Origin of the sequence: Acinetobacter sp. YH12132 (genome assembly GCF_013418645.1) — a bacterium.
GTDB lineage: Bacteria > Pseudomonadota > Gammaproteobacteria > Pseudomonadales > Moraxellaceae > Acinetobacter > Acinetobacter indicus.
The window spans coordinates 1-53,485 of record NZ_VPBR01000014.1 but is presented as its reverse complement, the minus strand read 5'-3'; the positions used below and the strand labels follow the sequence as shown (position 1 = coordinate 53,485).

Annotated in this window: 43 protein-coding genes and 8 tRNA genes; 20 read left to right on the top strand and 31 right to left on the bottom strand. The window is 46.2% G+C overall.

Annotated elements, in window-relative coordinates:
- Nucleotides 1-158 precede the first annotated feature (158 nt).
- Complete coding sequence (locus FTU67_RS11985; RefSeq protein ID WP_005179502.1) at nt 159-1,406, bottom strand: DcaP family trimeric outer membrane transporter; 1,248 nt, start codon at nt 1,404-1,406, stop codon at nt 159-161.
- 384 nt (nt 1,407-1,790) lie between these two features.
- Here FTU67_RS11985 and FTU67_RS11980 point away from each other — a divergent pair, with 384 nt between their 5' ends.
- Nucleotides 1,791-2,495: a nitroreductase gene (locus FTU67_RS11980; protein ID WP_005179503.1), complete on the top strand. Its 705-nt coding sequence runs from the start codon at nt 1,791-1,793 to the stop codon at nt 2,493-2,495.
- A gap of 96 nt (nt 2,496-2,591) precedes the next feature.
- Here FTU67_RS11980 and FTU67_RS11975 read toward each other — a convergent pair whose 3' ends face one another.
- Entirely contained in the window at nt 2,592-3,815 is a 1,224-nt protein-coding gene (locus FTU67_RS11975) for a multidrug effflux MFS transporter (protein ID WP_180061778.1), read from the bottom strand.
- A 135-nt stretch (nt 3,816-3,950) separates the two neighbouring features.
- On the opposite strand from FTU67_RS11975, the gene yccS reads away from it, so the two are divergent.
- The 4 genes from yccS to FTU67_RS11955 all read left to right on the top strand — a co-directional run bounded on the left by yccS (nt 3,951) and on the right by FTU67_RS11955 (nt 10,446).
- Nucleotides 3,951-6,125, top strand: coding sequence for a YccS family putative transporter (gene yccS, locus FTU67_RS11970; protein WP_180061777.1), 2,175 nt, complete (start codon nt 3,951-3,953; stop codon nt 6,123-6,125).
- A gap of 84 nt (nt 6,126-6,209) precedes the next feature.
- Nucleotides 6,210-6,770, top strand: coding sequence for a YcxB family protein (locus tag FTU67_RS11965; protein ID WP_005179510.1), 561 nt, complete (start codon nt 6,210-6,212; stop codon nt 6,768-6,770).
- A 166-nt stretch (nt 6,771-6,936) separates the two neighbouring features.
- Nucleotides 6,937-9,537 carry a sulfite reductase flavoprotein subunit alpha gene (locus tag FTU67_RS11960; protein WP_180054265.1) on the top strand — a complete coding sequence of 867 codons (2,601 nt, stop codon included), beginning with the start codon at nt 6,937-6,939 and terminating at the stop codon, nt 9,535-9,537.
- A gap of 114 nt (nt 9,538-9,651) precedes the next feature.
- The gene (locus tag FTU67_RS11955; RefSeq protein WP_180061776.1) at nt 9,652-10,446 is read left to right on the top strand and encodes a YdcF family protein; all 795 of its coding nucleotides are present in this window, start codon (nt 9,652-9,654) and stop codon (nt 10,444-10,446) included.
- Between the two features lie 13 nt (nt 10,447-10,459).
- On the opposite strand, the gene FTU67_RS11950 is transcribed toward FTU67_RS11955, so the two are convergent.
- The 11 genes from FTU67_RS11950 to FTU67_RS11900 all read right to left on the bottom strand — a co-directional run bounded on the left by FTU67_RS11950 (nt 10,460) and on the right by FTU67_RS11900 (nt 13,130).
- Nucleotides 10,460-10,921: a DUF2750 domain-containing protein gene (locus tag FTU67_RS11950; RefSeq protein ID WP_005179520.1), complete on the bottom strand. Its 462-nt coding sequence runs from the start codon at nt 10,919-10,921 to the stop codon at nt 10,460-10,462.
- Nucleotides 10,922-10,996: 75 nt separating this feature from the next.
- Nucleotides 10,997-11,072 (bottom strand) — tRNA-Val (locus FTU67_RS11945).
- Nucleotides 11,073-11,172: 100 nt separating this feature from the next.
- A tRNA-Asp gene (locus tag FTU67_RS11940) sits at nt 11,173-11,249 on the bottom strand.
- A gap of 51 nt (nt 11,250-11,300) precedes the next feature.
- A tRNA-Val gene (locus tag FTU67_RS11935) sits at nt 11,301-11,376 on the bottom strand.
- Nucleotides 11,377-11,441: 65 nt separating this feature from the next.
- Nucleotides 11,442-11,518, bottom strand: a tRNA-Asp gene (locus tag FTU67_RS11930).
- 15 nt (nt 11,519-11,533) lie between these two features.
- Nucleotides 11,534-11,609 (bottom strand) — tRNA-Val (locus FTU67_RS11925).
- 20 nt (nt 11,610-11,629) lie between these two features.
- Nucleotides 11,630-11,706, bottom strand: a tRNA-Asp gene (locus tag FTU67_RS11920).
- A gap of 51 nt (nt 11,707-11,757) precedes the next feature.
- Nucleotides 11,758-11,834, bottom strand: a tRNA-Asp gene (locus FTU67_RS11915).
- A gap of 26 nt (nt 11,835-11,860) precedes the next feature.
- Nucleotides 11,861-11,936 (bottom strand) — tRNA-Val (locus FTU67_RS11910).
- 277 nt (nt 11,937-12,213) lie between these two features.
- Nucleotides 12,214-12,744 (bottom strand): cell wall-recycling L,D-carboxypeptidase ElsL, encoded by a 531-nt coding sequence (gene elsL, locus FTU67_RS11905; protein WP_005179524.1) that lies wholly within the window; start codon nt 12,742-12,744, stop codon nt 12,214-12,216.
- Nucleotides 12,741-13,130, bottom strand: coding sequence for a YbaN family protein (locus FTU67_RS11900; RefSeq protein ID WP_075167111.1), 390 nt, complete (start codon nt 13,128-13,130; stop codon nt 12,741-12,743). The genes elsL and FTU67_RS11900 overlap by 4 nt, the downstream gene beginning before the upstream one ends.
- A gap of 90 nt (nt 13,131-13,220) precedes the next feature.
- On the opposite strand from FTU67_RS11900, the gene FTU67_RS11895 reads away from it, so the two are divergent.
- From FTU67_RS11895 to dapE, 3 genes are all read left to right on the top strand, one after another.
- Nucleotides 13,221-14,123 (top strand): DUF1853 family protein, encoded by a 903-nt coding sequence (locus FTU67_RS11895; protein WP_180061775.1) that lies wholly within the window; start codon nt 13,221-13,223, stop codon nt 14,121-14,123.
- 100 nt (nt 14,124-14,223) lie between these two features.
- Nucleotides 14,224-14,370: an entericidin A/B family lipoprotein gene (locus FTU67_RS11890; RefSeq protein WP_005179532.1), complete on the top strand. Its 147-nt coding sequence runs from the start codon at nt 14,224-14,226 to the stop codon at nt 14,368-14,370.
- 126 nt (nt 14,371-14,496) lie between these two features.
- Nucleotides 14,497-15,630 (top strand): succinyl-diaminopimelate desuccinylase, encoded by a 1,134-nt coding sequence (dapE, locus tag FTU67_RS11885; RefSeq protein ID WP_104488695.1) that lies wholly within the window; start codon nt 14,497-14,499, stop codon nt 15,628-15,630.
- Between the two features lie 69 nt (nt 15,631-15,699).
- On the opposite strand, the gene FTU67_RS11880 is transcribed toward dapE, so the two are convergent.
- The 6 genes from FTU67_RS11880 to pilG all read right to left on the bottom strand — a co-directional run bounded on the left by FTU67_RS11880 (nt 15,700) and on the right by pilG (nt 24,228).
- Entirely contained in the window at nt 15,700-16,155 is a 456-nt protein-coding gene (locus tag FTU67_RS11880; protein ID WP_180061774.1) for a hypothetical protein, read from the bottom strand.
- Nucleotides 16,152-20,645 carry an Hpt domain-containing protein gene (locus FTU67_RS11875; RefSeq protein WP_180061773.1) on the bottom strand — a complete coding sequence of 1,498 codons (4,494 nt, stop codon included), beginning with the start codon at nt 20,643-20,645 and terminating at the stop codon, nt 16,152-16,154. Before FTU67_RS11875 ends, FTU67_RS11880 begins: the two co-directional genes overlap by 4 nt.
- A 156-nt stretch (nt 20,646-20,801) precedes the next feature.
- Nucleotides 20,802-22,874, bottom strand: coding sequence for a methyl-accepting chemotaxis protein (locus tag FTU67_RS11870; RefSeq protein ID WP_168384278.1), 2,073 nt, complete (start codon nt 22,872-22,874; stop codon nt 20,802-20,804).
- A 45-nt stretch (nt 22,875-22,919) separates the two neighbouring features.
- A complete protein-coding gene (locus FTU67_RS11865; RefSeq protein ID WP_005179538.1) occupies nt 22,920-23,456 on the bottom strand; it encodes a chemotaxis protein CheW in 537 nt (178 codons plus the stop codon).
- Between the two features lie 3 nt (nt 23,457-23,459).
- Nucleotides 23,460-23,828 (bottom strand): PleD family two-component system response regulator, encoded by a 369-nt coding sequence (locus FTU67_RS11860; protein WP_005179539.1) that lies wholly within the window; start codon nt 23,826-23,828, stop codon nt 23,460-23,462.
- Between the two features lie 16 nt (nt 23,829-23,844).
- A complete protein-coding gene (gene pilG, locus FTU67_RS11855; RefSeq protein WP_005179541.1) occupies nt 23,845-24,228 on the bottom strand; it encodes a twitching motility response regulator PilG in 384 nt (127 codons plus the stop codon).
- A 329-nt stretch (nt 24,229-24,557) separates the two neighbouring features.
- On the opposite strand from pilG, the gene FTU67_RS11850 reads away from it, so the two are divergent.
- The 4 genes from FTU67_RS11850 to FTU67_RS11835 all read left to right on the top strand — a co-directional run bounded on the left by FTU67_RS11850 (nt 24,558) and on the right by FTU67_RS11835 (nt 31,275).
- Complete coding sequence (locus FTU67_RS11850) at nt 24,558-25,151, top strand: hypothetical protein (RefSeq protein ID WP_171525083.1); 594 nt, start codon at nt 24,558-24,560, stop codon at nt 25,149-25,151.
- Between the two features lie 54 nt (nt 25,152-25,205).
- Complete coding sequence (locus FTU67_RS11845) at nt 25,206-26,351, top strand: efflux RND transporter periplasmic adaptor subunit (protein WP_180061772.1); 1,146 nt, start codon at nt 25,206-25,208, stop codon at nt 26,349-26,351.
- 6 nt (nt 26,352-26,357) lie between these two features.
- Nucleotides 26,358-29,462, top strand: a complete 3,105-nt coding sequence (locus tag FTU67_RS11840) for an efflux RND transporter permease subunit (protein ID WP_180061771.1) — start codon at nt 26,358-26,360, stop codon at nt 29,460-29,462.
- Between the two features lie 97 nt (nt 29,463-29,559).
- Nucleotides 29,560-31,275, top strand: coding sequence for a proline--tRNA ligase (locus FTU67_RS11835; protein ID WP_104469971.1), 1,716 nt, complete (start codon nt 29,560-29,562; stop codon nt 31,273-31,275).
- 54 nt (nt 31,276-31,329) lie between these two features.
- On the opposite strand, the gene FTU67_RS11830 is transcribed toward FTU67_RS11835, so the two are convergent.
- From FTU67_RS11830 to FTU67_RS11805, 6 genes are all read right to left on the bottom strand, one after another.
- Nucleotides 31,330-32,748 (bottom strand): hypothetical protein, encoded by a 1,419-nt coding sequence (locus FTU67_RS11830; protein ID WP_127798610.1) that lies wholly within the window; start codon nt 32,746-32,748, stop codon nt 31,330-31,332.
- Between the two features lie 29 nt (nt 32,749-32,777).
- Nucleotides 32,778-35,033, bottom strand: coding sequence for a DUF6160 family protein (locus FTU67_RS11825; protein WP_180061770.1), 2,256 nt, complete (start codon nt 35,031-35,033; stop codon nt 32,778-32,780).
- A 27-nt stretch (nt 35,034-35,060) separates the two neighbouring features.
- Nucleotides 35,061-35,714 (bottom strand): hypothetical protein, encoded by a 654-nt coding sequence (locus FTU67_RS11820; protein ID WP_005179550.1) that lies wholly within the window; start codon nt 35,712-35,714, stop codon nt 35,061-35,063.
- A gap of 13 nt (nt 35,715-35,727) precedes the next feature.
- Nucleotides 35,728-37,188: a hypothetical protein gene (locus FTU67_RS11815; RefSeq protein ID WP_180061769.1), complete on the bottom strand. Its 1,461-nt coding sequence runs from the start codon at nt 37,186-37,188 to the stop codon at nt 35,728-35,730.
- Nucleotides 37,189-37,432: 244 nt separating this feature from the next.
- Nucleotides 37,433-38,002, bottom strand: a complete 570-nt coding sequence (gene dcd, locus FTU67_RS11810; RefSeq protein WP_005179553.1) for a dCTP deaminase — start codon at nt 38,000-38,002, stop codon at nt 37,433-37,435.
- A gap of 112 nt (nt 38,003-38,114) precedes the next feature.
- Entirely contained in the window at nt 38,115-38,708 is a 594-nt protein-coding gene (locus FTU67_RS11805; protein ID WP_005179555.1) for a LysE family translocator, read from the bottom strand.
- A gap of 407 nt (nt 38,709-39,115) precedes the next feature.
- On the opposite strand from FTU67_RS11805, the gene FTU67_RS11800 reads away from it, so the two are divergent.
- Genes FTU67_RS11800 through FTU67_RS11790 form a run of 3 tightly spaced genes read left to right on the top strand, consistent with a single transcriptional unit; the run spans nt 39,116 to nt 42,629 of the window.
- Nucleotides 39,116-40,117, top strand: a complete 1,002-nt coding sequence (locus FTU67_RS11800; protein ID WP_005179556.1) for a TAXI family TRAP transporter solute-binding subunit — start codon at nt 39,116-39,118, stop codon at nt 40,115-40,117.
- Nucleotides 40,117-40,614 (top strand): DUF1850 domain-containing protein, encoded by a 498-nt coding sequence (locus FTU67_RS11795; protein WP_104487479.1) that lies wholly within the window; start codon nt 40,117-40,119, stop codon nt 40,612-40,614. Before FTU67_RS11800 ends, FTU67_RS11795 begins: the two co-directional genes overlap by 1 nt.
- Nucleotides 40,611-42,629, top strand: coding sequence for a TRAP transporter permease (locus tag FTU67_RS11790; protein ID WP_104484228.1), 2,019 nt, complete (start codon nt 40,611-40,613; stop codon nt 42,627-42,629). Before FTU67_RS11795 ends, FTU67_RS11790 begins: the two co-directional genes overlap by 4 nt.
- Nucleotides 42,630-42,682: 53 nt before the next feature.
- On the opposite strand, the gene apbC is transcribed toward FTU67_RS11790, so the two are convergent.
- Nucleotides 42,683-43,960, bottom strand: a complete 1,278-nt coding sequence (apbC, locus tag FTU67_RS11785; RefSeq protein ID WP_005179565.1) for an iron-sulfur cluster carrier protein ApbC — start codon at nt 43,958-43,960, stop codon at nt 42,683-42,685.
- Between the two features lie 250 nt (nt 43,961-44,210).
- Between apbC and metG the strand changes: the two genes are divergently transcribed.
- Nucleotides 44,211-46,271, top strand: coding sequence for a methionine--tRNA ligase (metG, locus tag FTU67_RS11780; RefSeq protein ID WP_180061768.1), 2,061 nt, complete (start codon nt 44,211-44,213; stop codon nt 46,269-46,271).
- Nucleotides 46,272-46,298: 27 nt separating this feature from the next.
- Here the strand turns inward: metG and FTU67_RS11775 are convergent, their stop codons facing one another.
- On the bottom strand, nt 46,299-46,550 hold the full coding sequence (locus tag FTU67_RS11775) for a hypothetical protein (protein WP_180061767.1): 252 nt from the start codon (nt 46,548-46,550) through the stop codon (nt 46,299-46,301).
- 78 nt (nt 46,551-46,628) lie between these two features.
- Here FTU67_RS11775 and FTU67_RS11770 point away from each other — a divergent pair.
- A protein-coding gene (locus tag FTU67_RS11770; protein WP_180061766.1) for an IS3 family transposase occupies nt 46,629-47,704 on the top strand; the annotation gives its coding sequence in 2 pieces (ribosomal slippage) (nt 46,629-46,881 and nt 46,881-47,704; 1,077 coding nt in all).
- 23 nt (nt 47,705-47,727) lie between these two features.
- On the opposite strand, the gene FTU67_RS11765 is transcribed toward FTU67_RS11770, so the two are convergent.
- A complete protein-coding gene (locus FTU67_RS11765) occupies nt 47,728-47,895 on the bottom strand; it encodes a hypothetical protein (RefSeq protein ID WP_180061765.1) in 168 nt (55 codons plus the stop codon).
- A 324-nt stretch (nt 47,896-48,219) separates the two neighbouring features.
- Here FTU67_RS11765 and FTU67_RS11760 point away from each other — a divergent pair, with 324 nt between their 5' ends.
- A complete protein-coding gene (locus FTU67_RS11760; RefSeq protein ID WP_206896957.1) occupies nt 48,220-49,188 on the top strand; it encodes an MBL fold metallo-hydrolase in 969 nt (322 codons plus the stop codon).
- A gap of 449 nt (nt 49,189-49,637) precedes the next feature.
- Entirely contained in the window at nt 49,638-50,825 is a 1,188-nt protein-coding gene (locus FTU67_RS11755; RefSeq protein WP_180061763.1) for an ammonium transporter, read from the top strand.
- Nucleotides 50,826-50,898: 73 nt separating this feature from the next.
- On the opposite strand, the gene FTU67_RS11750 is transcribed toward FTU67_RS11755, so the two are convergent.
- Both FTU67_RS11750 and FTU67_RS11745 read right to left on the bottom strand, forming a co-directional pair.
- Nucleotides 50,899-51,522, bottom strand: a complete 624-nt coding sequence (locus tag FTU67_RS11750) for a LysE family translocator (RefSeq protein WP_104473084.1) — start codon at nt 51,520-51,522, stop codon at nt 50,899-50,901.
- Between the two features lie 235 nt (nt 51,523-51,757).
- Complete coding sequence (locus FTU67_RS11745; protein ID WP_104470039.1) at nt 51,758-51,964, bottom strand: NF038215 family lipoprotein; 207 nt, start codon at nt 51,962-51,964, stop codon at nt 51,758-51,760.
- A gap of 160 nt (nt 51,965-52,124) precedes the next feature.
- On the opposite strand from FTU67_RS11745, the gene FTU67_RS11740 reads away from it, so the two are divergent.
- Entirely contained in the window at nt 52,125-52,985 is an 861-nt protein-coding gene (locus tag FTU67_RS11740) for a 1-aminocyclopropane-1-carboxylate deaminase/D-cysteine desulfhydrase (RefSeq protein WP_180061762.1), read from the top strand.
- A 25-nt stretch (nt 52,986-53,010) separates the two neighbouring features.
- On the opposite strand, the gene FTU67_RS11735 is transcribed toward FTU67_RS11740, so the two are convergent.
- Nucleotides 53,011-53,340 carry a hypothetical protein gene (locus tag FTU67_RS11735; protein ID WP_104499095.1) on the bottom strand — a complete coding sequence of 110 codons (330 nt, stop codon included), beginning with the start codon at nt 53,338-53,340 and terminating at the stop codon, nt 53,011-53,013.
- Nucleotides 53,341-53,485: the final 145 nt, after the last annotated feature.

The following is a 53,485-nucleotide window of genomic DNA, read 5'->3' as shown; positions in this document are numbered from 1 at the left end:
GCTCATGAAATACGGTATTCTGATGTGACAAAACCTGAATCCTGGTCGTTAAAGTGTTTGTTTGCACTCATATTTTAACTGTTAGGACTCAGGTTTTTTATTTAAAGCAAACTATGGGACAGCAGTGGTGGCAAGCCACCTCTTTTTTGGTTCAGCACTTAGAAGTTATAACGTGCCATTACACCAATACGATTATCTTTACCTGTTTGGCCATCAGCTGTTTCACGTTCACCGTAAACATATTCAGCACCCAAGGTAATTGGTTGTACCGGGTTATACATGACATTTAACCAGCCTTGCTGTAATTCGTCATTTTCTTCACCTACAGCATCATCAAAGAAGACTGCACCATAACCTAATGTACTACGAAGTTTTGGTGTAATTTTCAAAGTAGCGCCTAAAGTAAATGCATCAAATTCTTTTAAGTCGATGTCATTACCATCTACTGAATAACGCTCATTCCCATTGGTGTATAGAATAAACTTGTCATCACCCGTTACATGAGAGTAGTCGGCATTTAAAGTTAAGGTTTCAGTTGGTTTAAAGTTTACACCCGCAGCCAAGCCCCAGCCAAAATCTGTTTCGTCAGCTACATCACGCGCACGAACTTCCTGGACCAGCGCTCGACCTGTCAGCGTACCTGCACCTTCAGCAAATTTATGTGCAACTTTTGCGGTTGCTGCCGGCAGTCTGTTATCGTCATGTCCTTTTTCTAAACCAACAAAATAAGTCGTGTCTGCATTAATTTTGTCGCTATAACGCACTTGTGGTGTACGGTAAGTACCAATACCGAGTGGTGAGTTAAAGTCCAGCATTTCAGGTGTAGTTTCACCGGAAAGGAAGGATGAAGTGGTTTGACCCAATAACCAGTTGTCCATAGTTAAGTAAGCGTGGCGAATACGTACGCTGTCATTAGTACCACGGAAATCAATCTCAATTTTACCGCCGACATCTTTCCCTGCGACTGGACCTTTAAAGTCTAAACCAAGGCGTGTAGTGGTTGCGGTTGAATCAAAACGGTCTTCAGTTGCGTTATTGTCATCGCCCAAGCTAACGGCGTGGATACGGTTAAAAATTCCATTACCACCTTCAATTTGATACGCAGCATCCCCACGCACAAAACCGTACAGATTGACTTCAGCACCACCTTTCGACTTTAAGGAAAATGGTGAAGCCGATTTTGCTGCAGGTGCCGGTTGCGCCTGAACTTGCTGGATCTGGACTTGTTGCTGTTGCTGAACCTGTTGCTGCTGTTGAATTAAAGCTTTGAGTGCTTGTACTTCCTGGCGTAATTCTTGAATTTGTTGTTGTTCAGTGCTTGCTGCCTGTACCGTAGAGGCCATTGCTGCTGTAATTGCGACCGCTAATGTTTTTGTGATAAGTGAAGTTTGGATTTTACGATCCATGGGTTTCTCCAGAGTAAAAAATAATGCGCATCCGTGCTCTTTTAAGACATTTTAAATACTGACTCAGATGGCAAGCATCCCTGATTTAAATGTCATTTAATCATCACACTTTTGCTATTTATCAAATAATTAAAAGTCTTATTGATAAAGAATTACACAAAACTGTAATCGTTTTATGCTTTCAATCTAACAATTAATTTATTTTATTAAAATCACTTTTAACGTATAAGGATAAAGGACTGATCAATTTTTCTAATTCTCATTTGCAAAAATATCGAATTATCATGGTTTTATCGAAAAGCAAAAGTTACCCACCCGGTTAAATATTAGACTATTGTATATAGCAACAGTTGATTAGAACATAAACATTTTAAGGGATTTTTCATGGATAAAGGACTAGTACAACTGGTCGATCAGGCCATTAGCTCGCGTCATTCAGTGCGCGCCTTTTTAGATCGGCCGGTCGATCCGCAAATGATTAAAGATATTCTAAGCGTGGCCAGCCGCGCACCATCCGGCACCAATATTCAGCCGTGGAAGGTGTATGTAGTGACCGGTCAAAAGCGTCAGGAACTCATTGATCGGGTCTGTCAGGCACAAACTGAACTGTATTTGCATCCTGAACGTGCGGCCGATTATCAGGCCACCTTTTCCTATTATCCGGAACAATGGTTCTCGCCGTTTATTGAGCGGCGCCGTGAAAATGGCTGGGGGCTGTATGGCCTGCTCAATATTGAAAAAGGCGAAAAACAGAAGATGGCCGCGCAGCATCTGCGTAATTTTCAGCTGTTTGATGCACCGGTAGGCCTGTTTTTCACCCTGCATCGTGACCTGGAAATTGGTTCGAAAATGGATCTTTCAATGATGATGCAAAACGTGATGATTGCCGCCAAGGCACGCGGGCTGGACACCTGCCCACAAGCAGCCTGGAATAGTTTTCATCGTATCGTGCTGGAGGTCTTAAATGCCCCGGCCGATGAAGAACTGGTCTGTGGTATGGCCTTGGGTTATGCCGATCCTGAGCATATTGTAAATAGCTTTATTACCCCGCGCGTACCGGTCGAAGAATTTGCCGTATTTGTAGAATAATTGTTTAGCTACGGCCCTCACGCTGCAACAGCTGAAAGAGCAAAGAAGAAAACGCTCTGGTTTCTTCTTTTTTCTTTTTTTAAAGATAAATCTGGTTTAGGCAGTTTTTAATTTCCGCTCCCGATGCATAATGTACATCGCACTCCCCCCAATCAGAATAAACAGTAGCATCACACTGCCCATATTTAATAAAGCATCCCAGATCAGCACATTCAGCATTAAGCCGCCAATTAAACCGCAGCTAAATTGCATACTGCCCATAATCGCGCTGGCTGTACCGGCACGGGCGCCCTGCTCCGACATTGCCAACGCCATGGCATTGGGGCCGGTAAAACCAATTCCGGCCACGGCTAAAAACAGCCCGGCAAAAACCACAGCAATCGGCGCATGGCTCATCAGCCCGGCGATGACCAGAATTAGCGCACCAGTACCCTGCACCGTACCGCCTATTTTTAAACGGGTCATTAAAGAGCTGCTAGTTGCCAAATGCTTGTTTAAGGTCGAGGCCAGCATAATGCCGACGGCATTGGCACCAAAGGCAATCGAAAACTGCTGCTGGTTCAGGCCATAACCATCCATCAGAACGGCGGCAGAACTGCTGATATAACAGAACATCGCCCCGCCGGTAAAACAGCCAGCGATCATCGGTAAATAAAAACTGCGGTCCTTAAAAATCGCCAGATAGAGGGTCAGTACCTGATAGAAATTCAATTTCAGACGGCGCTCTGGCGGCAGGGTTTCCTGAAAGAAAAAATGAACACACAACCAGCAAACTAAACTCATGATGGCCAGACAGACAAAAATCGCCTGCCAGTCAAAAAAGCTCAGGACGATGGCCCCCAGACCCGGCGCAATAATGGGCGCAATGGCGGTCACAATCATCATGCTGGAAAAAGCCTGCGCGGAGGCCTGCATATCCAGCCGGTCACGAATTGCCGCACGGGCAATTACCACCCCAACACAGCCCCCTAAGGCCTGCAACACCCGCGCCGCAATCAGGCTCCATTCATCCTGGGCATAAACACAGAGCAGACTGGCCAAAAAATACAGTCCCAAACCAAAATACAGTGGGGTTTTACGGCCAATCCGGTCACTTAAAGGACCATAAATTAACTGTCCAATTGCCAGGCCCAGAAAATAAGCCGGCAGACTGTTGGCCACCATTTGCGTGCTGACGCCAAAATCATCTGCCATTTGAGGCAAGGCCGGCAGATACATATCAATTGATAGCGGACCAAGCGAGGTCAGCAAAGCCAGCAGTAAAATCCAGGAAGATGGATACTGCTGCTGCGGGCTTGCACTGGCATGGGAATCGGACATATTCATATTTCTTTTTTAAATGACTGATTTAAAGACAAGGTACACAGTCCATAGTATTATTTCAGAGTACTGAAAGTGAAGTTTCACATAATTGCTGCCCGCTGCATAGCATCTGGCTTCGTTTAAGGAACAGTCTTGAAATCCTGGCTCACACGTCTCAAACACTTTGCCTACAACACGGCCTTTATCTATAACATCCGGATGATGATCGCCTTTGCCGGCACCGCCTTTGTTCCTTATCTGCTCGGCTATCAGCTGGCCACCATTCCGCTAACCTTGGGCGTGGTCGCAGCCGGTTTAAGCGATATTGATGACCGCTTCTCTTTAAGAATCCTGAACCAGACTTATACCTATATCGGCTTTTTTATTACCGCCGCCTCCATTCAGCTGCTGTTTCCACATCCGGTGCTGTTTGCCATTGGCCTGATTATCTCCTGTATCGGCCTGATTCTGCTTGGTTCTCTGGGCCGGCGTTATGCCACCATTGCCTATGGCTGTCTGGTGATTTCGGTTTATGCCATGCTCGGCGTGGACCTGTTTGAAGACTGGTACACCCAGCCAGCCTTGCTGGTGGTTGGTGCAGTCTGGTACGGGCTGATTTCCACCATCAGCTTTTTACTGTTTCCGGTACGGCAGCTACAAGACAAACTTTCGCAAAGCTATGCCTCGTTAGGCGATTTCCTGTTTGCCAAATCCAATCTGTTTGATGTCGATATGACCCCCGGCAGCTATCAGCAAAGCCTGATTGACCTGTCAATGGAAAATGGCAAGCTGATTGGCCTGTTTAATGAACTGAAAACCGCGCTACTGACCCGTTTAAAAGGTGACCGTGGCCAGAAAGACACCCGCCGCAGCCTGCAGTATTATTTTATTGCCCAGGATATTCATGAACGCGCCGACTCCGCGCATATTGACTATCAGAAACTGGCCAAAATTTTTGAGCACAGCGACATCCTGTTCCGTTTCCAGCGCATTCTGGCGATTCAGGGCAAAGCCTGTAAAGATTTAAGCGAAAGCATCCTGAAGCGTGAACCCTATATTCACAGCAAACGCTTTAAACATGCCTTTGAGAACCTGAAACATTCGCTACAAAAGCTGCGCAGCGAACAGCAGTATGATCAGGTCTGGGTCAATGCCCTGTTTGCCCTGTATCAGAACCTTAAATCTATTGACGCGCAGTTACGCAACCTGGAAACCGAGCGTTATATCAAGCTGGATAAAACCAAACATATTGAAAACCAGCTTAAAGATGATGACCTGAAAGGCTGGGATGATATGGTCATCCGCATCAAGCAGCATTTAACTCCGGAATCGGTGCTGTTCCGGCATGCCATTCGATTATCGGCGGTGCTGCTGATTGGCTATATTTTTGTCCAGGTCACCAATATTGAATACGGCTACTGGATTTTACTGACCGCACTGTTTGTGACCCAACCCAACTTTAACGCCACCAAACGCCGCTTACGCCTGCGGATTGTCGGCACCCTGGTCGGGATTCTGGTCGGTTATAGCATCTTATATTTTATTCCGTCGGTCGAAGGTCAGCTGTTGCTGCTGGTAGTCAGCGGAATTCTGTTCTTTGAATTACGCAGTAAGCAGTATGCCCAAGCCACCGCCTTTATTACCATTCTGGCGCTGATTAACTTTAACCTCGATGGCATGGGCTTTGCCGCCGCCCTGCCGCGTATGATTGATACTTTAATTGGCTGTGCACTGGCCTGGTTTGGCGTCAGCTTTATTTTCCCGGACTGGAAATTCCGCCGTTTACCGCGCACCATTCGCCGTGCCTTAAATGCGCAGTGTGATTATCTGACCGAAGTGATCGAGCAATACAAAACCGGGCGCAATAACGGCCTGACCTATCGCGTGGTACGCCGTGCAGCGCATAATACCGATGCCGAACTGGCCTCGCTCATTTCTACCCTGGCCACTGAACCGGATTTTGATGCCTCGCAAAAAGCCCAGGCTTTTGAATTGCTGTGCCTGAATCATACCTTTATCAGCTATATTGCCGCGCTGGGGGCACACCGGGAAAAAATTGAAGATCCGGAGATTTTAACCCTGCTGGATAAAGCGTTGGAAGATATTCGCGGTGCCTTGCTGAACGATGAAGTACCGGATCTGTCTTCGCAAAATATGCTGCATACCATCCGGCAGCGTTTAAGTCAAAATCATCAGGAAGATCAACAGGGATTGATTATTTTGCAGCAGTTATCGCTGATGCTGACCATCCTGCATCAACTGAGTCAGCTAAAGCAGAGTTTAAGCCATGACCGTGATCAGGATGCCACCGAACTGGCCTCGTTATAATTCGGATGATTTTGCAACAATAGACTCCTGAAATGCTGTAATTAATGCTAAACTTTTCTGAGTTTGAAATTTGTTAGTTCCACTATGACCGCGAAAAATTTATACGCTTATACTTTACAGCCTGTGAACTACGACATTAGCGAAGCCGAGCAGCGTCATGCCCAGCTTTTAATTTGGCGTAGCACCAACAAAATTGGCACCAAAGCCTGGGCGATCATGGGCATTATTACGGCCCTGTCTATTCTGGGGATTATCCTGATCAAGAACTATTCCACCATTTTCTGCTGGGTAGCTCTGGTCTGTGTGGTGCTGTACTTCCTGATCCGTAAATTCGGTCTGGAATGGTATGCCAAACGCAAAATGAATGAATTTCCGGTACAGGAAATTAAAGGCATCCGTCTGGGCGTGCAACCGCACGGCATCATCATGCGTCAGCAAATGGGCCTGCAAGAAGGCATGGGCGCGATTAGCTGGAAAGATATTTATGAATGGTATTCTACCCCGGATTTCATTCTGGTGAACTTTACCGTCAAAGGTCAGCAAGGCGCTTATATCTTGCCAAAACGTCTGGATTCTAAAAACTTTTCTTTTAAAACCATTCGTAAGCACCTGCTTGAATCTGTAGGTGAGCCAAAACAGCTTTAAGCCTGTAAGCTCAAAAAAACCTCCACCCTGCTGGAGGTTTTTTTATCCGGTTTGTACCAATCTAAATGATAATGAGAATAAATATTATATTCAAACTCTATTCCATCTCGCTATTCTTCAGTTATAATTTCGCCCATTGTTCTCTTCACACTGCTGCTGTATTGCTATGCTTAAAAAAATATTTTTCCAGCTGCACTGGTTCCTTGGAATTAGTGCGGGCCTGATTCTCGCACTGATGGGTGTTACCGGTGCGATTTATTCCTATGAACAACAAATTCTAAAATGGATGAATCCGGACAGTTATACCGTGCAGGTCGAAAACCGGGCCAAGCTCACCCCGGCGGAAATCTATCAGCATTTTCAGCTGACTCAACCTGAAACCAAAATTAATAGCATTACTATCGCCTCCGATCCGGCAGCATCTTCGAGTGTCAATATTGCCAAAGAAGGCGCACGTCGCGGCCAGAATGTGCTGATTAACCCCTACAGCGCAGAAGTGTTACCCGAGATTAAAGGCCGTGAATTTTTCCAGTTTATCCAGCAGTTACACCGTAACCTGACCGTTGGCCCTGTCGGCAAGCAGATTACCGGCGCCTGTGCCTTGATGCTGATTTTCTTTGTCTTGAGTGGTCTGTATCTACGCTGGCCGAAAAAGCATTCGGTAAAACAGTGGTTCTTTGTGAAGCCGAAACTTAAAGGCCGGAACTTCATCTGGGATTTACACGCCGTTGTCGGCACCTGGGTGGTGATTTTCTACCTGATTCTGGCCTGTACCGGTCTGTACTGGTCCTATGACTGGTGGCGTAATGGCATGTTCAAGGTGCTGGGCGTAGAGCGTCCACAACCGCAAATGCAGGCCAATGCCGCGCCGCAAGGTCAGCGTGGTGCGCCGCAAGGCCGTGAACGTGGCGAAGGTGCTGCGCGTGAAGGTCGTGGTGAGCGTGCGGAAGGACTGGATTCGCTGCAAATGCAGGCTGTATTAAACCAGACCTGGACTGGCGTACAGGCACAACTGGGACGCGACTACTCAACCATGACCCTGAATCTGCCCAAACAGGCCAATGGTGAAGTCAGCCTGAACTTTGTCGATGCAGTACCGCAGCATGAACGTGCCCGCAATAGTGCAACCTATAACTATCAGACGGCCAGCCTCACCGACATCAGCCTGTATGAAGATAAAAAGCTCAATGAAAAAATCATGAGCAGCATGTTACCGGTTCACCGTGGCAGCTTCTTTGGTCCGGTGTACCAGTTCTTTGCCATGGTCGCTTCCCTGCTGATGCCGCTGTTCTTTGTCACCGGCTGGATGCTGTATCTGAAACGTCGCAAGCAGAAGAAACTGACCCAGGCAGCACGGAATAGCGCAAGCGCCGTCACGGTTGATCCAAATGCCAAACCGTGGCTGATTGCCTACGCCACCCAAACCGGCGTGGCTGAACAGCTGGCCTGGCGTACTGCGACCAGTTTGCAGGAAGCGCGTCAACCAGTGACCGTGAAACCGGTACAGCAATTGAGTCTGGAAGATCTGCAATCGGTAGAACAGGTGCTGTTTGTAGCCAGTACCTATGGTACCGGTGAAGCACCTGATTTAGCCTCCAGCTTTGACAAGAAAATCCTGAGCAGCTCGGCCAATTTACAGCATCTTCGTTATGCGGTACTGGCGCTGGGCTCCAGGGAATATCTGGACAGCTACTGCAGCTTTGGTCATAAAATTGATCAGTGGTTACAACGCAATCAGGCGCAGCCTCTGTTTGCCACCATTGAAGTGGATAATGCCAGCAATGAAGATATCCAGCGCTGGAATGCGGCACTGGCCCAAACCACCCAGCTTGAATTGCAAGGCATGGACATTCACAAGACCTTTGACAGCTGGATTCTGAAACAGCGTGATCTGCTCAATCCGAACAGTCTGGGGGCACCGGCCTATAATATCGAGCTGGCGCCACAACACGAAGCGCACTGGGAAGCCGGTGATATTGCCGAAATCCAGCCGGGGAACAGTCCTGAGCGTCTGGCAGCCTTTATGCAACAGCATCAGATTCAGCCGGGTACCCTGCTAGATTCGACCGGTGAACCGATTGAACAGGCACTCTGGGACAAAGATCTGACGGTTGAAATCGAGCCGTTTGCCAATCTGGAACATTTACTGGAACAGTTACCGACCCTGCCTGCACGTGAATATTCGATTGCCAGCATTCCATCGCAGCAGATTCTGCGTCTGGTGGTCCGTCAGCAATCCGATGCCCAAGGTCAACTGGGTCTTGGTTCGGGCTGGCTCACCCAACATGCGCCGCTACAGAGCAGTATTGCCCTGCGCATTCGCACCAATGAGTCGTTCCACCTGATTGATGACAACCGTCCAATCATCTGTATTGGTAACGGGACTGGTATTGCCGGACTGATGAGTCTGTTACAGGCACGTATCCGTCATGACTATACCCAGAACTGGCTAATTTTCGGTGAACGTCAGCGCGCACATGACTTTTTCTATGAAAATATTGTGTCTGCATGGCAAAGCACCGGCATGTTGCAGCGTCTGGACGTGGCCTTCTCGCGTGATCAGGAACAGAAAGTTTATGTACACCATAAATTGCGTGAACAGGCCGAAGAACTGCAACGCTGGATTGAGCAAGGTGCCGTGATTTATGTCTGCGGCAGTATTGATGGCATGGCCAGCGATGTTGACCAGACCCTGATTGAACTGCTTGGTGAAGCGACGGTGGATCAATTACGCAGCGAAGGCCGTTACCGCCGTGATGTCTACTAAGTTTCGCTAACTGGCTGAAAACTAAAACTGAAAAAACCGGACTTGATGTCCGGTTTTTTCATCTTGATCTTTTATAATCTGCAGATACATCACGCTATTTATGATTATTCCGCCATGCAGAGTCACAGCCACGCCCCACTGAAACGTATCTTTAGCCTGATGGCTGCAGTTCTACTGCTGGCCAATGGTTTGTGGTTGCTCAGCCTGAACAGCTTTCACTTTGGTACCCTGCTGCCGATGCTGCTCGGTGCAGCACTGTTCATTTATGCCTTGTGTTATGTTCCGCTACAGCGCTGGATTCGACAGCGCCCGATCTATCAACAAGGCTGGCGTTTAGTATGGGGTGCTTTCTGGGTCTGGCTACTCAGTGTGGTACTGTTCTTTGGCTACTTACACTGGCAAAGCCTGCATAGCCAGCCCAATCCGAATACGCAGGCGATTCTGATTTTAGGCGGGGGAATCCAGCACAACCAGCCAACGCCAACCTTGGCCAAACGCCTAAATGCAGGTGCCACGTTGGCCAAGCAGCTGCCACAAATTCCCATTATCGTCAGTGGTGGCGCCGCTTTTGGGAATCAGTGGACCGAAGCCGAAGTGATGGCGCACTATTTAACAGAGCAGCATCATCTTCCGAAAACACGAATTCTATTGGAAGCACGCAGTACCAGTACCGCTCTGAATTTCCACAATTCCAAGGCCTTGCTGGTACAACACGATATTCAGCTCAGTGATCCGATTGCCGTGGTGACCAGTGATTTTCATTTACCGCGTGCGCTGGCGATTGCCCGCAAACAGGGCTATCAGCAGCCCTTGCCCTATAGCGCTCCTACACCACTCTATATTCGCTATAACTCCTGGTTACGCGAATATTTTGCTTATGTAAGTGGTTGGCTACTCAATGAATATTAATACCCAATAAATATTAATTAAGGCGAATAGAACGTGGCGAAGGCAGTTGCAGGTTTTTATAAACCTCAGGTTTTTGCAAATAAATCTGGTAAAGATAGTTTTTAATATCCAGCAGCAGCTTTTCCGGTGCTACCAGCACATTCTGCCCTTCAGGACTAAGATTCATCGACACCAGTGTGCTTTCCTGCCTTAAAAATGGCAGGACTTTTTCAATAAAATCTTTAAAGCTGACTTCCTGAATATCGTAATTTTCCCAGTTGTCTTTGACCAGCAGTTTGGCCAGACTTTTATTTTGCCAGACCGCAAAAGCGCGCTGTCCGGTGGGTGTGGCACATAAGGCCCAGCCGTCATGATACAGCGCAAACACTTGTCCCTGGCTGACCATGATTTCAATAAACTGTTTGTAAATATCTTGAACGTTATAGCTTGAAGTTTGAGATTTAGACGCGGCCTTGCGTTGATATGGATTGCGCATAGATCATCCAGTCCATTTTATTGTTTTATAATGCTGGGATTCTATGGAATATTTAAGATTTAGGCAAGAAAGATATGGTGGGCGCTGACGGGATCGAACCGCCGACATTCTGCTTGTAAGGCAGACGCTCTACCAACTGAGCTAAGCGCCCTGAAGAGTAAAAAATAATATATTATTTTTTACGACGCAAGACCAACGAAGTGTGTAGTCTTGGTAATTGATCACATTTTTCACATCAGGGCATGAAAAAATGGCGCAGCGGACGGGGCTCGAACCCGCGACCCCCGGCGTGACAGGCCGGTATTCTAACCAACTGAACTACCGCTGCAACGGTAATTGCGTAAGCAATTAAGGTCTTTTAAGCTTTACAGCTTGAATATGGTGGGCGCTGACGGGATCGAACCGCCGACATTCTGCTTGTAAGGCAGACGCTCTACCAACTGAGCTAAGCGCCCTGATTAAGATTGTCAATCTTGATTCAACTATAAGCTCAGGAAACTTATAGGGCTATTCTTTGAGATGGCGCAGCGGACGGGGCTCGAACCCGCGACCCCCGGCGTGACAGGCCGGTATTCTAACCAACTGAACTACCGCTGCATCGCAAAAGAATCATGGTGGGCGCTGACGGGATCGAACCGCCGACATTCTGCTTGTAAGGCAGACGCTCTACCAACTGAGCTAAGCGCCCTCAAAAGCGTTTTATGTAAATGGCGCAGCGGACGGGGCTCGAACCCGCGACCCCCGGCGTGACAGGCCGGTATTCTAACCAACTGAACTACCGCTGCACTTACACAAAGTCACTATTGTGGTTCAAACGAATATTAAAGAAGCTTAAGTGGCGCAGCGGACGGGGCTCGAACCCGCGACCCCCGGCGTGACAGGCCGGTATTCTAACCAACTGAACTACCGCTGCACGTAAGAATCTTTAACGTAAAGGCTTGGTGGGCGCTGACGGGATCGAACCGCCGACATTCTGCTTGTAAGGCAGACGCTCTACCAACTGAGCTAAGCGCCCTTAACGTCTTCATCGTTTGTGAGGTGCATTATAGAGAATCTTTACCGCCTGTCAAACGCTTTTCTGCCAGTTTTCACTTTTTTATGACTGAGTGATTAAAAAATAAGTGATTCGCTAGAAAAACAAACAAATTCTGTATGTTATTTGACTTTATTCAAAAAATTTTATTTTTAGCCCACTAGGGAATAGAAGAAATTTCTTGCAATTACCCCCCTGCTCGCCTGCACATTTTTATTTTTTCCCTGTGAAAAATGGCAGCAAAATTCAGGCTTAAGTCTTATGGCTGGGGTTCAATGGCCAAGGGACTAAAATCCAGCCGCTCTTCAGACAGATACACCAATGCCTGTTCTGGAATCAGCTCGAACAGCTCGATAATGTCGCGATTGCGCATCCGGATACAGCCATGTGACTTGGGAATACCCATCGGTTCAGTATCTGGCGTGCCATGCAAATAAATATAACGTTTAAAGGTGTCACAGCCAGCGCCCTGGTTAAAACCATCCTCCAGCCCTGATAGCCATAAAATACGGGACAAAATCCAGTCACGTTCAGGAAACTGTTCGGCCAGCTCATCATCATAAATTTCACCCGTCGGCTGACGGGCAATAAACACGGTATTTTCCGGCGCATCTGCACCAAACTTGAGGGCCACCTGATGCCAGCCACGCGGGGTTTTGCCACTATTTTCCGCTTCACCAATGCCCTTTTCACCGGTAGACACCACATACAGTTTATTGTGTTTTGGTAGATATAAGGTCTGCTCAGATAAATCGACCAGAATATCTGCAGCATGTAGAGGGTAGATCATTCTTGCTTTACCTTTGGTGGAGTGACAACAACAGGTTCAGGGCGTAGCCATAACCAGATTGCCACCACAAACATGGTCAGGTTGGTAAAAATTTTGACTGCCAGCGGAGCCGTGGTAAATAACATGATGCAGGCACTGATCAGCATCATGATGGTGGCAAACCATTTGGCTTTACGTGGTACGGTACCATTGGCACGCCAGTCTCTTAAGGTCTGGCCATATTTGGGATGGTTCAACAACCAGGCATCCATTTGCGGCCAGCCTTTGGATGCGGCCCAGGCCGCTAAAATCAGAAAGACTGTTGTTGGCATACCGGGCAACACTGCACCAATGAAGCCGAGGATGACAAAAATCACCACCAAACTTCGCCAAAACAATACTCTCATACCGCAACCCTACCCGTCGAATTGCGCTAGTATAAAGTGTTTTTAAACTTTTCTTCGTTGTAATTCTGCTGTTTAACCATGGATTTACTGATGTCGCCTAACACCTTTACTGATATTTCTGCTGAACCCTGGTTAAATTTCCGCAATCCGCTGGTGCGGCAACTGGCCTTTAGCGTGGCCAGTCCCAACATTTTACAGCAGCTGCCACCAGCACTGGAGCAGCGTTATGGCTTTGATTTTCATCCTACAGACTGCTGGTTACAGCACTTTGATCATTATCAAAGCCGGCTGAAGCATTTAGACCAGCATCCGGCTGCACTGGAAGATTTTTTAAGCCAGCTCAAAAGTACCCGGCTAGGGCTGCGGTTTGAAATGCTGCTCTGGTTCTGGCTGACCGAGCGTGACTATCATCCTTATGAATTGCTCGGGCATAGCATTCAGATAATTGATGGACCACGCACCACGGGCGAACTCGATTTTCTGCTGCTAAATCATGACCACCAGCAAATTGAACATTGGGAAGTGGCGCTCAAATATTATCTGGCCGAACGTGATTTGAGTCTGCCCTACTGGTATGGGCTGAACCGCAGCGACACCTTATTACGCAAGTTAACCCACTTTACCCAAAAGCAGTTTCAGTTTCAGCAGGCCCAAGGTCATACCATTCAACAGCGCTTTGCCGTGTTAAAAGGCCAGCTGTATCTGCCTGAACATGCTACTGCACAGGCTCTTCCTGACTGGGTCAATCCCGAGCGCAGAATTGGCACCTGGGGCCAGCATTTGCCGAAAAATCATCAGGATTTTTACCGACTGCAACGGCATGAATGGATTTGCCCACATGCCAGTCCAAGCAGTTCAGCCAACGCATTCTGGAGCAATGGCTTATATCTGAATCAGGATCAGTCAGCATTTTATATGTATCGTAACCCGGTGCTGATGGATGCCTATTATCAGCACTATTGGACTAAAAGCCTATCTTTGAACAACATTTAATTACTCAACCACAATCAAAGCACTATATTTTTTTGGCTGTATATTTCTTACTCTAATTTTCACATCAGAATAATTTATGCTTAATGATACGGAGATGATGATGAAAAAAATTCTAGCGACTTCATTACTAATGATGTTTGTTCTGACTGGTTGTAATACAGTAAAAGGTCTAGGTGAAGATGTCTCTTCAGCAGGTAATGCGGTAAGTAATACGGCTGAAAAAACTCAGGATGAAATCCGTCAATAATCAAATTTCAATGCAAATTCCCGGCAAAAACCTTATCTCCTGATAAGGTTTTTTTATATTAAAAACTCCCCTTCTCGGCATGATTCCCCTATTATAGGGGCAAATTTTTTGCATGATTCCAAAGCCATGAACCACTCAGATACGCTCGAGCTCAGCTTACAGTTATTACGTCAACCTTCCGTAACACCTGTTGATCATAACTGCCAAGACATCATGGCGGAACGCTTAAAAAAGATTGGCTTTAATATTGAATCAATGCGTTTTGAAGATGTCGATAATCTTTGGGCGCGTAAAGGCACAGAAGGCCCGGTGTTCTGTTTTGCCGGTCATACCGATGTGGTCCCTACCGGTAGTTTAGATGCCTGGCATTCTGACCCGTTTGCTCCAGAAATTCGTAATGGCAAGCTCTATGGCCGCGGCAGTGCCGATATGAAAACAGCATTGGCAGCCATGGTAGTGGCTTCAGAACGCTTTGTGGCCAAACATCCAGATCATAAAGGCTCAATTGCGTTCTTAATTACCTCAGATGAAGAAGGCCCATCCATTAACGGTACCGTGAAAGTGGTTGAAACCTTAGAAGCACGCAATGAAAAAATGGACTGGTGTCTGGTCGGTGAACCATCAAGTACCCATCGTCTGGGTGATATTGTCAAAAATGGCCGTCGTGGTTCATTAAATGCGGTATTAACCGTGAAAGGCAAACAGGGCCATGTGGCTTATCCGCATCTGGCGATTAACCCGATTCATACCGCCTCTAAAGCGCTGGCTGAACTGTGCGAAACCGTTTGGGACAATGGCAACGAATACTTCCCGGCCACCTCTTTCCAGGTGTCGAATATTCAGGCCGGTACCGGTGCAACCAACGTGGTACCAGGTACCATGACCGTGACCTTTAACTTCCGCTACTCGACTGAAGTGACTGCTGAGCAGCTCAAAGCCCGGGTACTGGAAATTCTGGACCGCCATCAACTGAACTATGACATTCAATGGACACTGTCCGGTTTACCATTCCTGACCCCAGTTGGTGAACTGGTCAATGCCGCCAAAAATGCGATTCGCAATGTGACCGGTGTCGAAACTGAACTGTCGACTTCGGGCGGAACATCAGATGGCCGCTTTATCGCGCCAACCGGTGCGCAAGTGCTGGAACTGGGTGTGCTGAACGCGACCATTCACCAGATCAATGAACACGTGAATATTGATGATTTAGAGCCACTGGCTGAAATTTATGAGCAGATTCTTGAAGGCCTGCTGACTTAATTTCTTGCTATTGTATAAAAAAGGAACTCCACGGAGTTCCTTTTTTTGTGTCTGTTGCCAACTGTTAAATTAGCTATTCAAACCCAGACTGGCCTGAATATGCGCCAGATTCGGGACATGGAATACCTGCTCACCCATACGTACATACTGGAATACCGCCGGATGCTGGCCTTCACGCTCATCATCGACCACTTCCGAAATACGCAGACGGATGGTTTTTGGCATGGCATTGCACATCAGGGCAAAGCGCTGGTCAATTTCATCACCTTCAATCACCAAGGCAACGCCCTGATTTTGCTCTGGATGGGTAACACGATATACCGGCAGTTTTAGATCGTGCCACTCGACATGATCGACCGCGGTAGAACTGTCCAGCGCCGACAGGACAATATTCTGTGGAATCAGCATATCTTCCTGATCATGACATTCCACAATATAGGCATCAATAAAACCGGTTGAAACGGTAATCAGATGTTGCAGTTCCTGCTGGCTAATCTGGTCGATTTTGCTGGTGCTTTGACTCATGCTTTAGCCTCACTGCTATGCAAAATGTTTTCAATATTGGCAAGCAATTCTGCTTCCTGGAACGGTTTACCCATATAGTGCGTTACCCCCAAGCTAAAGGCACGTTCGCGGTGTTTTTCACCGGTACGCGAGGTAATCATGATAATTGGCAAGTCACGATGGATGTCATGGCGGCGTACCAGGGTGGTCACCTCAAAGCCGTCCATACGCGGCATTTCAATATCCAGCAGCATCAGATCCGGTTTAACATTTTCAAGCTGCTCAATCGCATCGACACCGTCTTTGGCTGTGACCACATCAAAGCCCTGACGCTCGAGCAGACGTGACGTGACCTTACGTACGGTCACCGAGTCATCCACAATCATTACCAGATGACGGGTATCACGACGCTGTACTTCACGCGGCTCCATCACATGCTTGATGCGCTGGGTTGCCTGAATCTGACGGGCAATATTCTGACCATCCAGAATCAGACAGACCTGACCATCACCAAGAATGGTCGCACCGGCAATCGAGCCCACGCTGGAGAACTGCTGGCCAATCGGTTTCATCACAATCTGGCCACGCGAACCAATCAGCTGATCGACCAGTAAGGCAATGGTCTGACCGGTATTGCCTTTAATCAGCAGCACCGGCAATGAATGCGCGATATTGCTTAAACGCGGCAATGGCTGATTAGCGACAAACTCGGACAGATAGCGCAACTTATAGTTTTGCTGATCAATCTTGAAGTAGTCATCTTTGCTGCTGAAGTAACTTTCCAGTGCAGAAGGTGAAATTCGTACAATACGGTCAATTTGCGCCAATGGAATTGCGAACTGCTGATCGCCAACTTTTACCATCAGGGCATCGGATACCGCCACTGTGGTCGGTACGCGAATACTGAAGGTGGTGCCTTTACCGAGTTCAGAATCGACCTCGACATGGCCGCCCAGCGCTTTAATTTCGCTTTGCACCACGTCCAGACCGACGCCACGACCTGAAATCTGGGTCACGGCTTGTGCGGTACTAAAGCCCGGATGGAAAATCAGCTGCAGGATTTCTTTCTTGTCCAGCTGCTGCTCTGGCTGAATCAGGCCAAGGCTCAGGGCTTTGGCGTGAATTTTGGTTTCATCAATCCCCTTACCATCATCGGTAAAGCTAATCAGTACATCGGTACCCTGACGGCCGATGTTCAGCTCAATCTGGCCCACTTCCGGCTTCGCTGCCTGTTTACGTACAGCGGCATCTTCCAGGCCATGGTCCACCGCATTACGCAACATGTGTTCAAATGGTGAAATCAGGCGTTCCAGAATGGTCCGGTCCAGCTCGCCTTCGGTATTGTGTACCACCAGCTCGGCAGGACGGTTTAAGGTCGATGAAGTCTGACGCACAATCCGCTGTAAACGTGGCAACATGCGCGAGAACGGTACCAGACGGGTGCGCATCAGGCTTTCCTGAATTTCTGCCTGAATCCGCGATTGTTGCAGTAACAGACCTTCGGCATCACGAATCTTGTCCGCCAGCGTGGTCTTAAAGTCCACCAAGTCCGACGCCGATTCCGCCAACGATTTCGACAGCTGGTTCAAGGAGGAGTACTGGTCCATCTCCAGCGGGTCGAAGTCGGTATAGCGTGAATGTTCATCACCATGTTTGGCAATAATCTGGCTTTCCAGCTCGCCTTCCATTCGGCGTAACTGATCGGCCAGACGTTTAATCGCCAGTTCCATTTCATTCAGGGTACCGCCCAGCTGACCCAGCTCCATCTCGATTCGCGAGCGGTTAATCGCGTTTTCACCCGACAGGTCAATCATCTTCTCAACCAGATCAGCCGAAATACGGATCATCTCATTGCTGTTATCCAGCTGTGCGGTTTCGCTCCATTCGCCCTGCATGGATGGCGGCTCGGCACCATCACCCTGTACAAATTCGAAGGTTTTGCTTGGTGCCAGCAAATCGGTAGCATTAAAGCGTTCTGGCAGCTGTGCCGTCGCATTGACGTATTCAATCGACTCCAGGCTAGCTTTCAGGCTGTCAAAATTGCTGTAATCACGCTGGAAGATGGCTTCTTTTAACCAGACCACAGTGGTGTTGAGCAAGGCATCATAAGCATTGGAATTAAACTGATGCACCGCAAACTGTTCAAAGGTATTTTCCAGCTGATAAGCAATCACGGCCACCGGCTCGATTTCAGCCATACGCGCGCCGCCTTTTAGACTGTGCGCAGCACGTTGTAACTGCAGCAAAATACTTCGGTCACTACGATGGTCAAACCACTGCTTTAACAGGCTTTCTGTGGTGTCGAGCAGTTCCTCGGCTTCTTCCAGGAAGGTTTCTTCCACAATCGAATGCAGATTGTCTTCACCGTCATTTTCAGTAGTAGATACCGCATCTGTAGGGATGGTTTGCTCAGCCAGGGTCGGTGCATCTTCCAGTACCGGTTCGCTGCTGGTGTCTGGCTGCTCATCTTCAGGCGCAGTATAGGCTGTTTCTGCACGTGCTGGCTGTTCCAGTTCAAACTCAAGTGCAGATGCATCAGACTGTTGTACATCTGCGCTAGAGCTTGCTTCAGCCGCCACTGCCAGCGATTCAGCTTCAACCAGTTGACCTTGGGCCAGTTCGCTAATATTTTCCAGAATCGCCAGTGATTCTTGCGCCGGATAATCGACCTGCTGTTCACGGATGGTCTGGATACGGTCCGCAATATTGTCCTGAACCAGACGGATAATCTGAATCAATGCGGTCGATGCGCTCATCTGACGGTTAATGATGCGCTCATAAATGGTTTCTAAATGGTGCGCAATCAGACCGATATGGCTGGCTGCAATCATGTTGGCACCACCTTTTAAGGTGTGCAAATGGCGCATCAGATTGTTCAGCGCAGCAGTATTGCTCGGGTCTTGGCTCCAGCTGTTAACATCCTGGTCAATACCCGTAAGTAACTCTTCGGCCTCTTCCAGGAAAATGTCCAGCAGGTCTGGATCAAAGTCCTTGTTGGCTTCAGCGCTATCCATGTATTGACGGTCAGCTTCCAGACGCTGTGACAATACGGCCAGATTCAGCCCGGCACCGGCTTCAACCGTTTCGGTTACAGCTTCTGTGGTATCAGTTTCTGGGCTTAGTGCTTCAATATCCTGCTGTACAAAGGCACTCAGGTTATTGATGATCTGCTGAGCATCTTCGCTTAAGCTGACGCGTTGCCCGGCAGCCAGGGTATCAAACAGATGGATAAATTCCTGATGCGCCTGTCCAAATAATTCAAAGGCATAATCGCTATGCAGCAGGCTTGGCTTGTCCAGCAAGGCCGCATAGGCCAGTTGTAATTCCTGGGTAAAATCATGAATACCCTGAGAGGCGCGGTTATCGGTACGCTCTACCAGCAGCTTCGCCTGATGGCTCAGGGTCTGGATATATTCCGGATATTCAGCCTGCGCACGCTGGTCAAATTCGAACTCAGCATCGAGCAACTGATCAATATTCAGTTCAATCAGCTTGGATACCAGACCTTGCGGATTCACTGATTCATCAACATCTTCCAGGCTAAAGCCATAGTTCTGCCATGCAGTATTGAAAGTCTGATAAATCCGGTCCATGCCGGCACTGTCATTCTGCGGCAACAGATGCAGATAATCCCGCACAAATTCAGCATATTGCAATAACAGTGCGGTTTCTTTGGAAGTCGATTCAATTTCATCCTGTAACAGGGTCTTGAACAGGTTTTCTACCTTGGAGCTGGCATCAAAAATCTGCTCGATGTGTGCCATGGATGAACTGCCGCGCAAGGTATGCAGGGCACGAATCAGGCCATTGTAATCTTGGGTTTTCAGCTCATCGTGTGCCAGGAAGCGATCCACCGTTAACAGGTGTTCTTCCGCTTCTTCAATAAAGATGGCCAGTGTTTCAGCTGCTAGCGGATCTTCTTCAACACTATCAGCCACAGCCAGCTCGGTGTCTGCAGCAACCTGCTCATCAGTACTTGCTGTATCAAACTCCAGACCGGTGATACTGTCGCTGGACCTTAGGCTGCTTGCCAGTTGTAACAGCTCTTCTAAAGCCGGTTCAGGACTTAAATTTTGTTGTAATTGTTGTCCTAATAGCACCAATGGACGCAGGTCCAGTGCCATCGGCTGGGCATGTTTAAAGCTTGGATAAAGTTTGTATTCAAAGACGTTCGCCACCGCGGTTGCAAACTGCTGCACCTGCGCTGACAGGGTCAGGCTACCGGAAATGACCCGGTTTAAGGTATCTTCAACCGTCCAGGCCAGCTCCCCTGCCGACTTGGCCCCAACCATACGTCCCGAACCTTTTAAGGTATGAAAATGACGGCGAATGGTGGTTAGCGTTTCCTGATCGTTAGGCTGCGTGGCCCATTGAGCCAACAGGTCTTTTAGCTCAACGAAGATTTCTTCAATTTCTTCAACAAAAATTTCTAGAATTTCTGCATCTTGATCAAGATAACTATCTTCAGGAAGCGCAGTCGTTTCAACTAAATTTTTTAATATTTCTTTCATAGCTAAGGCTTCTTATGTTTTCAGCGCCCAGCGGCACTCAAACTTAATTGTAACCATCACGTGTAACCTAACCCTGAAGTTAAGCTGATCTTGTCGATGCTTGGCTTGATCTGTGTAAAACAGAGAGCTTCCCGAAAGAAGCTCTCTGTGGCTTCCTTAGTCCGGAAGTTTAAAGTCGGTTACAGATTCACGTAATGATTCCGCCATGCTGGCCAGTTCAGAAACCGAACGTGCCGTATCGAAGGTTGCTGTCGTGGTTTGCGAGGTAATTTCCTGTACAACGTTCATCGTGGTCGCAATATGACCCGCCGAAGCCGACTGCAGTTTCGCAGCGTCAGAAATGTTGGCAATCAGTTTCGCCAGGTTATTCGATACAGTCTGAATTTCATCCAGTGCCACACCGGCATCCTTGGTCAAGTTCGCACCACGAACAACCTCAGAGGTGGTTTGTTCCATCGAAATTACCGCTTCGTTGGTATCGGTCTGAATGGTTTTAACCAGGGTTTCAATCTGCTTGGTTGCAGATGCTGAACGTTCCGCAAGACGCTGTACTTCGTCGGCTACGACCGCGAAACCACGACCTGCTTCACCGGCCATCGACGCCTGAATTGCTGCGTTTAAGGCCAGAATGTTAGTCTGGTCGGCAATATCGTTAATCAGGGCAACGATGTTACCAATTTCCTGCGAAGATTCACCCAGACGTTTAATACGTTTCGAGGTTTCCTGAATCTGCTCACGAATGATATCCATACCCTGAATTGAACGGTTTACAACTTCCGCACCATTCGATGCAATTTGTACTGAACGTTCCGCAACCGCTGCAGATTCTTCGGCGTTGGCAGATACCTGGTCAATCGACATCGCCATTTCGTTAATCGCGGCAGATGCACCGGCAATTTCCTGCGCCTGGTGTTCAGATGCTTCGGCCAGCTGGTTGGTAATTTCCTGAGTATTGGCGGTATAACGCGCTACTTCGTGAGAAGTTTCATGAATACGCGATACCAGGTCACGTAACTGGTCAATTGCGAAGTTAATCGAGTCGGCAATCGCACCGGTAAAGTCTTCCGATACGGTCGCGTATGAACGCAAGTCACCATCCGCCAGGTCGGCAATTTCATCCAGTAAACGTAAAATCGCGTTCTGGTTACGGTCATATTCGTCTTGCAGACGGGTTACACGTTGCTTATCGGATTGACCACGTAACGTCAGTAATTTGAATACCAGTACCAGGAAGACCAATAAGCTGGCAATTAACAGTACGGCCGGAATAATGACTGCCGGGCCTGCACCGCTGGATAATTTGTTTAACTGGTTTAACAGCTCATCTGACTGACTAAAAATGTCCGATGCAGCCTGACGTACACGTACAATCTGCGCCGAGTTATTTAATACCGTTGCCGATGCAGATTTTAAAACGTCATCATATTCAAACTGGATGCCTTCTAAAGCTTCACGTAGGCCTGGGTCAGCAATACGCTGTACACCGAGCTCTGCACTACCGTTCAGCTGGGCATTTAAGTAAGCACCGAATGTTTCGGTATCGGCACTGAAGTCATCAGCAGATTCACGCGAGTTTTCTGAACCGGTTAATACCGAGCTGATTGAACGCAGGATACGTTCTGCAATGAACACCTGGTTCTTGGCAATAACCACCTGGCTACTTGGCATGTCCTGACGTGCCATCTGGTCAACCATCAGGTTATATTCGGCCTGAATCCCCGGAATGGTTTCACTGATCGCGATGTTGGTGTCATACAGTTTGCTAATAATGGCCTGTTGCGAGCTGATCGTATCAATATTCTGAGAAACTTTGGCCCAGTCGGCTTCGACTTTTTCCAGCTCGGCCGAGTTACTGCTAATATCTTTTACCGTTTCCAGGTTGTCTTTAAAGCTTTGTTGTGACTGGGTCAGCTTCTGGATCGATTCTTTGGTGCCTGAAGCAGTGGCTTCAGTGGCCTGACGTGAAATGGTCTGCGATAACAAACGCAATTCACCCAGACTCTGGGTTAACTGGTTGGTACGCGGTACGCTATAGAATAAAGACAAAAGACTGATAATCGAGACCAACAGCGCAACTGCGGCAATGAAAATAAGTGGCTTTGATTTATTGGTATCACCGAATACACCCGCAAACTGGTCAATTTGCGTCTGTAATTTTGCGACTGATGCCGAACCGCTTTTGCGGTTGGTTCCATCGCCTGAGTTTTTCTTTTTAAGTTTAAAGCCCATGCAGCTTCTCCCCGATTTTCGCCTTTATATATGCGTACGCGATAGTTAATTTATAAATTTTATAGATGCGTTCATAAATTTTGGGTTTTGCAATAAACGACTAAATAAGAAAATATGCCATTGCTGGTTATGCTGGTGGAAATACCCCTGACAATATTCTTGTAAATTACTATCTAAATCATTGTGTTTAGAAAAGAAACTTTTCTTATTAAAGTGTTGGATCCCCAAAACTTGATCTACAACCAAACCGACATAATGGTCTTGATGACTAATACACATTACTTTTTGAGTCGGTGAATAAGCACTGCTATGTCCAGAAACATAATGTGCCAAGTCTGAAACTGAGAGTAATCGGCCCCGGATATTGGCCAGTCCCATGACCCAGTTCTGGGTGTTAGGTACCGGCGTATATTTTGGCGGATAGATAACTTCAGTGACTTCCCCCAACGGGGCAACGAAATATTGCCCCATCATCTCAAACGCAATGCCAGACCATCGGTTTACTTCATTTTCAGTTGTAACGTAGTTTTTATTTCCCCGTTTAGACAACCGAAGTAATTCGATAAATCCATTTGCGGCCATAAGTTATCCTGCATTCAGGTGTTGATTAATAACGTCTATTAATTGTTGTTCATCTACAGGTTTAGTCAGATAATCGCTGGCACCCTGACGTTTCCCCCAAACGCGGTCAGTGGCTTGGTCTTTGGTACTCACGATCACAATTGGAATATGCTTGGTGGTATCCCCACGGGCAATTTGACGGGTTGCCTGGAAACCGTTTACACCCGGCATCACCACATCCATCAGCACCAAGTCAGGAAGCTCGGCCTGTGCCATGGTCACCCCGTCTGCACCATTGGCTGCTTCAAGCACTTCAAAACCATGCTTGGTCAGAATTTCTTTGAAGCGGAATGTTTCTGTTGGAGAATCATCTACAATTAAAATACGTGCCATCTTTATATTCCCCGAGTTATGCGCTTACGTGATTACGAATCGCGTTTAAAAGCTCATCTTTACTAAAAGGTTTGGTTAAATATTCATCTGAACCCACCACGCGGCCTTTGGCCTGATCGAACAGACCATCTTTACTGGACAGCATGATGACTGGAATATTCTGGTAGTTTTGCGAGTTTTTAATTAATGCGCAGGTTTGATAGCCATCTAGACGTGGCATCATGATGTCAACAAAAACGATATCCGGATTTGCATCGGCAATTTTAGACAATGCTTCAAAACCGTCGACGGCAGTGACCACTTCATAGCCTTCACGCTGTAATAAAGTTTCAGCTGTACGACGAATGGTTTTTGAATCATCAATCACCATGACTTTTAGATTTTGGAGTTTATCGTCCATTTAATGACCCTTCCCATTTTGTTTGTACAAGCAATTCGGTGTAGTAGAATTTTATTTACATAATTATGGTTATTTTTAACATATCTTTACTTTAGGTTTCAATGAACAGTTTTTGCCCAAACCTACACTTTATAGAAACTTTGTATAACTGCTTCACACTTTTCCATGACCATTGATTTTTTTTTGTCTATTGTATTTTTTAAATTTCTGATTCTGGTCTAATATAACAGTTTAAAGACTTAAAAATAAGTAAATTAGTCAACTTTATCTCGGGGAAGCTTGTGCGTACTTTTTTTCAAAAAGCTCTCACAAAAAGGGCGCATACATCATTGTTCAGTAAATCGTTGCTGGGCCTGCTGCTGGCTTTACAGATAGGACAGCTGTCTGCCAATACCGACAACAAGCCGGCGTGGTATCGCTACTACGATAAAAACGGCGTGGCCAATATCAGCAGCAATGTTACGCCAAACCATATCCGCTATGGCTATGAAGCACTGGACCGCAACATGCAGGTGATTCAGCGTGCGCGTCCCTATAATAGCGAAACCGATGCCCGTCAGGCGCCACAACGTGCCGCGCAGGCCCGTCAGCGCGAGCAGGATTTAAAACTAAAACAGGCCTATACCAACAGTCATATTGCTACCCAGCAACGTGACAATGCGCTGGCACATATTAAAAAGCAGATTGCCTTTCAGCAGGAACAGTTAAAACAATTACAGAATGACCGGATTGTGTTTAAACGTCAGGAAATGGAATATCTGCGCAAAGTCAAACCGGTCCCCGAACAGCTGAAAAACAATTTAAACAACAACCTGACCAACTTAAATCAGAAAAGACAGCAGATTCAATCGTTACAAACGAGCTATCGAAAAACACAGGCAGAATACGACAGAATTATTACTCGCTTAAAAGCACTTGAATAAAGTGAAGTTTTTAATTGAATTGTCATGTGACAAGAAAAATAAGGATAAATATGCATGCGACCAGCACCGCGTATATCACATACTTCTACCCGTTTTCGTACGCCCCTACTCGGCCTCAGTACACTTTGCCTGTGCCTGCTGCTGACCGCCTGCCAGAACTCAGAACCGGAACAGGCCCGTAGCGAACCAGAAACCATTGAACTGATTCAGGATGATGTGGTGGTCGTGCAAACCGGCGACTCGGTGTCCAAAACTGCCTTTACCGGCACTATTCGCGCCGTACAACACAGCAGCATTCAGGCACAGGTCACGGCCACCGCCAGTGCAGTCAATGCGCAAGTGGGCCAGCGGGTTAGCAAAGGTCAGGTGCTGGTCCGTTTAAACAATCAGGATAATGCCGCGCGTCTGGCGCAAGCACGCGCCAACCTTGCCTCCACGCAGGCACAAGCCAATCAGGCCCGGGTGATGATGGAGCGTAAACGTCGCCTGCTGAATCAGGGCTTTATTTCCAAAGTTGAATATGAACAAAGTCAGGTCGATTATCGTGCCCAGCTGGAAAATGTCCGTGCCCAGCAGGCCAATGTCGATATTGCCGAAAAAGCCGATCGCGATGGCACCATTCTCAGCCCGATTAGCGGCGTGATTACCCAGCGTCAGGTTGAACCCGGCCAGACGGTTTCTGCCGGCCAGACCCTGTTTGAAATTGTTAATCCGGACCGGCTGGAAATTCAGGCCAAACTGCCAAGTGACCAGCAGTCTGCACTCAAGGTCGGCCAAAAGATTGAATATAAAATTCAGGGCAATCCGGCCCAGCTGACCGCCACCTTAAGCCGGATATCTCCAATTGCCGATCTGGCCAGCCGTCAGATCGAGTTTTTTGCCACACCCAATGAATCCATCAACTCGCTCAGCATCGGTGCCTTTGTTGAAGGCAATATTGTTTCATCCAACTCGATTTCTGGTCAGCTGATTCCTTTAGACACCATTCAGGATATACAAAACAAACCTTATGTCTGGGCCATTCGCCAGAACAAGATTGTCCGGATCGATATTCACGTGCTCGAGCAGCGCTATAGTGACAATACCGCCATTGTAAGCGGATTGCAGGCCGGCGATTTAGTGAGTCGGGTCAAGTTTAGTCCGCAGAATGAACAGCAACCGGTCAGCATCAGCCAGACCGCCGAAAACGCCTCAGGATAGAAAACTATGTGGTTTACCCGAATTAGTGTCAAATATCCCGTTTTTACGGTCATGATGATGCTGTGTCTGATGGTGCTGGGTCTGGCTTCCTGGCAGCGTATGGGCGTTGAAGAATTTCCGGATGTCGATTTCCCGTTTGTGGTGGTCTATACCAACTATCCGGGCGCCTCGCCGGAAACGGTTGAATCTGAAATTACCAAGAAAATGGAAGATCAGATCAACACCATTTCCGGTCTCAAACAGGTAATTTCCCAGTCCAGTGAGGGCCTCTCCACCATTATTGCCGAGTTCAACTTGGAGGTATCTTCTGCCGTAGCAGCGCAGGATGTACGCGATAAAATTGCCAGTGTCACCACCGAATTCCGTGATGAAATCCAGGACCCGGTGGTGGAGCGTTACGACCCGACGGCCAATGCGATTATGTCGATTGTGTTTGAATCCGAGCAGATGTCACTGCGTGATTTAAGTGCTTATCTGGACCAACGCATTGTGCCGCAACTGCGCACCGTACCGGGGGTGGGAACGGTCAATTTACTCGGTGATGCGCAGCGCCAGATCCGGATTGAAGTACAGCCGGAAAAACTGCAAAGTTTCGGGATTGGCGTAGATCAGGTCATCAACACCTTAAAAGCAGAAAATATTGAAGTGCCGGGTGGCACCCTGAAACGGGCCAATAGCGAGCTAGTGGTTGAAATTAATTCCAAGGTCATCCATCCGCTGGCCTTTGGGGACCTGATTATTGCCAATAAAAATGGCGCACCGATTTATCTGAAACAGGTCGCTGACATTCAGGATAGCCAGGCCGAGCTAGAGTCCAGTGCCTTTTTAGATGGCAAAACTGCGGTTGCGGTGGATATTCTGCGCAGTTCAGATTCTAATGTCATTGAGGTGGTCGATAACACCTATAAAGTGCTGGATGACCTTCAGCAACAATTGCCTGAGGGCACCACAGCCAAAGTGGTGGTCGACAGTTCCAAAGGCATTCGCGGCAGTATCCGTGATGTGGCCCGCACCATTATTGAAGGTGCAGCACTGGCAGTACTGATCGTCCTGCTGTTTTTAGGCTCGTTCCGCTCCACCGCCATTACCGGCCTGACCCTGCCAATTGCCCTGCTCGGCACATTGACCTTTATCTGGGCCTTTGGTTTTACCATCAACATGATGACCTTGCTGGCCCTGTCCTTAAGTATTGGTCTGCTGATTGATGACGCGATTGTGGTGCGGGAAAATATTGTCCGTCATGCCGATATGGGCAAAGACCATGTTAGCGCAGCGCTGGATGGTACTAAAGAAATTGGTCTGGCGGTTCTGGCCACCACCCTGACCATTGTTGCGGTATTCCTGCCGGTGGCCTTTATGGGCGGGATTATTGGCCGTTTCTTCTATCAGTTTGGGGTCACGGTCAGTACCGCAGTTTTAATTTCCATGTTTGTTAGCTTTACCCTGGACCCGATGCTGTCGGCACACTGGGCCGAGCGTAAGAACCCCAACAAACAGCCAGGCCGGGTGAAACGTTTTCTGAACTGGATTTCCACCAAACTGGACAATCTTAGTCATGTCTATGAAAAGCTGCTGAAACTGGCCTTACGCTTCCGCCTGATTACCCTGCTGATTGCGGTGGCCTCGTTATTTGGCGCACTCGGTTTATCCAAACTGATTGGTACCGAATTTGTACCGGTACCGGACAAAGGTGAAATCCGCATTAAATTTGAAACTCCGGTGGATGCCTCGCTGGAATATTCACAGGCCAAACTGAAACAGGTCGATCAGATTATTCGCCAGCATCCACAGGTTATTTCTACCTATGGTTCGGTTAACAGTCTGACTGACCGCGGTAAAAACCATGTCAATTTACGCGTGAGGGTTACACCGCGCAATGAGCGTAAACAGACCCTAACCGAGCTGAACAATGAATTCCGTGAACGGCTGCAAACCGTGGCTGGCATTCGCGTCACCTCGGTGGCCTCGGCAGATGAAACCGTATCGGGCGGGCAAAAACCGGTGATGATTTCGATTAAAGGGCCGGATTTAAACCAGCTACAACAGATTTCTGACCGCTTTATGCTGGAAATTGCCAAGGTAGACGGTATTGTCGATCTGGAAAGCTCCTTGAAAGAACCGAAACCGACACTGGAAGTGCAAATCAACCGGGTACTGGCCAGTGATTTAGGCCTGTCTGTGAACCAGATTGCCAACGTGATTCGTCCGCTGATTGCCGGCGATGATGTCACCACCTGGCAAGATGAAAACGGCGAAACCTATGATGTAAATGTCCGTCTGACTGAAGACCGCCGCAGCCTGCCGGGTGATGTCCAGCAGATGTCGCTGACCTCACAAAAAACCGATGCCAATGGTCAAGCCATTCTGGTGCCGTTGGCCAGTGTGGCCAGCTTTGAAGAAAACCTCGGCGCTTCACAGATTAACCGTCGTGATCTGGCCCGTGAGGTTCTGGTCGAAGCCAATACCGCAGGTCGCCCAGCTGGTGATATTGGCCGGGACATTGAAGCCATTCAAAATAACTTTGAATTGCCGCCGGGTTACAGCTTCGATACCCAAGGTTCCAATGCCGATATGGCTGAGTCCGCAGGTTATGCACTGACCGCCATCACCCTGTCGATTGTGTTTATTTACATTGTGCTGGGCTCGCAATTTAACAGCTTTATTCACCCAGCTGCGATTATGGCCTCGTTGCCACTGTCGCTGATTGGGGTGTTTTTGGCGCTGTTCCTGCTGAACTCCACCATGAACCTGTTCTCGATTATCGGGATTATCATGCTGATGGGACTGGTCACCAAGAACGCCATCCTGCTGATCGACTTTATTAAAAAGGCCATGGACAGAGGTGAGCCGCGTTATGAGGCGATTATTCAGGCCGGTAAAACCCGTTTACGCCCGATTCTAATGACCACGTCTGCCATGGTAATGGGCATGGTCCCGCTGGCACTCGGTCTGGGTGAAGGCGGCGAACAGAGTGCCCCCATGGCCCATGCGGTAATTGGCGGGGTGATTACCTCGACCCTGCTCACGCTGGTGGTGGTGCCCGTCATCTTTACCTATCTGGATGATTTCAAGAATTTCATGCTGCGCCAAAGCCGCAAACTGATGTCTTGAGTCAGAAGAAAACACAATGAGGTGACATTCCGAATGTTCACCTCATTTTTTTATCGTATAATCTCTGCTTTCACGATTAATTATCAGGACAGTTTCCATGCGCGCGAGTCGCTTTTTGTTTGCTACGTTAAGAGAAACCCCAAATGATGCTGAAGTGATTTCACATCAGCTCATGTTACGTGCGGGGATGATCCGTAAATTGGCTTCAGGTCTGTATACCTGGTTGCCGATGGGGGTACGCGTATTAAATAAAGTCGAAGCGATTGTCCGTGAAGAAATGAACCGCGCCGGCGCTTTAGAAACCTTTATGCCAGTGACTCAGCCTGCATCTTTGTGGGAAGAATCGGGCCGTTATGTGCAATATGGTCCGGAATTACTGCGTTTTACCGACCGTCACAACAACCCATTTGTGCTGGGCCCAACCCATGAAGAAGTGATTACCGATCTGGCACGCACTGAACTGAAAAGTTACAAACAGCTGCCAATGAACTTCTACCAGATTCAGACCAAATTCCGTGACGAAATCCGTCCACGTTTCGGGGTGATGCGTTCACGTGAATTCATCATGAAAGATGCCTATTCTTTCCACGTTGATCAGGCTTCTTTGCAAGAAACGTATGATGTCATGTATGACACTTACTGCCGTATCTTTAGCCGTCTTGGTCTGGATTTCCGTCCGGTACAGGCCGATACCGGCTCAATTGGTGGTTCAGGTTCCCATGAATTCCACGTTCTGGCAGACAGCGGTGAAGATGATATCGCTTTCTCGACTGAATCGGATTACGCAGCCAATATTGAAATGGCGGAAGCGATTCTGGTCGGTGAGCGTGCAGCGCCAAGCCAAGCCTTAACTGTTGTAGATACTCCAAATCAAAAGACCATCGCGGATGTATCAAGCTTCCTCGGTACTGATCCTGCGCATTCTGTTAAAGCTTTACTGGTACAAGGCATTGCCGATGAAAATGGCACTGTTCCGGTGATTGCCCTGTTCCTGCGCGGTGACCATGAACTGAATGAAATTAAAGCTGAAAAACATCCTTTAATTGCAGCGCCATTAACCTTCGCTACTGAAGAGCAAATTGCTGCGCTTGGTCTGACCGCTGGTTTTGTAGGTCCACAAGGCTTGGTTGAAAAAGGCATGACCGTGATTGTCGATCGTGCTGCTTCTGTCTTGTCTGACTTTGTTGCAGGTGCCAACGCCGCAGATCAACACGCTACAGGTGTGAACTGGGAGCGTGATGCACAGTTTACTGAGGTCTATGATCTTCGTAATGTGGTGGAAGGCGATCCATCTCCAGATGGTAAAGGTGTACTTCAAATTAAACGCGGAATTGAAGTAGGCCATATTTTCCAGCTGGGTCAAAAATATTCTGAAGCACTGAACTGTAAAGTGTTAGGCGAAGATGGCAAACCATTTGTAGTAACCATGGGCTGTTATGGTATTGGTGTGACCCGTGTCGTGGCTTCTGCAATTGAACAGAATTATGATGAGAAAGGGATTATCTGGCCAGCTGCCATTGCTCCGTTTGAAGTCGCAATTGTACCAATGAATGCACATAAGTCACCGCGTACATTAGAAGCTGCGGAAGCCTTATATGCAGAATTAAGTGCTGCCGGTTATGATGTACTACTGGATGACCGTAATGAACGCCCAGGAGTGAAATTCTCTGATCTGGAGTTAACCGGTATTCCACACCGTATTGTGATTGGTGAAAAAGGCTTAGATGCGGGTACTTTTGAATATAAAGGTCGCCGTGATGCTGAATCAACCAACTTAAGCAAAGATGAGTTATTGGCGAAGCTCGCAAAATAATAAGTCTTGGTATATAAAAAATCCCGCTTCGGCGGGATTTTTTAGTTTTAAGGCTTAGCAGAATTTCATACTGCCATAGCAATTACGGTATGGTTGCTCAAGCATTGTAATATTCCCTTGAGCAGCCAAACCGGTTTGTACAATATTGGACATTAAGGTAGTTAAAGGCTGATTAATATTAATCGTAAAAGCATCTTCTAAATACATTGACCATCCCTTGGTTGCTTTTGCATCCTCAGCAAAACCAGGGAAACGAATACCATTCCCTAAAGAAGTTAAGGCAATACCAAACAAGTTAGAGTCAACATCAATTTGATGTACATTGCCTAAATTATAAGGCAAGACATAGGCATTTAATAAATTGGTGAGTTTAGTACTATAAGCACCATCCAGCTCCAAAGTACCTTGCTCAGGAACAGGAAGATTTAAACCTTTTAATGTTTCCTGTTTCATATAAATTTGAATTCCTGTACGTAATAAAGGCAATAACGTATTTCCAATCGTTTCTGTACCAATAGCACTACACTTGCCAGGATCATGACCGGTACACATTTGGTTAATTGTCAGATTTTGTACAACTTCATCGACTAAGCTTCCTAATTGCAAACCATGGATTTGTACTTGGGTCATACGATTTCCGTTTGCGACAATACCTAAGTTTTCCCGTTGAGCTGCTGCTGTATTAATCGTCTGGTCACGATATTCCACAGTTACAGCACCAAAAAGAAGATTAAGGATTTCAGCATTTTTAACCCCTAAATATGCACTTGCTTCATATTGTTGCTTTTTCCCACCAGCAAGAAGACCATAATCACCAACGAAATCTTGAGAATACTTTGAAGCATCTGCATCGGAACAGTTTGCAGTTCCCTGCTTACAGGTAACCGCCACATTGGTTTGTGCCTGAATATATAAATTATTGATTCCAGTTAAATAACCACTAAAATTATTCATAGCACCAATGCTCATCGGGCCTTGGGCTTTATCCGCACCCACTCTTACCCCGACCACTTCACGAGTTGCAGCTTGGTCGCCTCCTTTGATCGCAAATTGGAAAAAGGGATTCGTTAAGACAAAATCTCTTAACTCTTTTTGATTACTTAAACTGTTATCAAAATCTTGACCTTTGGGCTGTCCTGCAATATTGGTAGGTAAGGTAATACAATTTCCACTCGCACCCACCACACAGCCCAATGACAGTGCAGAGATATCAATATCACAAGCACCCGCACCATTTTCACCGCCACAGCCAAGTTGCAAGGATTTAATATTGGCATTTAGTGATAACTCAGCATCAATTCCCAGTTTAAAAAAATCTAAACCTTGACTAGCATCTGTCTCTTTCACGACAGAAAATAGAGCCTGTCCTGTCACATCCGATAATTCAGCATCTTCAAGCACAGATAAGGCATGACTTGTGTTCGTCATGGATAAAGCTGAACCTATAAGAGCCCACATTATTGTTTTTTTCATACTCAAATCCTTAAGCTAATTTCATCTACTTAGCGTGGTGTGATCCCTAAAGTGCTACGCATATTGCCACCAGGAATGGCAAAATCAGCAATTTTTTGCATCGTTCCAGATGGAGACATCGCCATTTCTGCTTTAAAAGCTTGTCCCAATCCAGGCTGCATTGTCGCTTTATAATTAAAGTTCACCTGGTTATCCAAGACCACCGTATCTTGTTTCACTAGAACACGGGCATCTAAACCGACATGACCTTGCATTTTGTTTAAATTTACACTAGAGGTTTTAGTCCCGACGCCATTCCAGTCTTCATTAATCAGGCTGATATAACTGCCCAAAACACTTGGATTATCTTTATCTGTCTCTGCAATCGGATTAAATTCAAAATTTGCTTTTAAAGATAAAAAATTAGTATCGGGTGTGGCGTTCGTGGACTCAAGACCAGGAATAATCATAAGTTCACCTTTACCATCAAGCTTGAAGGCTAAAGAAGCCAAGATGTCATCTTTTCTGGCAAAGTTATCGATAGGAACTACTCGGTTCTGACACTCCACTTCAGCACAGTTATATAAAGAGCCAGGCAACTGACCAATTGCAATTTCAGCTTTTGCAGCCAGCAGCAAGTTATCTGCCTTGACATAAATGCCATCTTCTTCAAAACCAATCACCCCATCCGATTTCAGGTACGCATCTATATTTCTTAGGCCCGCATAATAGTTGACTTCTTCACCACTGTATTTACCGGTCGCACCATCAATAATCAGAATAGAGGTTGTACTTGGTGCGCCTGTTTTCTGGTCAATACCATAGCCTTCCGTCGAAAGTGCCAGGTTATAGCCTAAACCAGAACGGTCAACACCATTACGACTATAATTTTTTGCATACAAAGCCAGGTTGGTATTTAAGTTAAAGATTGGAATACCAATCCCCCACTCGCCAGAAGTTGCGGTAATGGCATCAATCGAGTTATCTGAAATGAATCTGGCCTTACGCGCGATGGCCTGAAAGTCCATGCCTCGCACCGCAATAAGCGCTAAATTCTGTGCATTCTGATCAGGGCTAATGTTATAAATCAATTCTAGAGTATTACTGCCCAGCACCTTTTGCATATTCTCATTGATAATAAAGTTTAAAGATTTGGCCTGAACGGTATTAATAAAAATATCACCAAAATCAATATAGGCGTTGCGTTTAGTCAAGTCATCAACATTATTACTATCACGTACTACAAGTGGCGATAAGTTAGAAAATTCAATTGCATAGCTGCCTGTACCTGTATGCCCAATCTCGAGTGTAGTCGGAGCCCTGCCATTGAGTAGCGGGTTGCCTTCTCGGGTAAATTCGGCAGACATACCCAGATGTAAACCACCCGGACCGGCTATATCATAACCACCGGCTTGCCGTGTTGTTTCAGTCAAATCGCCTGAATTACGACTAACCGTATTAAACTTCCCAATTCCAGCCTGGTTGGCATTAATAAAGAGCTTACCATTGGTCACTGCTCCAGAAGCTCCCATACGAATCAGGTTATTCTGGCTTCCATCTGGACCATAACGTAAATCGATATTCACCCCTGGATTGGTTGCTCCTGACCGGTTATCGGATACATTGGTCAGATCTTCTACCCGTCCTAAATTTACAATATGGTCTTGGCCAGTAGGACTGTTTTTAGTTGCCAGCACAATCCCTTCATCCTGATCCAAATACATATACCCATCTGCAGACAGGTTAAAGTTAAAATCTTTTAAGGTCAGGTTCTGGCCATTTAGACCATAAGAAATACTGGCATTTTTAAGCTCAAAATCTAAATGAGCCAGATCATTTCGGTTAAATAATCCATTACTGGTAATTAAGTTAAAACGTAGTGGTGAAATAGTATGAAAGCTTAAAGACCCCAGGTTCTGATCCGTTTGGTTATCACCACAGTTCGGCTCACAAATGAGCATGATGTTCTGAACCGTAGATTTAAATGGTGAAATACTCGCCTGGATATGCATGCCGACACCATTGGCTGTGGTACCAACGTCAACATCAAGGGTACTTTTAATATTCTGCCCCCCCGAGCTGAGCACTTCAATATCATGCATCCCCAGTTTCATACTTCCGGTATTGTGATAGTCCACCCAGTTCAATTGATCAATTGTCACCTTCGAAACTTCATGGGTAATAGAAATACCATCCTGCCCTGTCACCTGACTGAGACTACGATCAGAAATAGGCTGTAGTGCGTATGCCTGCTGAGCTAAACAGATAGATAAGGCAAGTACATTTAATTTTATTGTTTTATTCATTTCAATGTCCTTTTGAAATCCCAACGCTTAACAGCGGCTGGTTGCAGCTCCTGAGCAGTTATAACTGAAAATTTTGATATCTCCTGACAGATGCAAGTTGCCATGAACATTCAGTCCCATAAATCCCTGTTCCTGTCCCTGATCAAATGAAGGAACCTGAGAACCATTGTTATAGGTGGTATATCGGGTATTGTTTAAATAACCTTCATTACCTGACTCAACCGCCAGACTCGCAAAACCTAGATTCCTGATTTTCAGAGGATGCTGATCATAAAATTTAAGCAGCATCGCTGTTTGTGGATTTTTATCCTTATTAATAATGGTGGTGCCTTCCAAGGAGAATTTATCAATCTGAATCGTGCCTTGAATCTGTTTAAACACCAGCCACTTCTGACCATTTTCATCACGATGATTATTGGGAGAAAAAGCAAAACGGCATAACACATCATTGCTACATTCATACTGATAATTTGCCGTAGTGACCTCACCATTACTGAGTTCGGAAATATTCTTGAGACTCATGTCATTGGCATATTTATGGTTTAAAGAAAGCGTCCAGCTTAAATCGGCACCGCCCTGCCCGACCGTATTTAACAGTTCATCTTGATTTAAACTGACCAGTTGAGCAGAACTGAATGTGCTGACACAAAGAGCCAGTGGAAAGCAGATTTTTTTCAGCATCTCAAATTCCCTCTTATAGTCCCGTGGTCTTAAACTTCAAGTGCTGGATCAGCACACCATCAATTGCCACCGAGCCCAAGTTTACAGGTGCTGTAGTTGCATGCGGGCTTCTAAATACCACACCGGTAGAATTACTCGCAGTGTTGGCTTTTAACAGATTCGTGGTCGGATCACGTGTCACACTACCAATTGAAATACTGCTATGTGTTGCATTGGTTCCCTGATAGTTGGTGGTTCCTGCCCCTGAAAGTACTTGGGAAATATTAGAGCCACAATAAGCAACATTACAGGTTGAGCCTTTATAGTCAGCAGGGTTGATCTCGGTGTTATCGCCATCAATATCGGCATAATAGGTATAAATCTGTTTATAAATTTCAGGGACATTCGGAATGCGGGTCACTTCTAAAATAATATTCTGGCCTTCCGAGCCCAAAATAAACGGTTGGTGCATATTGCCGAGCACTAAATTGATGTTGGGGCTATACAAATACAAACCTTCTTCAGCATGGAAAATTGGGGCTAAAGAACGGTCGAGTGCAGGCGTAACCGCGGTACCATCATTGAGGGTTGCTGTACTTATACGCAAACCTCTGGCATTGAGCAGTTCTTTATTGGCTTGGGTATTTTCATAAATTAGAGCTTCAGGATTATCATTGGTATTCAGACGGATAAGACTGGCCATACCTAAAGTCTGACTTTCTACCGCATTGGTAGAAGGCATGGTTTGAAACAGTCGAACCTGTGAACCACTTAGGCTTAGACCATTGGCCACCAATTGCAAACGAATTCGCTGATTTTTTAATAAGTCAGGATCATTGACCGCATCGGTCGTGACAGGTGCCCCCGTAATTGGGTCCACCTTGTTACTTGAGTTCCAGCTGCGTGAAAAAGCATCTAACCAAAGCCCAAGTTTAATATTATTGTCCTGATCATCAGCATCCACTTTGGCCAAAGGAGCTTCTAAAGAAATATAACTGATATCGGTCGCTGCATTCGTACTGTCAAATTGACGGATATTTTCGGCTGTACCAGCGCGAAATAACCAGGGATTCGCAGCACTGCCCCAATCAAACCCCTGATTACTATAGCGCTGGTTCATATTGTTATTGGTTTCAGAGAGCGCCAGACCATAAATAAAAATATCCGCTTTGGTTCTCTGATTGGCAGCATCAGTCTGACTGAGGGTTAAATTATCGTAATTTTCACCTACCGGAATGATGCGAATAAAACCGGTGTCATATTGTTCCGGATTATCGAGATTACGGGTATAACTTGATGCCGCAGACACATCATTCGGGCGCTGAAATACCATTTTGAAATTTTCAGGAAGCAAGGCAATCCCTTCACCTGTGGTATTTGCCAGATGTTCATCGGATAGATTCTGTAAAGCATATGCAGGAGAACTTAGCAACATCCCGACCAAGGCAGCTAAGCAACTTTTTCTAAAATTTAGGCCAATTCCATATTCAGTCATCTCGACCATCCTATTCCCAGATGCTCCGCATCATTCTTTTATTTATCCAGAACTTGGCTATTTATTTATGTGTTTTTATCCTTAAAAACATGCGATTACCAAGTCATAATTGTTGTTCATTATGCGTAATAATTTATCAATTGCAAAAAAATACAGGCCAAAAAGCCCGTATTTCCGATGAATGAATTGGAGAAAAAACAAGCGAGCACAACGGCTCGCTTGTTTTTATTTTAAGTTTCCACTATCAGGCTTTCGGTAAGGTTACCCCGGTTTGGCCCTGATATTTACCACCACGATCTTTATAGGAGGTTTCACACACTTCATCTGATTCAAAGAACAGCATCTGTGCAACGCCTTCTCCCGCGTAAATACGTGCAGGCAGGTTGGTGGTATTAGAGAATTCCAAGGTCACATGCCCTTCCCACTCTGGTTCGAGCGGCGTGACATTGACAATAATACCGCAGCGCGCATAGGTCGATTTGCCCAGACATACGGTTAAAACATTACGTGGGATACGGAAATATTCAACTGTACGCGCCAAGGCAAACGAGTTTGGTGGAATAATGCAGACATCCGATTCAATATCAATAAAGCTTTTTTCATCAAAGTTTTTTGGATCAACAATGGCAGAATGGACATTGGTGAATACTTTAAATTCACGCGCACAACGGACGTCATAACCATAACTTGAAACGCCATAGGAAATCAGTTTGTTGCCATTTTCATCAAATCGAACCTGATTATGTGCATACGGTTCAATCATGCCGTGTTTTTCGCTCATTTCGCGAATCCAACGATCAGACTTAATTGCCATTTATTTCTATCCAAAAGCGAATGTTTTACTGCGCTGTACTTTAACTGAAATCGGCACCAATGGAAATAAGCAGGCATGAAGTCGACTTTTCTGCCTGCTGCAGATGGGGCGTTTAAAGTCTTAAAAGCGCCGAATAACTTAGTGGAATTGAAAAACTGAACAGCAGCAAGGATGCTGTTTTTTGCAGATTGGCCGGATTAAGCCAGCGGATTTTATTGCTGGCCAAAAAGGAACCAATCAGGGTCCAGAAAAATGCAATGGGAATAATCAGGATCAGAAACATCAGAATATGTGCCACATAATGTGCGGCGCTGGTCCAGGCGATGGCCGGAAAAATTGCAGAAGCAAACAGCAAGGCCTTCGGATTTAGTAAAGTGGCCACAAACAGTTCACGCGCGCGAATGGTCGGCTGCTGAAACTGCTGTTCGACATTGGCAGTACGCCACAACTTGATGGCCAGATAAATGATATAAACCGCACTAAACAGTTTTAGCACAGTGGGCAATAACGGTAACTGGCTCGACACCTGCCCGATTAGCATGCCCCATAGAGTAATGGAAATCAGATAACCAAAGGCTTCGGCGGGAATTAAATGAAAAGATTTACGGATGCCGACCTGAATTCCGGAAGAGGCCAGCAAGGTGTTGGTTGGACCAGGTGTCAACAAGATGGTGATCACCAAACCAATAAAAAACCATGAAATCATAGCCAGCCTCATGCGCGAATGCTGCAAATGTAATGGAGTTGCAAGGCATAGGCAAAAAATAAATTGTAACTGGCCTCATTGTGCAGCAAAACAGAGGAATTCCTCAACTAAAAACACAGTCAATTACAATATATTTATTATTAATTATCATAAACTTAAAAACATATTAAAGAATATATAACAGTCATCAAAACTGGGCCGTTCATCTCCAATAAATCAAGAGTTTTTAGTCCATTTTTACCCACCTCTAATTGTATAAATGCGTAAAAAAACTGTTCAAGTTCAAATTATTCGGTTAATTTTTAACTCAACAAGCTGCCTTAATCAGAATAACCAGAACCAGCTTTAAGTTTGAAATCTTTCAATATTTCAACAATGGATGACGATAATAATCACAGGAGAAGTCAATGAAAAAATGGACGCAACTGACCTTACTGACGCTGGCCTTAGCTGGTGTAAGTGCTTGTTCCAATGATCCGGGCCAGAACAACACCCAGGCCGATCCACAAAGCAGTGCCGCTGCTGCCGACAAACTGCAAACCCGTTTTGTCAGTATTGCCACGGGTGGCGCCTCCGGTCCCTATAACGTGATCGGGACCAGTCTGGCCGAACTGTATAACAAAACCTACGGCGTTAACTCCAAAACCCAGACCACCGGCGCTTCGGTTGAAAACCTGAACCTGCTAAAACAGAATAAAGTCGAAATGGCTTTTGTGATGAGTGATAGTCTGACCGAAGCCATTCAGGGCACAGGCAGCTTTAAAGATAAAATTGGCAATGTGCAGCAAATTGCGGCTTTATATCCTAACTATGTGCAGATTGTGGCTTCAAAAAAATCCGGGATTCGCTCTATTGAAGATTTAAAAGGCAAACGTATTGCCGTGGGTGCACAAAACTCCGGGGTGGAAGTTAATGCGCGTACCCTGCTGAACGGTTTTGGGATTAGCTATGACGATGTCAAAGTCGATTACCTAGGTTATGCCGAAGCCGCCGATGCCTTAAAAGGTGGCAAACTGGATGCGGCCTTCCTGACCAGTGGTATTCCAAATTCATCATTGATGGAACTACAACAGAGTTTTGATCTGCAACTGGTGAGTATTAATGCAGATAAAGTCAAACAGATTGCCCAGAACCAGTCTTACTTCCTGCCAATGGCAATTCCAAAAGGCACTTATGGCAATGCAGAAGATGTGCAGACCGCAGCCATTATGAATGCCTTGGTGGTACGTTCCGACCTGTCTGAAGATGATGTGTATAAGCTGACCAAAACCTTCTTTGACAATTTAGGCAATTTGGCCAATGCCCATCAGGCCGCTACCGATATTACTCTGGAAAAAGCCCAGCAAGGTCTGGTTGCACCGCTGCATCCGGGGGCGAAACGTTATTATGATGAGGTGGCAGCACCTTAATGTTCAGCTACAAAAGTGCAGTTTGGGCTGCACTTTTTCTGTTGATACTGATCATCCTGCTCGGCCTGTGGTTTCCGCAAAGTTATACCTTAGTCAAGATTGAAGAGAGTCACAAAGGTCCTAACACCAGCTGTGTGATTCGCCCGCAACAGTTTCAGTTGCAGTGGCAACATTCGGTAGAAAAAACCCGCTGGCAGGAACATTATCAGCGTGAAGATCAGCATTTTATTTTAACGCATACCGACCTGGTGTCCTTTGGTGCCGGTACACCGGATCATTATCCTGTGCTGCGCCAAGCCAATGGCCAGGTACGTATGCAGGTCAATCATCATTTAAAAGAATTACATTGGACCATTTCACGCCGTATGCAAGGACAGCTCCAGATCAATCAGAAACGCTGGCCCATTGCCGAAGATTTTCCTGATTACACGGTGGTGCATTTTTCGGTACAGCAACGACCGTTCTGGAAATGGTGGGGTCAAGGAGACTGCGTATGACACAACAAGAAAAAGTAACCATTGAACAGCTGGATGAAAAAGAACAGCAGGCCCTGCTGGAAAAATTTGACCGGGAATCGGTCACGCGCCAACCTCTTAGCAAATCGGTCAGCTGGTTTATTGCTGCGATTGCCATCAGCTATTCGCTGTTTCATCTGTTTATTACCTTTAACCCGCTTCCAGAACTGCTACAACGCTCGGCGCACGTGGCCATTGGTCTGGTACTGGTGTTTTTACTTTATCCGGCACGACAGTCCAGTTCCCGCCAGCATGTGGTCTGGTTCGACTGGATTCTGGCCCTCGCCTCTCTCGCTTCATTTTTATATTTATGGAAAGAATATCAGGCCATTATGACCACCCGCGGCGGGATTCCCAATGTACTGGATATTGTGTTTTCAATTATGACCGTGGTGCTGGTAGTGGAAGCAGCACGACGGGTCATGGGCTGGATGCTGCCGATTCTCGGGCTGATTTTCCTGGCTTATCCTTTTATCAGTCATTTTAACTGGATGCCAGAACGGTTGCTGACCCGGCCTTATACCGTGAGTGATATTTTCGGGCAGATGTATCTGAAAACCGAAGGCCTGTATTCATCGGCGATTGGCGCATCGGTGACTTTCATTTTCCTGTTTATTTTATTTGGCGCCTTTCTGGCTAAATCGGGGATGGGCAAATTATTTAATGATCTGGCCATGGCCCTGGCCGGGCATAAACAGGGTGGCCCGGCCAAGGTGGCGGTTATTTCCAGTGGCTTTATGGGCAGTATTAATGGTACGGCAGTGGCCAATGTGGTCGGTACCGGTTCCTTTACCATCCCGCTGATGAAAAAGATTGGTTATCACAAAAATTTTGCCGGCGCGGTGGAAGCCAGTGCTTCAGTCGGCGGACAGATTTTACCGCCAGTGATGGGCGCCAGTGCCTTTATTATGGCGGAAACCACCGGCGTCAGTTATGGCACCATCGCCCTAGCCGCGACCCTGCCGGCGCTGTTGTATTATTTAGGCGTGATGGCCCAAGTCCATTTTCGTGCCGGGAAAGACAACCTAAAAGGGGTACCCAAAGCAGATTTACCTCGGGTTAAAGAAGTGCTAAAAGAGCGCGGACATTTGTTGATTCCGATTGTGGCGCTGGTGTTTTTCCTGTTCCAGTCAATTCCGGTCAGTTATGCCGCGGTGTATACCATTGTGCTTACGGTTATTGTGGCAGCCTTTAGAAAATCTACCCGCATGGGAATTCGGGAGATTCTGGATGCCCTGGCCGATGGTGCCCGGCAGTCCTTATCGGTGATGGCGGCCTGTGCGGTGGTCGGGATTATCATTGGGGTGGTCAGCCTGACCAGTTTCGGTACCGTCATGACCTCATCTATTATGAGTATTGGTGCGGGCAGCCTGTTCCTGACCCTGTTCTTTACCATGCTGGCTTCCATGATTCTGGGGATGGGCCTGCCTTCGATTCCGGCCTATATCATTACCGCGACCATGGCTGCACCAGCCTTGGCCCATTTTGATATTCCGACCTTGGTAGCGCACATGTTTGTGTTCTATTTTGGTCTGTTTGCCAATATCACCCCGCCAGTGGCGCTGGCCGCCTTTGCCGGTGCCGGGATTGCTGGCGGCGACCCGATGCGGACCGGTTTTCAGGCACTGAAACTGTCACTGGCCGGTTTTATTGTGCCGTTCCTGTTTGTATATAACCCGGCCATGCTGATGATTGATACCACCAACGTGGCCGTTAATGCGCGTGAATTTGCCTTCCCGGCCTGGACCACCATTGTCAGCATTACCGTGACTTCGGTTATTGGGATTCTAGCCTTGGGCGCGGCGGTCGAGGGCTATTTCAAAACCGGTTTAAACTGGTTCTGGCGAATTTTCATGGGGGTGGGTGCCTTAATGATGATTATTCCGGAAACCTATACCGACATTGCCGGTACCATCATGGTGGTGATTGCAGTGGCTGTTAATGTGCTGCAAGCCAGAAAGCAAAAATCGACGCCATCCGGTTTATCATCTGCCTAAAATAAAAGCCCAATCTGAAGATTGGGCTTTTTTCTATTCACTACATTACAGAATTAAAAAATCCGGTTCTGGTCTTTGTCTGCTTTTGGCAGTTTATCCATGATTTTCTGGGCAATTTCCCGATAGCTGTCGGCTGCATCATCTTCGGCAATCACAGACGGTTTACCGGCATCGGCATTTTCACGAATCTGTACATTCAGCGGCAAACGGCCCAGTAATGGAATATCGTATTGCTCGGCCAGTTGATCGCCACCACCGGTCCCAAAAATTTGCTCTTCAAAACCACAGTTAGAACAGATGTGCGTCGACATATTTTCAATCACACCTATCACCGGAATCTGTACACGGTTAAACAGCTCAATGCCTTTGGTCGCATCCATTAAGGCTACGTTTTGCGGTGTAGTGACAATTACGGCACCCGTGACCGGAATACGCTGCGCCAGGGTTAACTGGATATCACCGGTTCCCGGCGGCATATCAATCACCAGTACATCTAAATCTGGCCACAAGGTCTGATTGAATAACTGCATCAGGGCACCCGTAGCTTTTGGTCCACGCCAAGCCACCGGGGTATTATGATCACCAGTTAAATGACCAATCGACAGCACCGCCATCCCATAAGCATCTAAAGGCACAAAATGCTCGGCTTCAATCATCGGGGTTTGGCCGGCATTGCCGAGCATGGTTGGAATACTCGGGCCATAAATATCGGCATCCAATACACCCACTTTCAGACCCAGCTGTTGCATCGCCAAGGCCAGATTAACGGTAGTGGTTGATTTTCCAACCCCACCTTTACCGGATGACACCAGAATTACGTTTTGAATACGTGGATGTTTTGGCACATCACGCTGCTGCGGTGCAGCTTTTTGAATTGGCGCTTCTTCTTGCTGGGGTTGATAGTTGGCATTGGCTTGCTTGAGCGCATCTGAACTTGCCGAAGCATCGACCACAGGTGGCAGACTGGATTTTGCTGCAACTTGTGGCTTGCTGGAACAGCTTTCACCTTCGGCATGGTTATGACCACAGCCGCCCTCTTTTTTCGCCCCGGTTTTTTGCTGCACCACATGCAGATTCAGTTCCTTGATGCCGCATTGCTCGAGTGCATCGGCTAGTTCATCATGAATCTGCTGCAAATACTGTTTTTCTTCCGGATAAGTATTGATAGTTAATTGCAGGATTTGTCCCTGTACATTGACCTGAGAAATACGCTCTTTGAGTGCGTTTTGGGAAGCAGGAAGTACATAGTTTTGCAGTACCTTCTGGATTTCTTCCTCTTTCACCTCCTGTGCAGGAGCAAAGACCGATTTTAGTGAAGAAAGCCACGACATAAAGTTACTCCAAATCTGGATATACAACCGAATGCCCTAGTTTAACGGGTATTTAAACGAAGGTTAAGCCAGCACAGCCACAGGAATTATAAATCTTAGTCAAAGACTTGGTTTTTTCTGTTTTTTCGGCACAGAAATGCAGATTTTATCCGTTCCTGAAAAGAATTCACCGATTCCCTTGTGCAAGCCTGCATCATCTAAGGTAAAATCGCGGACATTGCATAATGAATACGAATGAGAGAGTTAATCCGTGCGTAAAATTTTAGTCACCAACGCCCTTCCATACGCCAATGGTCCAATCCATATGGGCCACTTACTCGGTTATATCCAGGCAGATATCTGGGTTCGTGCCATGCGTGCAATGGGCCATGAAGTGACTTATGTCTGTGCGGATGATGCTCACGGTACCGCCATCATGCTACGTGCTGAAGCCAACGGTATTTCACCAGAACAGCAGATTGCCAATGTTCAGGCCGAACATATGCGTGATTTTGCCGGCTTTAAGGTCGATTTTGATCATTATGATTCCACCCATAGCGACACCAACAAGGCGCGCGCGCAAGAAATTTATCTCAAGAACCGTGATGCCGGCAATATTGCCGTTCGTCCTGTGACACAACTGTTCGACCCGGAAAAAGGCATGTTCCTGTCGGACCGTTTCATTAAAGGCACCTGCCCGAAATGTAAAGCCGAAGATCAGTACGGCGACTCATGTGAAGTCTGCGGAACCACGTATAACGCGACTGAACTGTTAAATCCGAAATCGACGTTAAGCGGTGCCACGCCGATTGAAAAATCATCGGATCACTACTTCTTTAAATTGCCAAACTTTGGTGAATACCTGCAAAAATGGACCCGTGATGAAGGCCGTTTGCCGGTATCAATTGCCAACAAGTTAGATGAATGGTTTGACAATGGCCTGAACGATTGGGACATCTCCCGTGATGCACCTTACTTCGGCTTTGAAATTCCAGATGCGCCAAATAAATATTTCTACGTTTGGGTCGATGCACCTATCGGCTATATGTCGAGCTTTGAAAACTACGTCAAAACCAAACGTCCAGACCTGAATTTTGATGATTACTGGAAAAAAGATTCTGACAATGAGGTCTATCACTTCATTGGTAAAGATATTGTCTATTTCCACGCGCTGTTCTGGCCAGCAATGTTGGAAGGTGCTAATTACCGCACCCCAACCGGTTTATTTGTAAACGGTTTCTTGACTGTAAACGGCCAGAAGATGTCGAAATCTCGCGGTACCTTCATTAAAGCAGAAACCTATTTACAGCATCTGAATCCGGAATACTTACGTTACTACTTTGCCTCTAAACTGTCTGATAAAGTTGAAGATTCTGACCTGAATCTGGATGATTTTGTGCAGAAAGTAAACTCTGACTTGGTGGGTAAAGTAGTGAATATTGCCAGCCGTTGTGCCAAATTCATCAACACCAAATTTGATAACAAGTTAAGTGCAACCTGTGCCGAGCCTGAACTGGTGCAAAGCTTTATTGACGCTGGTGATTCAATCGCGCAAGCATACGAAGCACGTGAATTCTCAACAGCGATTCGTGAAATCATGGCGCTTGCTGATAAAGCCAATCAATACATTGATGAGAAAAAGCCTTGGGCGCTTGCGAAAATTGAAGGCGAAGAACAGCAAGTGCATGATGTGTGTTCTGTCGGGATCAACCTGTTCCGTCAATTGGCGGTTTACTTGGCGCCTGTATTGCCAACATTGGCTGAACAAGTTCAAGCGTTCTTACAATTAGACAGCTTTGACTTTGCATCGCGTCAGCAAATTTTGCTTGCACATGAAATTGCATTGTTCCAACCGTTAATGCAACGTGTTGACCCTAAAGCGGTTGCTGCTATGGTGGATGCATCTAAAGACTCTTTAGCAGCCCCTGCAGAAGCACCAAAAGCGGAAAAGAAAAAAGAGAAGAAAGCAGCTGAGAAAAAGCCAGAACCTAAAGTCGGTGAAGCTGAAATTATTGGTATCGAAGACTTTATGAAAGTTGACCTACGTGTGGCTGAAGTTTTAGAAGCAGCTCACGTTGAAGGTTCTGACAAGCTTCTTCAATTGACGTTAAATGTAGGTGAAGCTGAACCACGTAACGTATTTAGCGGTATTCGTGAGTTCTACCAACCTGAAGACTTAAAAGGCAAATTGGTGGTGATGGTGGCAAACCTTGCACCACGTAAGATGCGTTTTGGTATTTCAAACGGTATGGTGTTAGCTGCGGGTAATGGCGATGGTGTTTGGGTAATTTCACCTGAAACTGGTGCTAAACCGGGTGATAAAGTGTCTTAATTGTTAGATTAAGATGAGAAAAAGCCTCTACGTTGTAGGGGCTTTTTTATTTTTCTGAATTTGTAAAAAAGCTTCACCAACTTCTTGTACATAATTTTCAATAATTTTAATAAATATAAGTGAATCGGTATAATTCAATTCACTTTCTTTATCTTCTAAATATGCTGTTAAAAAAATTGAAGTAATTTGAGATAAACTAATTGCAGTAAAATGTGCAGGATCAGTCAAACCAGAATTAGACTGACCTACAAGTAACATATCTTCTTTTGATTCCTTCATTGCGTATGGTAATCCCCCCTAAAAATAAAAGGATCTAAAAGTAGAATTTTCTCTTAAGATACGAGCAGGAGATTCTGCATGAAAACATCTAAATTTACTGACAGCCAGATCATGTCCATTTTAAAACAGGCGGAGTCTGGCACACCTGTAGCCACCCTTTGTCGTGAACATGGCATGAGTAATGCCACGTTTTATAAATGGCGTGCCAGATATAGCGGTATGGATACCTCATTGATGGCTCGACTGAAAGAGCTGGAAGCAGAAAATACCAGACTAAAAAAAATGTATGCTGAAGAGCGATTAAAGGCAGAGATTGTTCAGGAAGCAATGTCAAAAAAGTGGTTAAGCCATCTTGCCGACGTCAGATGGCTCAACAAGCCGTTGCCCTGCATGCGGTTAGTATCCGTTTAGCTTGCTCTGCATTTGGCATTAGTGAAACCTGCTACCGTTATCAGGCTAAACTTTGCGATGACAATGCATTAATTGCTAAACAGCTCATTGAACTCACTGAGGAAAATTCCGATTGGGGATTTGGTCTGTGCTTCTCATATTTACGACATGTTGAGAATCACTGCTGGAATCACAAGCGGGTTTACCGCATTTACTGTGAGTTGGCACTAAATCTGCGTATTAAACCGAGAAGAAGACTAAAACGGCACGCGCCTGAACCATTGAAAGAACCAATCCGAGAAAATCAGGTCTGGTCATTAGATTTTATGCATGATCAGCTGATCGATGGTCGAAAGTTCCGATTATTAAATGTGATTGATGACTACCGTCGAGAAGGCTTAGCGATTGAAGCAGGATTCTCATTACCTACAATCCGAGTTATTCGTACGTTGAATCAGTTGCTGGAGTGGCGAGAAAAGCCGTTAGTTATTCGGTGTGACAATGGCCCGGAGTTTATCAGTCATGAATTTGTACGCTGGGCAACTGAACAAGGTATTCGTATTGAATATATTCAACCAGGTAAGCCACAGCAGAATGCGTATATTGAACGTTATAATCGGACTATACGTTATAGCTGGCTAAGCAAGCATCTATTTGACACACTGGAAGAAGTACAAGATTATGCAACGAGTTGGCTGTGGCATTACAACTATGAAAGACCACACCAAGCAAACAAAGGAAGGCCACCTCTAATGGCTGCTTAACCTCTACTTTTAACTTCGGTTATTTATGGGAGGATTACCCTAGCAATTATATTTTTATAATTATCTTCGTCTTTTAGCGCAAAATTTTCAATCAAATCAGATACTGCTACATCAATTAATTTATCCAAATTTATTTCTTCATTATTTTTTATAAATCTATTTCTTAATTGATCCAAATAATCTTCAAACATTTCTAATTATCCCTTAAACATAATTTTTATGTCCTTTAATTTTAATAATGTAACTTCATCTTTGATATTTTTCCAAGAAATTTGATTACATGACTTGCGACATAATGTCGCCCGTTCGTTAGGGGCACATGGACGTGCCCTCTAACGAACAGAGGGGTTTTGTTACTTTTGCCCCGACAAAAGTAAGGCGAAAAGCTATAACCCTCATCCCAACCTTCTCCCTGAGCCATATGTGACGCAAGAGAAAGAGCTTTCAAAAAATTTTAAAATTTATATCTAAGTATGATAAAAAATATCCATCCCTTTAAAACTTATAAGAACCCCATGAAAACATTTAACCCCTTATTCCTCACACTTGCTCTAAGCACCACAGCCCTCACCACCCAAGCGGCTGAGCCAACCATCCCCCAACAAAAACAGGTCGCGGGCTATTATCAGCATCAGTTTGGGCCTTATCAGATTACCGCCCTGCTCGATGGCACCAACTATCTCAACCGCTCACAATTTAAAGGTGCGGCAGATCAGGAAGTCAGCGAGATTCTGAAAAAATACTATGCCGATCAAGCCAAAGGCATCCAGACCTCCGTCAATGCCTTTTTGGTCAATACCGGCAGTCAGCTTTATCTGGTTGATAGCGGTGCAGCCAGCTGTTTTGGCGATCACTTAGGTTCAATCTATAACAATTTAAAAGCCTCAGGCCATCAGCCTGAACAAGTGAATGGTGTCTTTCTGACACATTTACACCCTGACCATGTCTGTGGCATCTCAAATAATGGTGTAGCCAATTATCCCAATGCAACCTTGCATATTGCCAAAACTGAATATGATTTCTGGCTCAATCCCAATACCGTAAAAAAACTACCGAAAGACAAACAGGCTGGCTTTTTGGGTACGGTGGAAAAAATCAAAGCGGCTTTAGCACCTTATGAAAAAGCCAAAAAGATTAAAGTCTTCTCCGATAAATCTCTGGCCTTTGGTGGTGTCGAGTTTAAACCGTCATTCGGGCATACACCGGGACATTACAGTTTTAAATTAAAGCATGAGCAGCAGGAACTGGTATTTATTGGTGATATTGTACATTCGCATACCATTCAGTTTGATAAGCCTGAAACCGCCATTGAGTTCGATATTGACCCGAAAGCGGCGGTCGCCACTCGTCTCAAGCATTTTGCTGAATATGCCAAAGACGGTCAGACCATTGCGGCCGCGCATTTACCATTCCCGGGCATCGGCCATATTTATTCAAAAGATGGCAAAAGCTATCAATGGATTCCAGTACATTTTACCGATTAACTCAGTTCTCTTGAGCTAAGTCAGTTTTATAAACAGAACCCCGCTAATGGGGTTCTGCTGTTTTACATCCAGTATTCCTTGCTATTCTTTCGCACTTTTTCTGTTCCTACACGCAACCACATTAGCCCTCGCAGCAATTTTCGCCTTAATTTTTAAAATTTTCTAAACAGTCCAGCCTGTTTCAAAATGCACCGTAAACATACAAACTGCTGCACATCTTTGTATCAATCAATTTAAATCCTTCAAAAATAGCCCAAAATATTGAGTTTTACAGCGTTTAAAAAAGACTTGATTTGGTGCAAAAAACCGCACTGTGCTTTATATCGAGTCTTATTCATTTCACGAAATTCTTCATCAAAATTTCCGCAGTCTGCCCCTCTTTTACAATCTATTCGCCTCGATATACTGAGTTTCTTTTCCTGATCCCGTGCACTCAATTGGAACGCACAATGCCAAATATCGACTTATTATTTCTCCTTCTTGGTGCAGTGCTGGTGCTGGCCATGCATGCCGGATTTGCATTTTTAGAGCTCGGCACCGTTCGGCATAAAAATCAGGTCAATGCCCTAAGCAAGATTCTCACAGACTTTGCTATTTCTGCAGTGGCCTATTTTCTGGTGGGCTATTACATTGCCTATGGCCAGCATTTTTTCCATAGCTCGACCACTCTGGCGGCCGATCATGGCTACAACCTGATGCGCTGTTTTTTCCTGCTGACCTTTGCAGCGGCGATTCCGGCCATTATTTCTGGTGGGATTGCCGAACGTGCCAAAATGCGTTCGCAGGCCTTGGCGACCTTATTTCTGGTGGCGCTGATTTATCCATTTTTTGAAGGGATGATCTGGAATGGCAACTTTGGTCTGCAACTCTGGCTAGCACACAGCTTTGGTGCCAGTTTCCATGATTTTGCCGGTTCGGTGGTGGTACATGCCATGGGGGGCTGGATTGCACTGGCCGCGGTGATTCTGCTGGGCGCGCGTTATGGGCGCTATAAAAAAGATGGTCGTATCAGTGCGCATCCGCCCTCGTCTATTCCTTTTCTGGCTTTGGGTTCCTGGATTTTAATTGTCGGCTGGTTTGGCTTTAATGTGATGAGTGCCCAGCGTCTGGATGCCATTTCCGGACTGGTGGCGATCAATTCTTTAATGGCGATGGTCGGGGGCACAATAGCCGCTAAAATTGCAGGCAAAGATGACCCGGGCTTTTTACATAATGGTCCACTTGCCGGTCTGGTGGCCATCTGCGCCGGCTCCGATGTGGTACATCCACTCGGTGCCTTTGTGATTGGCGGCATCGCCGGGATTATGTTTGTCAAACTCTTCACCTATACCCAGAATAAACTCAAGATTGATGATGTGCTTGGTGTCTGGCCATTGCATGGCGTATGTGGTGCTTTTGGTGGGCTGGCAGTTGGCATCTTTGGGCAGCAATGGCTCGGTGGTATGGGGGGCGTATCCCTGATCTCCCAGCTGTTCGGCACAGCGCTGGCAATTCTGATTACGCTGGCCGGGGGGTTCCTGGTTTACGGCGTACTGAAACTGCTGATGGGGATCCGTTTAAGCCAAGAAGAAGAATTTAATGGCGCAGATTTATCTATCCACCGGATTTCCGCCAATTCTGAAGAAAATATGTTCTAAGATAAAAAAGCCTCCGACAAAACGGAGGCTTTTTTGAGATATGTTGATCAACGATCAACACAATTTAAGCCATCTATTTCATACCAAAAATCAGCTTTAGACCCAGCACCGTCATCACCACACCGGCCGCACGATCAAACACTTTTTTAAACTTTAAATAGACTGCGCGCGGTTTTTCCGCCGATAGTGCCACCGCCAGCAAGGAACACCAGCCGGCATCAATAAAGAAACACAGAATAGGCAGGACAAAATAAAAATACAGCGGAATCTCTTTGGGTAATAGCGCGGTAAAAATACTGGCCAGCACAATGGCAATTTTAGGATTCGACAATTGGGTAATCAGACCGGTCATAAAAGCACGGCGTAAGGACATTTGCGTGCCGGCAGCATGATCGGCCTGAATCGGGTCTTTGGCATGTTTAATAATTTTAAATGCCAGCCACAGCAGGTATAAACCGCCACAAATTTTTAAGGCCAGATAAGCCGATGGCACAGCCAGTAAAAAGGCCTGTAAGCCCAGCACCGCAAGCAAACCAAAGATGGCTGCGCCCAAACCGGTGCCCAGCGCGGTAAACAGACCATGCTGACGTGAAATCGCAATCGAGTTTTTCGCCACATAAATTGATGTTGGCCCCGGACTCATGGCCCCCAACATCAATGCCAGCGCAATTGATCCCAAAATAAAAACGGATTCCACAGTCCTATCCAATACAATGATCTGCCGGCATTTTACAAGCAAGTGCTTTGAATATCTTCCTATTTTTTACCAGTTGTTTTGATTTTCACGATATTTTTCACTACAAATATTTGCATTGACCTTATAAAATTCACTCCGTATTTTAATCAATCCGCTAAAATTTGCTTGCCATAAAAAAGCACCCAGATACCAGCATGGCCTGAGCGCTTTTCAATATGATCAATTAAATACAATATTAATAAATCTGTGATGGATCGGTCTGTTCTGGCCTCACACTCGATTCTTGTTTGGGCAGCAGATAATCCTGATCATGCACCGGCACACCACCAATAATCATGCTGCGTGTTTCTTCCGTTTTGGGCTGGTTTAAATCTCTGGTCGGGTCACAAGCCGCCAGTAAAGCACCCTGGATTAAAATAAGCAGGAAGATGATTCTTTTCATCATTATTCTCCCTTTCTGCAAGGTCTATATGTTTATTTTTTACACAGTTACTATTTTTATGCAAGCCCGATCCGGCTTTTATCGTGAGAGATTATTTAAATGTCTTTACTGACCGCGCCCCGTTTTCAGTTAGAATTGTCAAAAACGTTCCGTTCTGTCTATGTTTGATTCTATTGCCCAGCAGGTGCCTTATCAGCACATTGAATATCGCCACCAGCGCATCAGCATCAAGCGGCTGGATCTGATTCATCCGCAGATTTCGGGCAACAAGTTTTTTAAACTGAAATACAACCTGCTGGCCGCCCGGCAACAGGGGTTTGAAAAAGTACTGACCTTTGGCGGAGCCTATTCCAATCATATTGCTGCAACCGCTTTTGCCTCGCATAAGTTTGGTTTTCAGAGCTTAGGCATGATTCGCGGTGAAGAACTGGCGCAGCGTCCTCTAAACCCAACCTTGGCTACGGCGCAGCAATTTGGCATGCAGCTGGAGTTTATCTCCCGCAATGCCTATCGCCAGAAAGATCAGCCCGATTTTTTGCAGCACCTGCAACAGCAATATCCCGATTTTTATCTGATTCCGGAAGGTGGCACCAATGCGCTGGCGGTTCAAGGCTGTCGGGAAATTCTGACAGCGGAAGATGCGCAATTCGATCTAATCTGCTGTGCCGTCGGTACGGGTGGCACGTTTGCCGGGTTGATTGAGGCCAGCCAGCAACATCAGCAATTGCTGGGATTTTCGGCCTTAAAAGGTGATTTTTTAACTCATGAGGTCGCGCAGCTCACGACCAAACGCAACTGGCGTATTCTGGATGATTATTGCTGTGGCGGTTATGCCAAAACCACACCCGAATTAATCCAGTTTATTCAGACATTTGAGCAGCGTTATAATATTCCGCTGGAGCAGGTTTATACCGGCAAAATGCTGCGCGGCATCTTTGATCTGATTGATCAAGATAAAATTGGGCCAGACCAGAAAATTTTACTGATCCATACTGGCGGGCTACAGGGACGCGCGTTTTAAAGCATCAGCTTCAAGTGCAGTCTATTTATGATACCGGCTGGTTATTGTTTAGCGCCATCAGGCCTTTCACCAAACGGTAGATATGCCAGATAAAGGCCAGCAACAGCACAATAAAACCAATCAGAATGGTGGTCAGGACTGCACCGACCAGATAAGCAATCAGCGTCACCCAAAAAGTTTTGATTTGCCAGTTCACATGACTTTCCAGCCAGGTGCCACGCATTTCTGCACGTTTTAAATAATTCATGATAATGGCAATAATTGGCGTAACACCGACAAAAAAGCCGACGATATACAGAATATAGGTGATCAAGTTGTATTGTTTGAGCTGATCCAGCCCCGCGGTTTGATTCATTGATTTTTTCCTTTTTTACTCTGTACACGACAAAAATAGATAACTCATTGAAATAATGTCACAATAATTGTTTTCTAACGACGAATACTATGACACATCTCAATGAGTTATATCTTATCTTAAACAAATCTCTAAAATGGAACAA

Excerpts from the sequence above, each read along its gene's own strand:
- FTU67_RS11985 (WP_005179502.1), bottom strand. The coding sequence starts at position 1,406 with ATGGATCGTAAAATCCAAACTTCACTTATCACAAAAACATTAGCGGTC.
- FTU67_RS11980 (WP_005179503.1), top strand. The coding sequence starts at position 1,791 with ATGGATAAAGGACTAGTACAACTGGTCGATCAGGCCATTAGCTCGCGT.
- FTU67_RS11975 (WP_180061778.1), bottom strand. The coding sequence starts at position 3,815 with ATGTCCGATTCCCATGCCAGTGCAAGCCCGCAGCAGCAGTATCCATCT.
- FTU67_RS11965 (WP_005179510.1), top strand. The coding sequence starts at position 6,210 with ATGACCGCGAAAAATTTATACGCTTATACTTTACAGCCTGTGAACTAC.
- FTU67_RS11960 (WP_180054265.1), top strand. The coding sequence starts at position 6,937 with ATGCTTAAAAAAATATTTTTCCAGCTGCACTGGTTCCTTGGAATTAGT.
- FTU67_RS11955 (WP_180061776.1), top strand. The coding sequence starts at position 9,652 with ATGCAGAGTCACAGCCACGCCCCACTGAAACGTATCTTTAGCCTGATG.
- FTU67_RS11950 (WP_005179520.1), bottom strand. The coding sequence starts at position 10,921 with ATGCGCAATCCATATCAACGCAAGGCCGCGTCTAAATCTCAAACTTCA.
- elsL (WP_005179524.1), bottom strand. The coding sequence starts at position 12,744 with ATGATCTACCCTCTACATGCTGCAGATATTCTGGTCGATTTATCTGAG.
- FTU67_RS11900 (WP_075167111.1), bottom strand. The coding sequence starts at position 13,130 with ATGAGAGTATTGTTTTGGCGAAGTTTGGTGGTGATTTTTGTCATCCTC.
- FTU67_RS11895 (WP_180061775.1), top strand. The coding sequence starts at position 13,221 with ATGTCGCCTAACACCTTTACTGATATTTCTGCTGAACCCTGGTTAAAT.
- FTU67_RS11890 (WP_005179532.1), top strand. The coding sequence starts at position 14,224 with ATGAAAAAAATTCTAGCGACTTCATTACTAATGATGTTTGTTCTGACT.
- dapE (WP_104488695.1), top strand. The coding sequence starts at position 14,497 with ATGAACCACTCAGATACGCTCGAGCTCAGCTTACAGTTATTACGTCAA.
- FTU67_RS11880 (WP_180061774.1), bottom strand. The coding sequence starts at position 16,155 with ATGAGTCAAAGCACCAGCAAAATCGACCAGATTAGCCAGCAGGAACTG.
- FTU67_RS11875 (WP_180061773.1), bottom strand. The coding sequence starts at position 20,645 with ATGAAAGAAATATTAAAAAATTTAGTTGAAACGACTGCGCTTCCTGAA.
- FTU67_RS11870 (WP_168384278.1), bottom strand. The coding sequence starts at position 22,874 with ATGGGCTTTAAACTTAAAAAGAAAAACTCAGGCGATGGAACCAACCGC.
- FTU67_RS11865 (WP_005179538.1), bottom strand. The coding sequence starts at position 23,456 with ATGGCCGCAAATGGATTTATCGAATTACTTCGGTTGTCTAAACGGGGA.
- FTU67_RS11860 (WP_005179539.1), bottom strand. The coding sequence starts at position 23,828 with ATGGCACGTATTTTAATTGTAGATGATTCTCCAACAGAAACATTCCGC.
- pilG (WP_005179541.1), bottom strand. The coding sequence starts at position 24,228 with ATGGACGATAAACTCCAAAATCTAAAAGTCATGGTGATTGATGATTCA.
- FTU67_RS11845 (WP_180061772.1), top strand. The coding sequence starts at position 25,206 with ATGCGACCAGCACCGCGTATATCACATACTTCTACCCGTTTTCGTACG.
- FTU67_RS11840 (WP_180061771.1), top strand. The coding sequence starts at position 26,358 with ATGTGGTTTACCCGAATTAGTGTCAAATATCCCGTTTTTACGGTCATG.
- FTU67_RS11835 (WP_104469971.1), top strand. The coding sequence starts at position 29,560 with ATGCGCGCGAGTCGCTTTTTGTTTGCTACGTTAAGAGAAACCCCAAAT.
- FTU67_RS11830 (WP_127798610.1), bottom strand. The coding sequence starts at position 32,748 with ATGAAAAAAACAATAATGTGGGCTCTTATAGGTTCAGCTTTATCCATG.
- FTU67_RS11825 (WP_180061770.1), bottom strand. The coding sequence starts at position 35,033 with ATGAATAAAACAATAAAATTAAATGTACTTGCCTTATCTATCTGTTTA.
- FTU67_RS11820 (WP_005179550.1), bottom strand. The coding sequence starts at position 35,714 with ATGCTGAAAAAAATCTGCTTTCCACTGGCTCTTTGTGTCAGCACATTC.
- FTU67_RS11815 (WP_180061769.1), bottom strand. The coding sequence starts at position 37,188 with ATGACTGAATATGGAATTGGCCTAAATTTTAGAAAAAGTTGCTTAGCT.
- dcd (WP_005179553.1), bottom strand. The coding sequence starts at position 38,002 with ATGGCAATTAAGTCTGATCGTTGGATTCGCGAAATGAGCGAAAAACAC.
- FTU67_RS11805 (WP_005179555.1), bottom strand. The coding sequence starts at position 38,708 with ATGATTTCATGGTTTTTTATTGGTTTGGTGATCACCATCTTGTTGACA.
- FTU67_RS11800 (WP_005179556.1), top strand. The coding sequence starts at position 39,116 with ATGAAAAAATGGACGCAACTGACCTTACTGACGCTGGCCTTAGCTGGT.
- FTU67_RS11795 (WP_104487479.1), top strand. The coding sequence starts at position 40,117 with ATGTTCAGCTACAAAAGTGCAGTTTGGGCTGCACTTTTTCTGTTGATA.
- FTU67_RS11790 (WP_104484228.1), top strand. The coding sequence starts at position 40,611 with ATGACACAACAAGAAAAAGTAACCATTGAACAGCTGGATGAAAAAGAA.
- apbC (WP_005179565.1), bottom strand. The coding sequence starts at position 43,960 with ATGTCGTGGCTTTCTTCACTAAAATCGGTCTTTGCTCCTGCACAGGAG.
- FTU67_RS11775 (WP_180061767.1), bottom strand. The coding sequence starts at position 46,550 with ATGAAGGAATCAAAAGAAGATATGTTACTTGTAGGTCAGTCTAATTCT.
- FTU67_RS11765 (WP_180061765.1), bottom strand. The coding sequence starts at position 47,895 with ATGTTTGAAGATTATTTGGATCAATTAAGAAATAGATTTATAAAAAAT.
- FTU67_RS11760 (WP_206896957.1), top strand. The coding sequence starts at position 48,220 with ATGAAAACATTTAACCCCTTATTCCTCACACTTGCTCTAAGCACCACA.
- FTU67_RS11755 (WP_180061763.1), top strand. The coding sequence starts at position 49,638 with ATGCCAAATATCGACTTATTATTTCTCCTTCTTGGTGCAGTGCTGGTG.
- FTU67_RS11745 (WP_104470039.1), bottom strand. The coding sequence starts at position 51,964 with ATGAAAAGAATCATCTTCCTGCTTATTTTAATCCAGGGTGCTTTACTG.
- FTU67_RS11740 (WP_180061762.1), top strand. The coding sequence starts at position 52,125 with ATGTTTGATTCTATTGCCCAGCAGGTGCCTTATCAGCACATTGAATAT.
- FTU67_RS11735 (WP_104499095.1), bottom strand. The coding sequence starts at position 53,340 with ATGAATCAAACCGCGGGGCTGGATCAGCTCAAACAATACAACTTGATC.